Genomic DNA, 56716 nt, shown 5'->3' on the forward strand with positions numbered 1-56716 from the left:
ACGGTCGGTGGCGATAAAATCGTCGCTTACGAGGATGCGTTCCAGTTGTCCCCTGATGTCGTCAGGAGCCGGGAACGGCTGCAAGCTCGTGGTCAGATCCCGCATCGGTGCCCTTCAACATGCTATGCAACCAAAAGGGAGGCGGCCCATCAAAATATCCGCTGAACATCGCAGCGGCAACACGTATATTAGATAAACCCAATAAAGGACGAGTAGCGTACGGGCGGCATCGGATTTGCCTGAGATAATCCGTGCAAAACCCGTACAATTGCCTTCCCGTTCGCAATAGACGCGAGATCTCGCCTGGAGGTCCGGCTGCGCAACTCCCACAACCTGCGGGTTAGGCCAGCGGGCGACTTTTGTTGACTCCCCAGGCCTCTGTGCGACGATTGATGAGATATACGAGGATGTCCGGGCTATGAAGCGCTTCGTCCCTAGAGCCGGCAGGTTCCACACGTTTTCCGTTGTCGACTTACTCACCGGTCTTCCCGCTGATGTCGGCGCAACGTCAGTTCTCTTATTGCGATGTATGAGCGATTGGTTTTCAAAGGGAGTCTGAAACATGAAGGAACGCGAGTTAAAGGAGTTGGGCGAGGCTCTGGTAAGGGAAATTTCAACGAACATCACGCCGAAAAAGCTCGTGAAGGCAGTCCAGAAGGCGCACCTGAAGCGACAAAAAGGCAATTCGTGCGCGCGGCGTTCTGCGCGCTGATGGCCGGCAAGTCTCCAGGGCAGCCCGGAAGCGGCACACGTTCGCTAAATCTGAACCTGGGTGAGTAGCGCTCACTCGATCTGATATGGACGCATGCCGCAGTTTGCCATCGTGGGTCCATGCGCGATACTCGATCTCGGCGATCAGGTGGGCTGTGTCCAGACGAGGTTCTTCCGGTTACCTTGGTAGGTAACAGGGGGTGTCTTCCACTTCAGGCGATCCAGCAGCTTGCGGAGCTGGAGTGCATCGCGCTCTTTGAAGCCAGTCCCGACTGACCGGAACTGTCTTCTCCTCTGCCCTAAAGAATGTCGAAAAGTAGGTATCCCTCGTTGTGCAGAAATTCCAGAAGCTGACTCAAGGGGATCAGTGCAAGTAAGAAGAGACAGTCACGGAAGGCGATAGCCAAAGCCGAAGTGCGGAAGGTGACCTCTGTGTCGAGCTTCATCAACACCGGATTCGGCATGAAGAATGGAGTCCGTGCCGCATAGTCGTCATAGGCAGAGCCGAATTTCGATCTCAGATATTCGCTTTCGCCTCGCGCTGCGTTGGCGAACAGAAAAAAGAAAATTGGCACGAAAACCGCTGATATCAATACGGAACCGATCATCAAACTCACGCCCAGGATCGCCAGCATCGACGACACGTAGAGCGGATTTCTGGTCATCGAATACGGACCAGTTATTACAAGGTGCCGGTTCTTTCGTTGGCCGATATATAAGGTTGACCAAAGCCGGCCTAAAATACCCGCGATGACGAAAATTACGCCAATGGTCTCAAATAGCTCGTGCAACACTGTTCCTGCATAGAGCGGACGGGCAATAAATACGAGTACCAAAAAGGTCGTCGTTGCGATCCAAAGACCGCCGATGCGTCTCCTTTGAGAAAATGGTTCTTTAGTTCTCGGCACCTCCATTAGACCGTCCCTTTTACCGTGTAAGGTCATAAACAGCCGCATTGTCCTGCACGTCCCGCAGGCCCTTGTACGAGGCGTCTTGACGCCCCGCCACATACGTTACGTTTCCCGAATTTAATTCGTCTCTGACCGCTGACCGCGGATGCACTGGCTGCCGTTGTCGATACTGGCCGAGGAAGGGCGGTGCGAGGATTCGTCCCGGCCTTTTTTCAAGCGTTGGTGAGGCAACCGCCCAACCGCCCAACCGCCCACTGGCGTCTGCCGGCAGGACAAACGGCAGAGGAAACAAAATGGGCGTCAGACCGGCAGAGACATCAAATATTTAGCAATTGCGGTCGCGGTACAAAGCAACCCCGTTCGGTATCGCAAGACGGTGACTTCAAGCCTTTCAGATCGGCTTGAAGTCACGGAACATCCTAAAGCAATTCGATGTTGATAGCTTTCGGTCCTTTGCCCATCCGATCCGGCTCGGTATCGAACGACACCTTCTGTCCTTCCCGAATGTCTTGAACTCCAACCGCGTGGAGCGCGGAGATGTGAACAAACACGTCCTTGGCCCCTCCTTCAGGGGTGATAAAGCCGAAGCCCTTGTCCGAATTGAAGAACTTTACCGTACCAGTCGCCATGAAATCCCCCTCACATATTAGAGACGCAACATGCAACTTCGCCGCTTACTTGGCAAGCAGGTCCCAGCGAGAGTAGCGATTTATTTTTTTCAGCTGCAGAAAGGCCTTCGCGCAATGAAGAGAATGAAACGGCCCCGATGGCGCCGGCTCTGCAGCACTCAGTGGGTTCTAACCGATGGGTCAGTCGGGCGACATACCCTATGGACGTGGTCCGACAAGGTGGCAGTAGGGGCGATCAAGATACATATTTGCTAACTTACTTGTTGCGCCTATGGAACTAACCCCGATCAAAGAGATTGTACGTGTGGATCGCGTCGAGGATTTCTCGAACACTCCGTTGCAACCCGAAGCGTGTTGCCGATGCGGTCCACCATCTCCCAGAAGTATAGAAGCGGCCCCGGTGAGGAACATCCCCGCTGGTGTTGCCCGTTTACACTATTCCAGCTGGTATCCAGATCGTAAAAACATCGCTAGGGATGCGGAGGAGAAAACGATGGTTGTCTTAACGGTCGGACTTTCAGTCTTGATATTCACAATAGCCAGCGTGTTTGTAGTTTACTACTGACCGGGACGATTCTGTTCGATGCGGTCGAGCCGTTCCCGCAGATCCAGCCTCCATTGTTCCTGGCTCGCGAAGACGCGATCGTGCTCTTCCCGCGTAACCATCCCCTCAGGATCCTTCACCGCGGCGTCCTGGTGGTGCTAGGAGCATTGTCGTCACAAGAGATGCCCCGACGATAAACCTGTTTGACAGAAGCAGAGACATGAGGCTTAGATCCCCTTAAAGTAGAGGTACCCATGTCATTTCAACCAAAATCCATTGTCGCATGGAAGGCCCCAATTGCGCTTCTTGCACGGGTCGCATTTACCTCATGGCTGCTGATCGCGCCTGCGAATTCCAGCTACGGCGCTGACACACCATCTATATACAACCAGCTGATTGCGCAGGCGGCAAAAGAAGCCAGCGAACTAGCGCGAGCTGCTGGACACTGGTGGTCAAGCCCAGGCAGTAGCCTTTTATATGATCTTGGCTCGGGTGAACTTACACGAGGGCCAAGAATGGGAAAGCCAGACGGCTTGCGGAAAAGCCTTGAAACAATGCTTCGTAACGCGGTCATAAAAGCGGCGCCGTTTAGGCGCACGTTGAACCGGAAATATTCCGGTCAGGTGCTGAAGGTCGAATTTACCACGTGCAACTTCGAGGAAGATACGGGGTGCAAGTTGAGCGCAATTGATCGGCTGCCACGCGATGTTCGCGCATGGAGTAAAAATTAGCCGTTACGACGCCGACGGACGCCTTGAGGTCGTTGGTCGCCGACTGGATCGGCCAGTAGGCCAGCCGGCTTACAATCGTGCTGAACGTCAAAGCCAACCCCAAACGCCTGCCATTGCGGCTTATTGGCATGATCGCTTCGGCGAGAACAGCGAGAAGGGAAGCGATATGCAACCGATGACCCGCCGCATGTTTTGCGGAACCCTTGCATCCTCTGCGGCTGTCAGCCTCCTTCCGAAGGGAGTTCCCGCCGCGAACATCGTCAAGGCGAAAAACGTCGTTCTCGTCCATGGCCTGTTTGCCGACGGTTCCTGCTGGTCGGAAATAATTCCCCTGCTTCAGTCGGAAGGTCTCAATGTCACCTCGGTTCAGAATCCACTGACAACCCTTCCCGACGCGGTCGCGGCTGCCAAGCGCGTTCTCGACCGTCAGGGCGGTCCCACGGTTCTCGTCGGGCACTCCTTCTCAGGGATGATCGTTACGGAGGTCGGCGTGCACCCGAATGTTTCGTCCCTTGTCTACATCGCCGCACGCGCGCCTGACGCCGGGGAAGACTACGCTGCGCTAGCCATGACCTACCCGACGCCTCCGGCATCCGCAGGCATCGTCTTCGACGGTGACGAAGGACGGCTCACCGAGGAGGCCTTCCTCCGCGACTTCGCAGGCGATGTGCCCGAGGCGAAGGCCAAGGTTCTCTATGCGGTACAGGAACCCTTCAACAGGGCCTTGCTTACCGGTCGGACAACCGAGGCGGCCTGGCGCTCTAAGCCGAGCTTCTACGCCGTGTCGAAGAACGACCGGACCATCAATCCCGATCTCGAACGCTTCATGGCGAAGCGGATGGGCGCTAAAACTGTCGAACTGGACGCCAGCCATCTCTCGATGATTTCGCAGCCCAAGGCGGTCACCAACCTCATCCTCGAAGCGGCCGGTGCGCACGCCTCGAAGTAGGATGGCAGAGGCAACGGCTCAGGATTGCATGTCGAGACCGATGTCGAGGGTCGGCGCACTGTGCGTGCACCAGCCAACGGAGATAAGATCGACGCCGGAGGCGGCGATCGCAGCCACGGTTGCAGGTGTCACGCCGCCGGAAGCCTCTGTAATCGCGCGACGATCGACAATGGCGACGGCTTGGCGCAATTGTTCAGGCGTCATATTGTCGAGCAGGACGGCATCAACGCCGACCTCCATGGCCTCGCGCAGCTGCTCGAGCGTGTCGACTTCGACCTCGATCTTGACCAGATGGCCGACCCCTGCCCGGGCACGCCGGATCGCTTCGGCGACACCGCCGGCAATCGCCACGTGATTGTCCTTGATCAGAACGGCGTCATTCAGCGCGAAGCGATGGTTCATGCCCCCGCCGGCACGAACCGCATACTTCTCCAATGCCCGCAGACCCGGTGTCGTCTTGCGGGTGCAGGCGATCGATGCCTTCGTCCCCTCGACAGCCCGTACCAACCCGGCGGTGACCGTTGCGATGCCTGAAAGGTGCCCGAGAAAGTTCAACGCCGTCCGCTCGCCCGTCAGCAAGCCGCGGGAGGGTCCGCTGATTGTGGCGATGATGTCGCCGGCTAAGACGGTCGAGCCGTCCTCGATGTGGCGCACGACGGTGATCGCGGGATCGACAAGCTGGAACGCGAGCTCGGCAGCATCGAGACCGGCAATGACGCCCTGCTGGCGCGCCGCCATGACAAGGCTTGAGCGGTGGTCCGCCGGAATGACTGCGGCCGAAGTAATGTCGCCGGCAAGGCCGAGGTCTTCGGCAAGCGCGTTGCGCACGAGCGGCTCGATGATCAGCCGCGGCAGGGGAGCAAAGGTCATGTCAGGCACTCCGGGCAAATGAATGGGACGTTGTGCGCGCGATATCGAGCGCAGCCGAAAGGGTCAGCGTGCGTCGCTCGGCGCGGGCCCGCTTCAAGGGGAAATCGGTGCGCGCGTGGGCACCTCGCGATTCTGTTCTGAGCATCGCGGAGACGGCCATCAACAGCGCCACGGCAGCAGGATCGGCGTTCGGGCTCTCGTTCTCGGCCAACGGCAGCAAAGCGGCGATTGCCTCGTCAAGACCGGCCCCATGACGAAGGACGCCGAGATGGCGAGACACGATTGACCGGACCGTTGCCGTTTCTGCGGGAGGCAGCGCCCTGATTGCTCCGATGCCCTTCACCGGCGCCGGACGCCCCGTTTTGCCACCGATATCCTCCCCGGCGCGCATCCCCATGACGGCGGCTTCGAGCAACGAGTTGCTGGCGAGCCGGTTGGCACCATGCAAACCGGTGGAAGCCGCTTCGCCGACGACCCAGAGGCCAGCGACGGAGCTGCGCCCCTTGAGGTCGGTCGCCACACCGCCCATGTGGTAGTGTGCTGCCGGGCGGACGGGGATGAGATCTCTTGCCGGGTCGATCGAAGCCTCTGCGCAAAGGCGATGAATAGTCGGAAATCGCGAAGCAAATCCGTCACCAAGCGCTCGGCGGGCATCGAGAAAGACGCGCCGCCCCTGTGACAGCTGCGCACTGATCGCACGTGCAACGACGTCGCGGGGCGCAAGCTCGGTGCCGTCGATGTCGGCCATGAAGCGTTCGCCCCTGTCGTTGACGAGGATGGCCCCCTCGCCGCGCACCGCTTCGCTCACCAGCGCCAGCGGGCGACGGGCGGAGTCCAGGCCGGTCGGATGGAACTGCACGAATTCCATATCTGCCAGCATCGCACCGGCTTTTGCGGCAAGTGCAATACCATGACCGAAGTTCGAGACCGGATTTGTCGTGGCATCAAAGAGCCCGCCGATGCCACCGGTGGCAAGCACAACGCTCGAGGTCGCAATGACGGCTGTGCCGGAGGAGGTCGAAACCAAAAGGCCGGTGATGAGTGAGCCCTGCGTAAGGAGGGCCCGGGCTTGGGTGCCTTCCAGCACCTTGATCGAGGGCGTGCGGGCGACCGCGCTTGCAAGCTCGCGCATGATGGCGGCACCTGATCCGTCACCGGCCGCGTGGACGATGCGGCGGCGCGAATGAGCTGCCTCCAGACCAAGCGACAGGCGCCCCTCCCCGTCGAGATCGAAACGAACGCCTGCCCGTTCAAGTGCGGCGATCGCCGCCGGGGCCTCGGAAACGATGGCTTGGGCCGTCTGCGGATCACACAGTCCGTCACCGGCTGCAAGCGTATCGGCCAGGTGGATGTCGGCGCTGTCATCTGAACCAAGAGCAGCCGCAATGCCGCCCTGGGCCCAGGCGCTCGATGTTTCTGCCCCGAGAGTTGCGCGCGTCACGATGACGACGGGCTGCGGCGCAAGCGTCAGCGCCGTCATCAGTCCCGCCAGGCCGCTACCGACGATTGCGACGTGTCCGTCATACTCGCGAAGAACCGTCGTCATACCGAAAGCATCCGTTCGACTGCACGGCGCGCGGCAACGGCGATTGCCGGATCGACCGTCACCTCATGGCGGTTTTCCTCCAGCGCCGCGCGGATATTGGCGAGTGTGATCCGCTTCATATGCGGACACAGATTGCAGGGCCGTATGAACTCGACGTCAGGGTGGTGCACGGCGACATTGTCGCTCATCGAGCATTCGGTCAACAGCACCACGCGTGCCGGGCGCTGGTTTGCGACGTAGTCGGACATCACGGCCGTCGAGCCGGCAAAATCGGCTTCCGCAACGACATCGGGGGGGCATTCCGGATGGGCGAGCACGGTGACCCCTGGATGGTTCTCCCGGAGTTGGCGAACATCGTCTGCCGTGAAAAGTTCGTGGACCTCACAATGACCATGCCAGGCAAGAACCTCCACGTTGGTCTCGCGGGCGATGTTGCGTGCGAGATACTCATCCGGGATCATCAGCACACGAGGCACGCCGAGCGACTCCACCACCTGCTTTGCGTTGCCCGAGGTGCAGCAGATATCGGATGCAGCCTTAACAGCCGCCGAGGTGTTCACGTAGGTGATAATAGGCACGCCGGGATGGGCCTGGCGCAGCAGCGCGACGTCTTCAGGGGTGATGGAGTCGGCAAGCGAACAACCCGCACCCATGTCCGGAATGAGAACGGTCTTTCCGGGATTGAGCAACTTTGCCGTTTCCGCCATGAAATGGACCCCAGCCAGCACGATGACGTCAGCGTCGACATCGATTGCCTTGCGCGCCAGTGCCAGGCTGTCGCCGACGATGTCAGCAACGCCGTGAAAGATCTCAGGCGTCTGATAATTGTGGGCGAGAATGACGGCGTTGCGTTCACGCTTCAGTCTGAGGATCGCATCGACGTCGTCCTCGAAGGACATCCATTCTGCTTTGGGAATGACACGGCTGACACGCTCGTAAAGCGACGACGCGGAAACGGGATGGTTCATGGCCGACTCCTATTTATGCTCCAATTGAGCATATGCTAGGCAAATAGATATTCTCAGAATGAGCATATGTCAATTGCGGGAGAGCGGCAATTTTGATCCGGCCAGCGCCCGCTCCTCGAGCACGGCGTGGCGATAGCGAAAGAGCTTGGCGGGCCTTCCCCCGGTTTCGCTCTGCGTCTCGCCGGTTTCCTCGACGAGCTCCTGCTGCTCGACAAGCCTTCGGAAATTCTGCTTGTGAAGCGTCAGGCCGGCCAGCGCCTCGACAGTGCGCTGCAGCGAAAGAAGCGTGAAACTGTCAGGCATCAATTCGAAGACGACGGGACGATATTTGATCTTGGCACGCAGGCGCGCGATGCCGGTTGCCAGAATGCGCCGATGATCGGCAAACATCGCGCGTCCGGGATTGATCTGCGCCGACGCGCCTGCTTCGGCCACAAGGCCGGCTTCGTAAAGCAGCTCGTAGCGCTGCAGCACCAGGTCCTCGTTCCAACGACTGTCGCCGAGACCAAATGCAAAGATCGCCCGGCGCAGCCGATCCTCGCGTCGACGGGGCTCGGTGTCTGCCCATGCGGTCAGGTGGGCCGCCAACTCATCGAGGATCGGCGGCGAACCGGCGCGTCGGTCCTCCCATGGAAAATACTCGTACCAGCCATGCCAGCCCGCACGACCGGCGCCCGGTGCTGCCTGTTCGTGCACGAGGCCGAGATAGCTGATTGAAATTGTCCTGCCGCCAAGAATCTCGTTGTTTCGGTCGCGATCAGCGAAGGTGTAGAGTTGCTCGAGGTAACCGACGGGATGCGCCGTCTGCTCCTGAACCCACTCCCTCAGGCCGCTTTGCAGCGTGCGATGTCCCATCTCGAAAGGCCCCGATGGCAAGGCGTCGCCGGACCGGATCGTCATGACACGTGGCTCACCGCCCGTTGCGGCCGCGAGCACGGCTATCAGTTCGGCATGTGCAAATCCTATCGTCAAGGAGGGCGCGAATCCTGTTGTTGTCGGACAGACAATCTCTGACACAGGCCGGGGCAAGACGAAAGCTCGCGCCCGGGGCTGTGACGTTTGCGAGGACGGAAATTAACTTTGGTCGCAGACAAAACCGATCTTGAGCACGATACGTACAAGACAACGATCTATGGTTGCTTTAGGAAAGCTGCGGAATCGACGTGTCGAGCAATCCGGTTTCAGCTGGAAGTCAGGGTGAACAGGCACATGAGCGATCAGGAAGAAAAATCGAACGGCACAATTGATCCGTTCAAATATCTTGGTTAGGTTGCTGTATAGCATAATTATCGCGCCACAACCGGCGTGGAAAGGATAAGGCCATGAAAGACGGTCCTCATACAGTGGACGTGCATGTCGGAAAAACCATCCGCATCAAGCGCCTGATGCGCAAGGTGTCCCAGACCGAACTGGGCGATCGCGTGGGCGTCACGTTCCAGCAGATCCAGAAGTATGAAAAGGGTTCCAATCGCGTTTCGGCCAGCATGCTGGTGGAAATCGCCGGTGCCCTGGATGTCGACGTCCGTTCGTTCTTCGAGGATCTGAACCCGCTTGGCACCGCCAACGATAATCCGACGCCAACAGAAGAATTCGTCGTCTCTCGCGACGGCGTGCTCCTCAATGCCGCCTTTCTTTCCATCAAGAACGAGCAGGTCCGCAAAAAGATCGTGAAGCTCGTTCAGGCAATTGCCGGTATGGAACAAGCAGATAGCGAAGCTGCCGAGTAAGGCGGCTTCGTAACACTGCTGCTAGTGGCAATCGAGGACAACCAGGTTGTCCCGGGCGTCTTTCATCGCCAACTTCGTCTTGGTCCCGACCAGTTTCTCGAGATTGACGTCAAGCTCGCGCTCGGGATCGATGCCGTCCCAATCGATAACCACCTGCAGCAGGGCCATGTTGGCCAGGTGCATCAGATTGTGAAGCTTGAGCTTCTCGGCTTCGTCCTTGGCGGCCGAAAGAAGGCGGAATATCCTGGCATATTCGCTGCCCGTACCTTCGTCGCTAGTCTGAATGTTCATATGACCGCCTCTAAAATCTCGCTCCAGACACTGCAGTGGAGCTTCATGCCTGATGTCATCATCGGGGGTCGGCGTTATTTGAGCGTTACAGGCGTGACAGCGGTCACTTCCGCCCGTAGTGTCTCCCAGTGCGATGTCGCAGCAAAGCCCCAGCCACGCTCGACCTCTGCAAACCCGCCATCGTTCAGGTAACGCAGGACGCATTCCGCATCAGCGCGCTTGCGCTCGATCCTGTTCGATCTAACCAGACGGAGGATCTCTGCGGCCCGTGATTGGCTAGCGAAGGCGCACCGCTCGACCGCTTTTGGATAGGTCCGCTCGGAAAAATGCAGCGCGCGGCCGGCGAGCATCAGCATGCTGCATTCGCCCGCGGACACAATTCCTCGCCGCCGCAAGGCTTCGATCGTCGGTTCATAGTCCACCCAGGGAACCGAAAGCGGCAGCCACCCAAGCGCCTCGGGTGCATGAACAAGCGCGACTGCCTCGTCATCGAGCAGGCGTCCGTCAGCGTAGTCGTTGAAGATGGTTCCGAGACCGACCATGCCGAAGGCGGCACATTCGGCGGCCCGCAATGCCCCCATGCTGGCCCCGCCGGCCACCACGACGTTCTTCTGCAGCGCATAGAGGATTTCCTTGTGCCATACGGACGGCACTTCGCCAAAGTAGCCATCGACAATGCCGATCGCAGCCGCGCCTTCCTGGACGGCCTGGAGGATATCGCCCCGGGCTGCGGGGGGCCGGAATTCGACCGATGGATGGGTTGTTTTCAGTCTGGCGAGATCGGCGCCGAAGCTCGGGCCTGCGAAGATCACTTTCATGAGAGGGCTCCCTGCATGGCACCGACAGCGCGCAACCCGAGCTGGATGAATTCACCACTCACATCAACCTCGAGGCCCGGCACAATCACCCGGACGACCGAGACCGGCAGTCGCGGATGCGGCAGCGGAACAGCAACGACCTGTTCGATGCCCCTTGCCTGAAGCCGCTCGACGATATGGCGGATGGTCTCCTGAATGCTGCGCTGTGCCGGTACTGCCGCAAAACCCGGCGCTCTTGGCTCTTCGTCGCATAAATCGATGAGCTGCTGCATCGGTCCGTCGCCATCGAGCCGCTGGTAGAGCCGCGGCGAGAAGTCGTCGCGACTGCCGGCGATGGCGGTGAGACGGCTCTGCGCCGCCTCCGTGATGGCACGCAGCGCGGCGCGCACCGGATCGGGATGGCACCCGCAGCCACCGCACACATGGGTCCAACGCGCGTCTATGCGGTCCCCGAGATTTTCCGGTATGATGACGGCGAGAAAGCTCGGAACGCCAATGTCGGTCGTCATATCGAGGAGCAAAAGCCGCATTCCCGCACGTGTGATCCGATCGACGACGATGTCGACCACCGGATCGCCGAACGCCCCCGGATCGATGCGGCAACCCCGCAGCTGATCGTAGGGCCGAAGCTGCAACAGCGCCCAGGCGTCGCGCTCAACCAGCTCGCAAAGACCATGCAAGACGGCCTCCGCTGGCCGATTTCCCGACGCCAGGCCGTCGCTCGACTGCTCAAATCCGGAGGGCCTTGCACCGCGGTGATCGAGCCCGACCAGCGGCCACGGAACGAAAACCGGCCTGTTGGAAACGATGTCGATGCCCTCTCCCCAGGCAATCGGGGCGGTATCGATGTCCGAGGGCACGCAGCGCGCAACTGAATCAAGGTCGACGATCGATGCCCCCTCGGCCTTCATTCCGCTAAGCGTTGCGACGATCAGGTCATTCGGCTGCATCTCGGCGACACGCGTTTCGACGGCCTCCATGGCAGCCGACGTCATCGCCGCATCCTCGTCGATGCCCTTCCCCTGAAAGACGGAGAGGGTGTAGCTATTCGGGCGCGTGGCGAAGGCAACGGGAATTTCGAGCAAGTCGAGTGCCGTCAGAAGACCCACGCGCGTGATGCCGAGTTCGGCGAAATGCGGCTTGATCGCCGCGAATGTCTGCCCAGGCGTCCGTGAGCGGTCATGATAGGCGTTGATGCCGGCCGATGAGAGGCTGAGATCCTCGACCAAATCCCTGAGTGCGTTCTGGACAGACATTTACGCCACCTCAGCGAAATTTCAGGGCGTGGACGATGTTCGACGTAGCGTTCGTGTCCAACTGTACGGCGTCCTTGTTGAGGGCAGCCTGGGCAGCTGCCGAAAGACGAACGGTAAAGGATGCCGGCTTGATCTCTGTCGTGTTCATTCTTCTATCTCCTGCTGGAAGCAGCGCAATGCTGCGGACAGAATCAGAATGAACGAACCGCGTTATTCAGGCGTGACTGGGATTGGGCTGTTGCGCGAGCGCGGGATGCCGCAGATGTAACACTTCAGGACAGACCGGCCATCCGCAACCCGTCGATCAACTGGTGCGTGTCGTCGGGATTGCGGTCAGGCACGAACTGCCAGACGTCCTCGGTTCGGAAATCGGGGAAATTCTCAAGGACGATCGCGGCATAGCGAGCCGCCGACTTCAGATCGCCGTTCTTGGCATGAGCCGCGGCAAGCAGCCGCGACGCCGCGGGACGCTCCTTGACGCGGTCCAGAACCTCGATTGCCTTGGCATAATTTTCCTGGACGAAGTGGATCCCACCGAGGTTCCAATAGTAATAGTCCGGTGGAAGCGGATTGAGCTTCATCGCAGCGAGGCTTAGCTCAAGCGCGCGCTCGCTCTGCCCGTCATGCAAAAGTGCGTCGGCATAATCGGCCAGAATATCGGCGTCGTTCGGATTGAGCATCTGCGCCTCGGCGAAAAAATCGAGGCTGTCGGCAAATCGCCGACGATAGAGGGCCACAAACCCAAGCTCACGCATCGCGCGACCGCTGTTCGGGTCGCTGTCGCGTGCGAGCCACGCAGACCGGTCGGCCTCCTCGAGAAGTTCGGTATCTTTCATTCCGCGCACGAGCCATTCCATGCCCAGAACGCGCGCCATGCCGGCGTGAGCGGACGAGAACCTGTCGTGCCTGGAGAGCGCTGACTTGAACCATTTGCGCGCCTGGCGCAAATGCTGGAGGTCGGTCTTGGAAACGAAGCGCTTTCCCTCGAGGTAGAGGCGGTAGGCCGACGGGTTGACGTCGGACATCATGTCCAAGAGTTCCCGCCGCTCGATGGTATCGGCAAGCGTCATGACGATGCGGCGCGCGAGCTGGCCGAAGGAATGGTTGACCTTCTGCATCGTCAACGGCAGATCGATTGCCCAGAGCACTTCGGCGGTCGACGTTCTGGTCAACCGGCAGGTCGCATAGATGTCGTCTTCCCGGCCGTGAATTGTTACATAGACGGTATAGTCGAAACGCAGGTCCTGCGGCAGTGCCTCACCGGCTGCGAGGCTTCGGTTCAGGATCTCGATGCTCGTATGGGCTGCAATGACCTTGAAGCCTCTTTGCTGGCTCAACCCGATTGTCACATCTTCCAGGAGGGCGCGGCCGACGCGCTGCAACAGCGGATCGGAGAGCATCGTCTCCGGCGGCAGGATGAGGACCCGAGGCTGACCGAGGGCATCCGGAGAGCTATTGCCCGGCGACGTCTCCGCCGCGGCCACCGCCACCGGCGCGACAATGCCGAGCTCCCTGGCCAGCGCTTGCGTCACCGCATCGGGCTCGGATCCGTATTCCCCCTTCAATTCATTGCGGCAGCGAAAATAGGCTTGTCGCGCGGCAGCAACGTCGCCTGCATCGACGTGGGCACGCATCAAAGCCCGGCAGGCGACCTCGTGGGCGGGGTCCGTCTCCACCAGCAAGCCCGCAAGCAAGAGAATGTCGCCAGGTGTGCGTTTCTCGCGTGCCTCCAGAAGAGTGACGATGTGTGACTCTCGGCGCTCGGCGATGCGCCGACGTTCCATCGTCAACCGTTCGTCGGCTTCGATCGTCGGCGCGCGAAAGCCTTCGAGAAGCTCGCCCTGAAGCAGGGACCAGTCGGAGCGCGCAAGTGGTTTCACGCCATCGCGCAGCAGGAGAACATCGGCACTCCAGCAGTCAGCATCGAAGGCAACGTGTGTGTTGGTCGCCTTGAGGAGGCGCGGAAGCTCTTGCGGGATGCTTCTGTCGATACGGGCCAGGAGCTGGCGCAGGCTGCCGGCACGCTGCTTGGACTCCTCCGATTGCCAGAGGATGCCGCGAATGGTTTCGCGCTCCATGGACAGATGCGGTGACGCGACGAGGAACGCCAGCAGAGCGTAAGCCTTCTCCGGCAACGCGATCTCGCAGCCATTCGCGAAAAGCGTTGGCTTTCCGAGCAAACGAAGCAAAGGACCGTGGTGGCTAGCCAGCGATTTCACAGACAACTCGCGAATGGATAATCCGCGGGCAAGTATAGAGGCAAACAATTTCAACGCAAAAGGAATGTGCGGAAGGGGTTGAATTTTTCAACCGTCGGGTGCTCAGGCGATGAATGCAGCGGGTTGTCTACACCCATAGGCGAAAAACTATTTCTGTCGCCGGAGGTGGGACAACAAAAAAGCGCCGGCCTTTCGACCGGCGCTTTCGTAGTGTCAGATCAGTGTTTGATCAGGCTGCAACGGATGCTGCACCCGCAATCGGAACTTCCGAAATCGTCTTCAGAACCTGCGAAGCGATCTGGTAGGGGTCGCCCTGAGAGTTCGGGCGGCGATCTTCCAGATAGCCCTTGTAGTCGTTCTTGACGAAAGAGTGCGGGACGCGGATCGAAGCACCACGATCTGCAACGCCGTAGGAGAACTTGTTCCACGGAGCCGTTTCGTGCTTGCCGGTCAGGCGCTTGTCATTGTCCGGTCCGTAAACGGCGATGTGATCCATCAGGTTCTTGTCGAACTGCGCCATCAGCGCTTCGAAATATTCCTTGCCGCCCACTTCACGCATGTACTTGGTCGAGAAGTTGCAATGCATGCCCGAGCCGTTCCAGTCGGTGTCACCGAGCGGCTTGCAGTGATACTCGATGTCGATGCCGTACTTCTCAGTCAGACGCTGCAGCAGGTAGCGAGCCATCCAGATTTCGTCGGCGGCGCGCTTGGAGCCCTTGCCGAAAATCTGGAATTCCCACTGGCCCTTGGCCACTTCGGCGTTGATGCCTTCGTGGTTGATGCCGGCAGCGAGGCAGAGGTCGAGGTGCTCCTCGACGATTTCGCGGGCGATATCGCCGACGTTCGAATAACCGACGCCGGTGTAGTACGGGCCCTGCGGAGCCGGGTAACCCTGCTCGGGGAAGCCGAGCGGACGGCCGTTCTGGTAGAAGAAATATTCCTGTTCGAAACCGAACCAGGTGCCTTCATCGTCGAGAATCGTGGCGCGCGAATTCGAAGGATGCGGGGTGACGCCATCCGGCATCATGACTTCGCACATGACGAGAACGCCATTGGTGCGGGCCGGGTCGGGATAAATGGCAACGGGCTTCAGCACGCAATCGGAGCTGCGGCCCTCGGCCTGCATCGTCGAACTGCCGTCAAAACCCCAGAGCGGGAGCTGCTCGAGCGTCGGAAATGCGTCGAATTCCTTGATCTGCGTCTTGCCGCGAAGATTTGGTACCGGTGTGTACCCGTCGAGCCAAATGTACTCGAGCTTATACTTGGTCATTTGCGAGTCTCTCAAACAAAGGTGTGAGCAAATCCTCAAGCGAACCCGGTTGCCGAAGCGACCGTGCCCGCGAAGGGGATGCATCCTTATATGCACGTGGCGTGCCAGTTTCGAAAAACGATATGACAGACGATGTTGCTGGCGACGGTGCGAACGAGGCGCAAACAGCCTGATTACCAAGCCCCTCCGACTGAAGACGCAGTGGACTCAACCGGTTACAACGGTCAGCTCACACGCGCGGGCTATACCGGGTTGAGAACCACAGTGCCGCCGCGCTCCAGGGGAGACATTTTGGACATTTGCCGCTTCGTGACTGTAATTTAGGCATATGACTATTTAATGGACTTTATGGAATTCTGATATAAACGTCAGCACCTGGAGCGTGCCTAATATTCCAACAAATGTTGCTGTTTTTTCAATCAAGTCGCGCAATCTCTGTGCATCCGTGTTATGGTCGCTTTAACGTTGTCGATCGGACTCAATCAGGAGGCATGACATGGTAATTGGTGTGCATCACGAGTCAGCGAAAATTTACGCTTTCCCAGCGAAGCGCTTCTCGTCTGCAGGAATGAAGCAAAAAGCCGATATTGCGGAAGACATTGGTCCTTGTGTCTACGATAGTTGCTGGTACCACGAAGATGCGATGAAGGAAGAAGCCGCGCCGCCAGCGCCGAAATTTTCCCCGCGGCTCGTGGACTAATCGCGCCACCCGTCTAAACGTCGAAGTGTCGCCGCTCTGCATTCTGCGGACGCTGCCGGTCTTGCACCATACGCCTGGGCACGTCATGAGAGTGGCGAACGATCAGGGTTTACGGGCGACGCATGACACAAAAAGAGATCGCAATCATCGGCGGAGGCCCTTCTGGGCTGATGGCGGCTGAGCAATTGTCGACGACCGGCCATCTCGTCACGGTTTACGAGGCGATGCCGACGGTCGCCCGCAAGTTCCTTCTTGCCGGAAAATCGGGTCTCAACATAACGCATTCAGAGGATTTTGACCGCTTCTCCACGCGATTTGACGCAGCCACGCCCCGCCTTCGCAATGCCCTGGAGGCCTTCAGGCCTGAAGACGTCCGCGCCTGGGCAGCCGGGTTATCAACCGAGACATTCGTCGGGTCTTCAGGGCGGGTGTTTCCGGTTGCCATGAAAGCGTCCCCGCTTCTGCGTGCCTGGTTGAAGCGCCTCGACGCGCGCGGCGTCAGGATCCTGACGCGGCATCGTTGGGCCGGATTTTCAGATGGTGCCTATCTGTTCGAGACGGCTGACGGCACGCAGAAGGCGGTCCGGTGCGACGCCGCCTTGCTGGCACTCGGTGGCGCAAGCTGGCCGCGGCTCGGCTCGGATGGCCAATGGGTCCCTTGGCTTAGGGACAAGCAGATTTCCATTGCCGACTTTCGGCCGGCCAACTGCGGCTTCGACGTCGACTGGAGCTCGTTTTTCCGCGAGCGCTACGCCGGTTCTCCGGTCAAGTCGGTGACTGCGCGTTCGAGCGCCGGCACTTTTCCCGGTGAGTTCGTCATTACCGAGCACGGTATCGAAGGCAGCCTTGTCTATGTCCATGCCGCCGCACTGCGCGATGCTCTGCTTGCCGGAGAGGCAGCGCATCTGGAGGTCGACCTTGTGCCCGACCGGTCGCTCACGCGGATCGAACGTGACCTTGCGAGACAGGATCCGAAGACAAGCCTGTCCACCCGTCTTCGCAAGGCTGCGGGCATCGACGGGGTCAAGGCAAACCTTTTGCGCGAGCTTGCCAGCAATGCCGATCTCAACCAGCCGACGCGGCTGGCGACGCTGATAAAAGCCCTGCCAGTGCCTGTTTTGCGGCCCCGGCCGATCGCCGAAGCGATTTCGTCTGCGGGCGGCGTCAGCTGGGATGCAATCGATGACCAGTACATGCTGAGGGCCTGCCCGGGGCTCTTTGTCGCCGGCGAGATGATCGATTGGGAAGCCCCGACGGGCGGCTATCTGCTGACGGCCTGCTTTGCCACCGGCCGCGCAGCAGCAAGGGGGATCGAAGCGTGGATCGGGCGCTGATCTCAGGTCCTGGCGCTTCTGGATCAAATCGCCTCTCGTTGCCTACTCCGCAACCGCGTCGCTGGGAACCTCCTCCTCCGCCGGAGGCTTGATCCTGAACCAGGCAAGGTAAAGTGCCGGCAGGAACAACAGCGTCAGTACGGTCCCAACGACGATGCCACCCATCATCGCGTAGGCCATCGGTCCCCAGAAGATCTCGCGCGAAATCGGGATGAGGGCAAGGCTTGCCGCGGCCGCAGTCAACAGGATCGGTCGCATTCGGTGCTGGGTCGCTTCCCGCACGGCGTCCCAGGGGTGCCGGCCCTCGTGCCGCAACTCTTCGATCTGGACCACGAGAATAACGGAGTTTCGGATCAGGATACCGATCAGGGCAAGAACGCCCAGGATCGCCACAAACCCCATCGGCGCGCCGCTGGAGAGAAGCGCGATCACCACGCCGATCAAAGCCAGGGGCGCGACGGCAAACACCAGAAACAGCCGCGAGAAGCTTTGCAGCTGGATCATCAGGATCGTTGCCATTGAGAAGAGCATCATCGGAACGACTGCGACGATCGGGGCCTGGCTCTTTGCGCTTTGTTCGACAGTTCCGCCGACCTCGACACCAAACCTCGCGGGAAGCCGGGACGAAAATGCCTCGACGTCAGGCGCAAGCTCGTCGACGATTGTGGCGGGCTGCTTGCTGTCGACGACGCCCGCCTTGATGGTGATCGTCGGCAAGCGGTCCCTGCGCCAGATTTTCGGCGGTTCCGTCTCGTAGCGGAAGTGTGCAATGGCAGCCAACGGCACCGAATTGCCATTGCTTGTGCGCAGCTGCAGATCTCGCAGCGTCTCGATCGACCGCCGTTCTGTTTCCTGCGCACGCGCCAAGACATTGATCAGGTATATGTCATCACGGACCTGGGTCACGGATGCGCCGCCAACGATGCCGTTGAGGGCCGATGCGATGTCTTCGGAGGTGACCCCCAGTTGCCGGGCCTTGTCTTGAAGCACGTCGACCTTCACGACGCGAGCCGGCTCGTTCCAGTCGTAGACGATATCGCCCAACGACCGGTTGTTGCCGAGAACGCCTCCGAGCTCAAGAGCGAGCTGTCGCACCTGCTCTATATCGGGGCCGCTGATGCGGTATTGTACGGGCCGCCCGACAGGCGGACCGATGTCGAGCAGTTTGACATAGGCGTCGGTGCCCACGAATGTCCTGGTGAGATAATCCTGCAGGTCGGCACGCAGTTTGTCGCGCACCTCGAGACTTTTAGTGACGATGACGATCTGTCCGAACGACGCTGCAGGCGGCTGCACGTCGAATGACAGGACGAAGCGCTGTGCGCCCTGCCCGACATAGGTCGACCAGCGCTCGATGTCGGGATTGCCCTGGAGCTTGTCCTTTTCGAATTTTTCCATTTGCGCATTGGTCTCGCTGATCGACGCATTGTTTGGCAGCGAAAAGTCGACGATCAGCTCCAATCGGTCGGACGAGGGAAAAAACTGCTCCTGGACAAAGCGCATCCCGTAGACGGAGGTGGCGAAAGCGATCACGGTCAGGGCGATCGTGATCCATCTGAAACGCATGCACAGGTCAAGCAATCGACCAAACGACCTTGCGAACCAGCCGGTGGTCTCATGGTGCTGTTTCATCGCGTTCGGCAGGATCGTGACCCCCAGCAGCGGTGCGAAGACAACAGCAACGACCCACGACACGATCAGCGATACGGCGATCACGACGAAGAGCGAGAAGGTGAATTCGCCTGCAGCGCTGCTGTTCAGGCCGACCGGCATGAAGCTCGCCACGGTGACAAGGGTTCCGGTCAACATCGGGAAGGCCGTGTGCGAATAGACGTAGGTTGCAGCCTTCGTCAGGGGATCACCGGCTTCCAGCCTCGCCACCATCATCTCGACCGCAATCATGGCGTCGTCGACCAGAAGCCCAAGCGCGATGATGAGGGCGCCAAGCGAAATACGCTGCAACGAAATCCCATCATACTCCATGAATACGAAGGTGATCGCGAGCGTCAGCGGTATCGAAAGAGCGACCACCAGCCCCGCGCGCATGCCGAGGCTCACAAAGCTGACGATCAGGACGATGACGACAGCCTCGAAGAGTGCGGTGGTAAAACCCGACACTGCCTCCTCGACGATGCGGGGTTGATCGGACACCAGATGCGGCTCGATCCCGATCGGGAGCGTGGCCACGACCTTGCGCAGCTCCGCCTGCAACGCCTTGCCGAAGTCCAACAGGTTCGCACCCTGCTTCATGCCGATGGCGAGCGCGATTGCGGGTTGCCCGTTGAAGCGGAACAGCGACGTCGGCGGGTCGGTATAGCCGCGACTGATCTTGGCAATATCGCTCAATCGGAAAAACCGGTTGTTGACCTGCAGGTTGACGCTTCTCAGGCTGTCTTCCGATGTGAACTGGCCACTCACCCTCAGACTGACCCTCTCCCCTTCTGCCTGGAGGACGCCGGAAGGGGCGATCGCGTTCTGCGACTGGAGCGTATTTAACACATCGGCCTGGCTGATCCCGAGAGCTGCCAGCTGTCGCGTTGAAAATTCGAGGAAGATGACCTCGTCCTGCGCCCCGACGAGGTCTACCTTGCCGATATTGGGAACGGTCAGAACGTCACGTCGGACGTCTTCGACGTAGTCTCGCAATTGACGCTGCGAAAACCCATCCGAGGTAAAGGCGTAGATATTTCCGAATACGTCGCCAAATCGGTCGTTGAAGGTTGGGGTAAGCACGCCGGAGGGAAACTGGGCGCTGATGTCACCGACCATGTTTCTGACGGTCAGCCAGATTGCGGGCACGTCGCGCGCCTTGGTGGTGTCCTTGAGGTAAACGAAGACAATCGTCTGACCGGGCGTCGTAATACTGTTGGTGTAATCGAGCGAGTCGAGCTCCTCGAGTTTGCGCTCGATACGTTCTGTCACCTGGCGCGTGGTCTCCTCCGCCGAAGCGCCGGGCCATTGCGCGGAGATCGTCATTGTCTTGATGGTGAAATTCGGATCTTCCTCGCGCCCGAGGTTCAGGTAGGAAAACACGCCAAGCACGGCAAAGACGATCATGAAATACCAGATCATCGAGCGATGCTCGAGCGCCCGGTCCGAAAGATTGAACGCCTTCATGAGCGTGCACCACCCTCTATCGTCACGGTCTGCCCCTCGTTGAGACTATGGACGCCTGCGAGAACGACACGCGTTCCAGCTTCGAGGCCCGACAGGACCTCGACACGCCCGACGCCCGCCGGACGGGTCTTGACCTCCTGTGACCGGACCGCGCCGCCATTCTTGTCAACGATCCAGATCAGGGTCTTGCCGTCCCGCTCCAAAAGGGCTGCGTTTGGAAGGAACAGCTTCTCGACCGTGCCGACATCCTGAACTGCCGTGATCGTCGTGCCGATCCGAAAGGCATCCGGCGGGTCCTCGAGCGCAATCTTTATTCGGCGCGTCCGCGTCGCTGCGTCGGCCGTCGGTGCGACCTCCCGCACCTTTCCGGCAGCGATGATTTTAGGATCGATCTGCAAGAGGACCGAAAAGGGCGCGCCGATCGACGGGACGAGTGCACCCTCGGGAATATCGACGACGGCATCCCGGTCTCCCGGACGTGCGACCGTTACCACGGCCTCGCCCGCCGAAACCACCTGCCCCACCTCTACGGAGGTGGCTGTGACCACACCGTCGAAAGTGGCCAGTATTTCCGCGTAGGACAGATCCTGGTTCGCCTTGTCGAGTGCCGTTTGCGCTTGAACGACGGCCGACTGGGCGTTCTGCGTTGCCTGCACGCTGCTTTCGAGATTGGACTTCGTCGCCGTCCCGGATTGGAAGGTGGATCTGGCTCTTTGTTCGACTGATGTCGCGTTGGCAAGCTGGGCCTTGGCATTGGCAAGCTGAGCCTGCGCGGACCCGACGGCCAGTTGCAGGGACGTCGGGTCGAGTGCTGCAAGGCGCTGTCCCTTCGTCACGATATCACCGGTATTGACGTCGCGCGCGACCATCAATCCGGCGACCCGGAAGCCGAGCGGTGTTTCGGTTTTCGGTGAAACCGTTCCAGCAAAGCTCGGCGCCGGCAGCGGGGCGAGCTCGATGATCCTCGAAAAAACCGGACGGATAGGCGGCGCGGGTTCCTCGTTTTTCTCGCTGCAGGCCGACAGGCACCCAAGCGGCGCCAGGAGCGCGATGGTGAGTGCGATGGTGCGGGAGGAGGATCCGGACATCAGCCCTGCTCTCCCTCGATACGCACCCTCTGTCCCGGTCGAAGCATTTTGCCGCCGTCGACGACAACGGTGTCGCCCGGCGAAAGGCCTCCCGATATGACAACCCGCCCGGTTTCATAGTTTCCGATCTCGACCGGCCTGAGACTGACGGTCGAATCGCCCTGGTCGACTGTCCATACCGCGGGCTTGGTGTCGATGGCAGAAAGTGCTGTCCACGGCAAAACAATCATGGGCGTTGGCTCCGACTGCGCAAAGCCTGTCACCGGCGCACCGAGCGTCATCGCCGGCGGCGTATCCTCAAGCGTGATTTTCACGCGCACGGTGCCGCTCGCGGTATCGACGGTCGGAGATACCTCGGTGATCTTTCCATACGTCTTGATCGTCGGATCGCTCACAAGCGCGATCTCGATCCGAGGCGCTGCCTGCTTGGCTTGAAGCAACCCTTCGTAGATGTAGAACACGGCGTCCCGTGGGCCGTCCTGCGCAAGCGTGAACGCGGTCTGAGCCGCTTGCACCACCTGCCCGTCCTCGACGTTGCGGGCCGTTATTATGCCGTCGGCGTCGACACGAAGTTCAGTGTAGCCAAGTGCGTCCTTGGCCGTTCCCAACTGGGCCTTGGCATTGTCAAGCGATCCCTGTGCGGTCTGTAGAGCCGTTGCCGCCTGATCATAGGCTTCCCGTGTGGCCGAGCCGCTTGCAAGCAACGTCTTGCGTCTCTCAAACTCGGCCGATGCCTGGGCAAGGTCAGCTTGGGCTGCGACGACGGCTGCCTCGGCCGCCTCGACATCGGCCTTCTGCTGCCGTGGATCGACGCGCGCGATCACCTGACCTGCGGTGACATGCGATCCAACATCTGCGGTCCATTCCGTCACCTTGCCGCCGACACGAAACGACAGGTTGGATTGTATGTGGGCAACAATATCGCCCGTCAGCTTGATGCTGTAGCGGTAGTCGGTGAACGCAACTGGGACGGCCCGCACCGGAATTTCCAGTTCAGCGACCTGATGCTCTTCCTTCTGGCACGACGTCAGGGCAACGCATAGAAGCAACAGGCTGAATGTCTGGCTGCGCATGTCAGAAATTCCCCGAATTCAAGACCGATGGAGTGCCGCCGGGCATCATCCTGACAGCGCGAAACAAATTCTGCGTGAAGACGAAAATATCGACACATGACCGCCCAATGCTTCTGCTCGTCCCTCCGGCAATGCAATTTTCAAGTTCATCTCGTCGTTCTGCAAGCGTCGGCACATCTGTGGTCTTGCACCGGACAGACAGTGACGGCCGATGCGGGGCATATCAGTCAAATCAACTATGTAGAGCGATTTCGGATGGAGGCAATTTGTCTCGAACGACAATAATGCCGATCTGCAAATCTCGTTTCCAGATGACGAATGAACCGATGCTTGGGCGGGACCGCCGTCCCACCTCAGATACTCGAAGATGCGGTTTACGCATGGAAGACCGGTGAGTTCGAGGGTGTGAGCGTTTTTCAGGCGGGGGATCCGGGAACACCGGTCGGTGTGCCGGCAGCAAATTAGAGAGAAGATCCCCGACGAGGACGCCGACGCAAGATGCTGGGCGCGCGGGGATACGGATTCGATCTGTCGCGCATTGGTGGTCAGCGATAGCGTTGAATGTCGTCTCGCCTTGCAAAACGGTTCTCGGTGAGGCGGAATTTTCGTTTGAGTGAAAGGCACGAAACTAGTGTGACTTAAGCACATAAAACTAGTGCGGTTCAAAGTCGCAAAATTAGTGTGAGTAAAATACAAAATATTAGTGTTTGTCAAAAGCGTCAAATTAGTGCAACAACAACGCACGGACGTCGTGGTCCACTACTCACACACCGTCGCCGGAGGCCAACATGGCGAAACCCAACGAACTGCTCGCTACGTCCCTGGCTGAACTGAAGGGAGTGACACAGAACGGCACCCGATCGGTGGTAAAATCCGAAGAACTCAGCCGTGTTCACCGGGAACGCTTACAGGACAATGGGTTCCTCGAAGAAATTATGAAGGGCTGGCTTGCGGTGAACTCGCGACCCTCGGCCAACAACAGGATCGATGCGGCCTGGAGCACTGTCTACTGGGAGTTCGTTGCCAGGTATCTCGACGACCGCTTCGCCGATGAATGGCGGTTGTCCGCGGAGGCATCCGTGGCTCTATGGTCAGAAAACCATTCCATCCCTGGGCAGGTGATCATCAGAAGCCCGAAGGCGAACAATCAACTTGTGAAACTGCCAAGCAATACGTCGCTCTATCTGCTGCGCTCAAAAGAAAACGAGCGAGCCGAGACGAGAGAACGATTGAGATTGATGCCGATGGAGGAGGCGATCTGCAATCTGTCGCCGGAGTCTTGGAGAACGTCAGCGACCGATGTCATCGCGGTTATCGGCTCAATCCGCGGAACGAATACGCTGCTGCAATACCTTCTGGACGGCGGGCGGAGCCACGTCGGCGGTCGCATTGCAGGAGCCCTGCGCCATCTCGGCAGGACAAGGGACGCAGACTCGATCATCAAGACCCTGGAATCGGCGGGCTACAACCCGCACGAGGACAACCCTTTCGACCCTACGGTCGACTTGGTCACGCTGGATGCGCGACGAACTCAGGCGCCTTCCGCGACCCGGATCAAGAACCTCTGGGCGAAAATGGGGAAAGATGCGCTCAATCACATCGGATTCGAGCAGCTGCGTATCAACGACCGAGACGGATATATCGCGGACATTGATGAGCGTTATGTGGCAGACGCCCTGAACTCGCTTTCGATCGAGGGTTACGAGGTCTCGGAAGAACTGATCCGGAGGGTACAGGACGGTCAATGGAAACCGGACGAGGACGCGCAGGACTACGAGACCAGGAACGCGCTTGCTGCCAAGGGATACAGACTGGCTTTCGAGGAGGTGCGCGATGACATCAGGAAGATCCTTGATGGAGCACCTACCGGCGAACTGCTCGAGGCACGGCACCAGGATTGGTTCCGAGCCATGTTCAGCCCTTCGGTAACTGCGGGTATCATCAAGGCGCACCAACTCGCGGGTTATCGATCGCACAACGTGTATCTGCGGGGATCCTCGCATGTCCCCTTACCGCCGCATGCAATCGCCGACGCCATGGACGCACTGTTCGAGAGCATTTCTGGCGAATCCGATCCGCGTGTGAAGGCGATCCTTGCACCGTTCCTCTTTACCTACATCCATCCCTTCCCAGACGGCAACGGACGCACGGCTCGCTTCATCATGAATACACTTCTGGCTGAGAGCGGAGTGACGTGGACGGTCATCCCTGTTGCGCGCCGCGACGAGTACATGAGCGCCCTGGAAGAGGCGAGCCAGCACGAGAACATTGTGCCGCTCACGACATTTGTGTCGGAGTTGGTCAACGCGCCTCCACCACAGTGAGGAGCCAAAATCACGTTTTCGAGCCAGTAGTGCGACTTCCGATCGGGCCGAGATTCCAGCTGGATTGGAAACATTCAGCGCCGGCTCAGTGTCTCTAGACCGACAGCCTGGCCTCGACACCAAGGCGGCGTTCGACACGCGTCGATCGCGACCGCCTCGCTGTCCACGAGCGTGCCAACCATATCGGTCCTGCCATCCCGGGCCGCCATCGAAAGCGTTCGCATGTTCGCCAGGTCCCCAAGCGGCCTAGCGCCTGATCTGAAATGTATGCTCTTCGCCCGGAAAGCGACCGGCGCGCACATCCTCGGCATAGCTTTCAGCCGCCTTTGATACCAGAGGACTGAGATCTGCAAATCGCTTGACGAACCGGGGCTTGAAGTCGTTGAAAAGTCCGAGCATGTCGTCTGATACCAGAACCTGCCCGTCACAGGCTGGAGACGCACCTATGCCGATCGTGGGAACCGCGACTGAGGTGGTGATCTCGCGGGCAAGCGGTTCGACCGTGCCTTCCACGACGATTGCAAAAGCGCCTGCCTCGGCAACGGCTGCGGCGTCACGACGGATCTTGTCCGCCTCTTGCTGCGAATGACCGAGGGAGCGGAACCCGCCGGCCGTGTTGACCAGTTGCGGCATCAGGCCGACATGGCCGAACACGGGAACCCCACGGGCTGTGAGGAAAGCGACCGTCTCTGCCATTTCCTCGCCGCCCTCGAGCTTTATGCCATCGCATCCGCTCTCCTGCAGGACCCGAACCGCATTTCGAAACGCCTGTTCCTTCGATTCCTGATAGCTCCCGAACGGCAGATCAACGATCACGCAGGCGTGTGACACAGCGCGCATCACGGCTCGCCCGTGTGCGATCATCATGTCGAGGGTGACGCCGACCGTGGTGTCCATCCCGTAGAGCACCATGCCCAGCGAATCGCCAACCAGCAGAAGGTCGCAATGGGGATCGAGCAGCCGCGCAATCGGTGTCGTATAGGCCGTCAAACACACGACCCGCTCCTTGCCCTTCATCGCCCGGATTGTGGTCGTTGTCAGCCGTTTTTGCTTGCCGTGAGTGCTCATTGTGCGGTCCTTGTCTGAGAAGAGCGTCCGAGGCCGATGACGCGGTTATCAAGAAGCCGGGTCGCCCCGATCCGCACGAAAAGCGCGACAAGCACGGGACCGGATTGCAAGGAGGTCAGGACCTCGAGTGTATCCGGATGCCTGACGGCAACCACCTCGGCCGTTGCCAGCGGCTCGGCCTCGATGAAACGTGTCAGGGTCGCCTCGAACGCTGCGGCATCGTCGAAACCCTCGTCATAAAGCCGCTCCGCCTCGACAAGCGCCTTCGGAACGATCACTGCCGCCGCTCGCTCCCTGTCGCTCAGATAGACGTTGCGCGAGGAGCAGGCGAGACCGTCGGCCTCGCGCACCGTCGGTATGGCCACGACCCGGACGGGTTGCGCAAGATCCTCCACCATCCGCCTGATCAAGGCGACCTGCTGGTAATCCTTCTCGCCGAAATAGGCCGCATCGGGCTGAACGAGATTGAAAAGCTTGGTGACAACGGTTGCAACGCCTGCAAAATGTCCAGGCCGCACCGCACCTTCGAGCTGGTTGCCGAGGACGGGAACATCAACGACGGTCTGCATCGGGCGCGGGTACATGTCGGCCACTTCCGGTGCGAAGAGCACGTCCACACCTGCCTCATTGAGAAGGGCGCTGTCGCGTTCGAAATCGCGCGGGTAGCGCGCCAGATCCTCGTTGGCACCGAACTGCAGCGGGTTGACGAAAATCGATACGACAGTCACGTCGTTTTCCGACACGGAACGCGACACCAGTTCCATATGACCGACGTGCAGGAAGCCCATTGTCGGCACAAGCCCGATGGTCTTGCCGTCTCGCCGAAATGTCGCGAGATGATCGCGCAGGTCCGCTATCGATTTGATAACACGCATGAAAATCTCCTCCAGCATCCCATCGACGGCAGTGCCGGTCCGGGAAGGTGGCGGATAGAACTCGATTTGACGAAAAGCGTCAACGCAAGCACGCCTATTATATCGATTAAGCAGGCAGCAGGACACGCACTATTTTAATCGCTCGTTTTCACCTGCATCAAAGCGGCGTCGATCTGCTCGTCATTCGAACGGTGAGTAACGCATTCTTTTTGTCCAAACTCTGCCGCAGTGATGGTAGAAGGAAGACGGTGATGAACGAATGCCCTTCACGGGTGTCACGACGATGTCCGACAACAGCGGAGGGACGGTGACCAATCCTTACGAGATCCTCGGTGTCCGGCGGGACGCGAGCGACGACCAGATCAAGTCCGCCTACCGGCGACGCGCCAAGACAACTCATCCCGATTCCGGCGGCGCGCCTGAGGCATTCAGCCGCGTCCAGAAAGCCTATGAGCTGCTCCTGGATCCCGTCCGCAGGAAGCTCTTCGACGACACCGGGTACGATGTCGAGCTTGCTGATCCGGTCGATCTCCAGGCCCTTATCGTGATCGAGAAACTGGTCAACGAACTGACGCTCGACGAGCGCGAGCCCGGCAGCTTCGATCCCCTCGCCCGCATGCGCTCCGATCTTTCGGAGGAAATGCGCAAGTCCCGTTTCAGCAAACGCGAACTGGAGCGTCATTCGGCGCGCATCGAACATCACCTGGAACGACTGGAGAAGCGTCCGTCGACCGACATTCTCGGATCCATGCTGCGCGCCCGTATCAAGGCAATCGCGACTGCGATCAACGAGACGGAGGCGAAGATCAAGGCAAGCGAGCGTGCCTGCGAAATGCTTTACGATTACGCCTATGAGGTCGACGTGCAGGAAGGTGAGGAAGGCCAGATTGCCGCCGGTGCGGCTCCTGCCGCTGTCTCGTCGAAGCGGGAGGAGCGGCCTTTGTGGGTCGTGCCGGCCGCAGCACAGGAAGTCTAGGACAGGTGTAGCGAGCGCCGCGTGAGATTACGCGGCGCGCTGTTCCGTCCCCTGGATGGCTGCAAGCTTCCAGTCCGAGCCCGCCTTGCGCACGAAGGTCCAGACCTCCGTGGTTTCGGTGGGCTCGCGGCTGTTGCCGCTGACCACCCGACCGCCGCTACGCTCGACCATCGAGTCGATCGAGGAGTAGCGCATGGCAAGGGTTGCGTAGTCTGCGCCGTCTTCCCGCCACGACTCAGCAATGTCGCCCTGCAGAAGTTTCACATCCGTGACCTGATTGCGGACGCCGTTGGTGGCATTTTCACCAAGTTCCTCGGCCAGGTAGGACATCGCTTCTGGCGTCGTCAGGCGACGCAGCGTTGCGTAGTCCTCGCTGCCGTAGGCGGTCTGGACTCCGGTCAGCAACGTCTCAAAGCTGTCGAGATCGCGCTGTTTCAGCCCGAGTTCGTCTTTCGGCTTCTGCGACTGCTGCCCACCAAAACCGGCAGCGGACCCGATTGACGGTATGCGGAACGACGACATTCCGTTCGCAGGCGACGCGTTTCCGTTTGAAGCCATCGAATGGGCACCGCCAGCCGCAGTTGCGCCATTGGACGCTTGCCGCCTGTTGGCGAAGTAGCGCACCGCAAACGAGATCGCCATTGCGATCAAGGCGAATTGCAGCAGCATGCCGAGGAAACCGAAGCCGCCGCCGAAGCCGTGGCCGAGAAGCATGCCGAGGAGACCACCCGCAACGAGGCCACCAATCATCGACCGGCCGAACCCGCCGAAGAGGCCGGGCCGCTGGGTGCCGGCAGATGGCTGTCCGGCATAGGGGGCATTGGCCTGCGGTTTGGGTGTCATGGAGCGCTCGATCGGAGCAGCCGGCGCTGGCGCTGTGCGCGTGACCGGGGGCGCCTGGAAGGTGCGGGTTCCGCGGCTGCCGAAACCGAAGCCTCCAGCGCGCCGGGCGTCAGCCTCGCCGATCGAGGCAAACACGGTAACGCCTGTCAGGGCGGCAATCGCCGCGACCTTGGCAAAACGCGAAACGGCACTCGGCATTCAAGCTCTCCTACTGTGGCAATCAATGTCGCTATCTATATAGGTGCGTTTTTTTGCGTTTGAAGCACCTCGGCTTCATTGGCACACATCAACCCATGTCGCGTTGGTCAATTCCACCAGTCGCTCGGTCGATATGCGCACGGCCGAATTGGTGGATCCGGCAGCGGGAACGACCACGTCGAACCGCCTCAGAGAGACGTCGCAGTAGATCGGAAGAGGCGACGGAAGCCCGAAAGGGCAGACGCCGCCGACGGGATGGCTGGTTACCGCCACCACTTCGTCGGGTCCAAGCATCCGGCCTTTTGAACCGAACGTATCCTTGAACTTCCTGTTGTCGAGCCGCGCAAGGCCGCCCGCAACGACCAGTATCGGTTCCTCGCCGATCCGCAGGCAGATCGTCTTGGCGATCTGCGCCGGATCGACGCCATGCGCCTCTGCGGCCAGCGCGACCGTGGAGGAGCTTTCGGCGGTTTCAATAATCTCTATGTCGGGGGCGGATGCGCTGAAAAATGCGCGGACGGTTTCTAGGCTCATGACCGAACGCTATCGCACCTGAGGGGCGAATTGAAGTGCCAATTGTCAGCGATTGGTCTCGATCAACCTGACATCGCTTTCCTGACAGAGCTGCCGGATCGACGGCGTGGCACACCGGTCGGTGATGAAGGTATGCACCTGCGACAGCTGCCCGATCCTGACCGGCGCCGTGCGCTCGAACTTGGTGGAATCGGCCACCAGCACGACATGCCGGGCGTTGGCGATAATTGCCTGTGCGACTTTTACTTCCCGGAAGTCGTAGTCGAGCAAGGCACCGTCCTCATCGATCGCGGAGGCGCCGATGACTGCGTAGTCGACCTTGAACTGCCTGATGAAATCGACGGCCGCCTCTCCCACGATGCCTCCGTCCGAAGAACGAACGACGCCGCCCGCGATAACGACTTCAATCGCCGGCAGCAGTCTCAATCTGTTGGCGACATTGATGTTGTTGGTGATCACCATCAACTCGTGATGGTTGGCGAGAGCCTCCCCGACAGCCTCTGTGGTGGTGCCGATGTTGATGAACAGCGACGCGTTGTTGGGAATGAGGCCGGCGGCGGCAACGCCGATTGCCTGTTTTTCCGCAGCGGCGATCTGGCGGCGCGCCTCGTATTTGACGTTCTCCGTGCCGCTGGGAAACGTCGCACCGCCATGCACCCGGGTGAGAATCTGGGCATCGCAAAGATCGTTCAGATCCTTGCGGATGGTCTGTGGCGTGACGGCGAAATGGGTGGCCAACTCCTCGACGAAAACACGGCCATTCGTCTTGGCCATATCGACAATGTCAGTTTGACGATCGCTGAGGAACATGGTGCGAGAACTTTCACTTCCGTTTCGTTTGCCCGACGGAACAATGCATAACAGAGCGCGAGTAGAGACGCAAAGTGGCTTCAAGGCTGATTTGTCCGTCTGTCGGCAATTCCGCCATCGCAGATGTCTCTATAGAGTTCAGCAGGTCGCGACCAGCTCTCGTACGAGGGTTGAGGGAAGCTGCACATCTCCATGATAACATGAACAACCTGCCTTGTTGCGACCACACTCCGCACATGCATGCACGGGCGCTGCCGACCGGTACGGCCTGCAGTTCCGCTTTCAAGCCGCAGGCACTGTTTTACGTCAATGAAAGTCAGTATCTCGCGGATTTATCGACATAATTTAGTTTATACCTATTTTGAGGCCTTTGCGTATTGCATAAAGAGATCGCAACCGCCCGGGTGGTAAAAGAGTTGTCCTGCATTGTCCCGGTTTCGAACCATTGGACGCGAAAGCGCGCGATACGTTCGTTCGGCACAACAAGGCGCAAAGGTTTGGGGCCTCGGCCTGGAGATTGGCCCGTTCTGCAAAGAGGAGATGGCATCCTCCTTGGACAGCCTGCAATAGAGACAGAGCCAGAGTGCCCTGGCTTTGACCCTGCGGCTGTTGTCGCCGGGGTAGGTCCCTTCCTCAAAAGCAAGATGTGGCCCTTGCCGCGCAGACTGGAGGTCGTGTCCCAGCTCGATCTTGCCAGTATCGATCATCCATGGGCTCGTCATAGTGTCCGGCCAGACGGCGTGGTCGGCCCAAACGAGATAGGCCTCCTCCTCGGTCGTGTGAGAATCATGCCCACGCGCCGAGCGGTCTCGGCCCCATGCGGAAGTAAGCACTGCATTGGATGAGCTTCTGCCCGATCTCCTAGTGCTGCGCCGGTGTGAACGGATCGCCATCGTCGGCGAGAGCCGGTGTCGCGTCCACCAAGAGCGCGAAAAGCAGTCTCTTCATTTTGGACGGCACCGCGCGGAAAACAGCGAGAACAACCCGATGGCCTGATTGTCAAAGCATCATCGATGAGCAAGGGTTTGCAGCCCGCCGTGAGTGCGACGAGGGAGTGTTCAGTTAAGCTTGGCCACCGAGCCGCTTGTGACGTGGCTTAGCGTCAGACCAGATCAGATGTCTTGCTCAACGATGCCTTTCGCTTGTCTATCGGCGCCAAACGACGCATTTCGGACAGAGTAACCAGCGGAGGCTGTGGTCCGATCGATGGAGATCATGCGCGAATTGGAGACGGGTTCATTTAATCGCATGGTTTGCGTCGTGCACCCAAGTCCTGGGCGACCCTATTTCGGAAGGCACTCCACACTGTAGGCAATGATGATCTGCGCTGGATCTGCCGCGCCGGCCCTCTTCAAGTCTTCCAAGCCACTTCTTAGCTTGTCTCCCGCTTCCTTTAAGCTGGCCTCAAGTTTCGATTTGGCCGACATGCATCGCTCTTCATTCGAGAACTCCTGGAACACCACGTTTGGGACGGGCCTCCATTCGGCCCGGTCGTCTGTAGCGGCGGGATTGACTGAGTAGGAGAAGACGTACATCAGGACCCACATCACCTTGCTCCACTTGTACGACGGCGCCGGCCGCTAAAGATTGCGCTGAAACGACCCCACGCCTGAGCCTGCCATGATTGGCCGGGCGTGGCAAGACTCGCGCTCCACACCATCCAGCGCACCCGGACCCGCAGCACTACAGGAAAATCAGGCGGGATTTCGTGCGTGTGCATCGGCAGTATGTTCTAGGCTCGGATCTTCCGTCGGCTTTCGATTTTACCCTGATGACGGCCGGTCCGCTTCCCGCGTCCTCGTTCGCCAGGTTTTTGCAGGACAACATGCCCGCCCTCACGCAGTCTGATTCCGCTGGCAGCTTCGGGACGCTGTGGCCTCCCCGGCAACTTTCATTGCCCACCGAATAGAACCGGCCGGCCCGCCTAGGTTTGCGTGCGTATCAATTGAATGGTCACACACAATCTTTAAACTTGACGCACGTAAACAATGGTGGTTTATCCCTTCCTGTCGATTGAGCTCGGGAGGCCTACTCGATCGATCCAACGGAACGCAGGCCCAAGCCGAGTCCAGCTCGGGAGGAACCATGACCATTAAAAAACTGATCGCATCGCTCGCGCTCGGCGCGGCATTTTCGCTATCGGCAGCTGCTGCCTATGCCGACGGCATCGGCGCGTCGCTGCTGACGCAGCAGCATCCCTTCTACATCGAGCTTGCGAATGCAATGACGGCGGAAGCCAAGGCCAAGAACGTGCCGCTCGAGGTCTCTATCGCCAATCAGGACCTGAACAAGCAGCTAGCTGACGTTGAAGATTTCATCGTCAAGGGCGTCAGTGTCATCATCATCTCGCCGGTCGACAGCCAGGGTGTTGTCGCAGCGATCGCCAAGGCCGAGAAGGCCGGCATCAAGGTCATTACGGTCGACGTGCCGGCCGCGGGCGTCAAGGTTACGTCTCATATCGGCACCGACAACTTCACCGGCGGCATCCAGGCCGGCGACCTGATGGCCAAGGAGATCGGCGACAAGGGCAATGTTGCGATCATCGACTACCCGACGGTTCAATCGGTCGTAAACCGCATCGAGGGCTTCAAGAAGTCTATCGCCGGCCACCCGGATATCAAGATCGTTGCACAGCAGACCGGCATTACCCGCGCCGAGGCATTGGCCGCTGCCCAGAACATGCTGCAGGCAAACCCTGACATTACGGGCATCTTCGGCTTCGGCGACGATGCAGCGCTTGCAGCAGCTGTCGCCGTCAAGGCAGCAGGTCTCGAGTCCCAGGTCAAGGTCATCGGCTTCGATGGCATGGAAGAAGCCCGCAAGGCTGTCGACAGCAACCCGGTCATGGTCGGCGTAATCCAGCAGTTCCCTGACCAGATGGGCAAGGTTGCCGTCGACACGGCCGTCAAGGTCATCGCAGGCGAGGACGTGCCGGCCGAACAGCCGATCGTGCCTGGCGTCTACACCAAGAAGTAATCTGCTCCCAGGACGGTTCGCCGTTTCCGGCGAGGCCGCTCAAAGTCTGGTGGTTCCGTGCGCGACCTTGCTCGGAACCACCGACGACGACTGACAAGGAGGCCGCCATGAATGCGCCCACCGCAGATACCATCCTCACGATCAGCGATATCTCCAAGACCTTCGGGACCGTTGCGGCACTGAAGAACATGCACCTCGACGTCAGGCGCGGGCGCGTGCACACGCTGCTTGGGGAGAACGGCGCTGGAAAATCGACGTTGATGAAGATACTGGCTGGCGTCCACCAGCCGACCGCCGGCCACATTACGCTCGACGGCCAGCCCTATCATCCGACGAACCCGCAGCAGGCCGCGGCCCTTGGTTTGACCATCGTCTTCCAGGAACTCAGCCTCTGCAACAACATGACGGTCGGCGAGAACATCCTGGCGACCCGTGAACCCGCAACGGCCGGCTTCATCAACGATAGAAAACTGACAAGAAAGGCCGCCGACATCGTCAAGGCGCTCGGCTTGCCCGTATCCGTCGAGGAAAAGGTCGGCAACCTCTCGATTGCGCAGCGCCAGTTGGTCGAGATCGCCAAGGGATTGAGCGTCGAGGCCAAGGTCGTGATCCTCGACGAGCCGACCTCATCTCTCAGCGACAGCGAAGCCGAAATTCTGTTTCAGATCATCGAGTGTCTGAAAGAGCGTGGCACGGCCGTCATCTATATCTCTCACCGCATGGAAGAAATCATGCGATTGAGCGATGACATCACGGTCATTCGGGACGGTGAATACGTTGCCACGCGACAACGCGAAACCGTGACCATCGAAGAGCTGATCGCGCTTATGGTCGGCCGAAAGATGGAGGAGATCTACCCTCCGCGGACCGTAGCTGCGCCTAGCCCATCCGTCGAACCAGTTCTGTCCGTCGAGAAGCTGACGCGCCCCGGCGAGTTCGCGGACATCTCCTTTGACGTCAAGCCCGGCGAGATCCTCGGCTTCTTCGGTTTGATCGGCTCCGGCCGCTCGGAGATCATGAACGCGCTCTTCGGAATGCGAACGGCCCAGGGCACGGTCCGGCTGAACGGCAGGACCGTCAATATCGATTCGCCCGTGAAGGCGATTGCCAGCGGTCTCGGCTTCGTCACCGAAAACCGCAAGGAGGAGGGCCTCGTTCTCAGCCACAGCGTCGAGAGCAATATCTCGATGGTGGCGCTGCAGGACTTTGCCGGCAGGCTCGGCTTCCTGCGCCGGCGCGCCGAGCGCGATGCTGCCGTGGCTGAAGTCTCGCGACTGGCCATCAAGACGCGATCGCTGGACACCCCTACCGGCGCACTTTCGGGCGGCAACCAGCAGAAAATCGTGCTGGCCAAGTGGCTGCTGACCAAACCCAAGGTGCTGATCCTCGACGAGCCGACACGCGGCGTCGACGTCGGCGCCAAATTCGAGATTTACAAGATCATCCGCCAGCTGGCGGCGGAGGGCACAGCCATCCTCCTGATCTCGTCGGAACTGCCCGAGGTCCTCGGCATGAGCGACCGGGTCGCCGTCATGCACGAAGGCGACCTCGGCGCGATTGTAGCCGGAACCGACCTCACCCCAGAAAAGATCATGGCTTTTGCGACAGGTTTGACATCATGAGCCAGAACCAGGCTTCCAACGTCCTGCTGATGAAGATCTTCAAACAGTATGGCGGCATTTTCCTCTCCCTCATCATTCTGTGCGTGATCTTCTCGATCATGAACCCGCGGTTCATGTCGGTCGCCAACTTTATGAATGTGCTGCAGCAGGTTGCCGTTATCGCAATAGCCGCCTTCGGGATGACCTGGGTCATCCTGCTTGGCGAAATCGACCTGTCGATCGGTTCCATCATCGCCGTCGCCGGCATGGTTGGCGCCCAGTGTTTTGCCTACGGGCTGGGCTTTGCACCCGCACTCGTGCTGACGCTCCTTGCCGGCGCGCTGATGGGCCTCATAAACGGGGTTCTGACGGCAAAGCTGCTGCTGCCGTCATTCATTGTCACCGTCGCAACGATGGGCATCTATCGCGGTCTGGTCAGCCTGCCGACGAACGGTGCGCCGGCGATGATCATGAACGAGACGTGGACGGCGATCGGAACGGAGAGCTTCCTCGGGTTTCCGATCATCATCTGGATCGTGCTGGTCCTGTTTGTTTTCAATCAGGTCCTGCTGGGCAAAACGACCTTCGGGCGACGCGCCTATCTGACAGGCGGCAATCGTGAGGCAGCTCTTTATTCCGGTATCAAAGTCGACCGGCTGAAGATCACCATCTTCATCATTTCAGGCGTGATGGCGGCCATATCAGGCGTCCTGCTTTCGGCGCGTCTTTTTTCGGCGCAGACCAATGCCGGCACGAGCTACGAACTCGACGCCATCGCAGCCGCCGTTCTCGGCGGGACGAGCCTGGCCGGCGGGGTCGGCACGATGGTCGGCACGCTGATTGGTGCGCTCATCATCGGCGTGATGAACAACGGCATGAACATGCTGTCGGTGCCATACTTCTACCAGCTGATCGTCAAGGGTCTCGTGATCCTCGTGGCAGTCTGGCTCGATGTGCGCGCCAAACAGGCGAAACGCTAGAACCAGTGAGCATAGCCATGAAGAAGATACTGACGATCGGCGAAATCCTGGTCGAGATCATTGCCACCGAACGCGGCAACGGTTTCCGTTCCGCCGTCCCCCTCATCGGCCCGTTTCCCTCCGGCGCGCCCGCCATCTTCATCGATCAGGTCGGCAAGCTCGGCCATGACTGCGCCATGATTTCGGCTGTCGGCGATGACGATTTCGGCCACGTCAATCTCGATAGGCTGAGAGCCGATGGTGTGGACGTGTCCGGCATCAGGATCGATGCGAACGGAACGACCGGAAGCGCCTTCGTTCGTTATCGCGACGATGGCACCAGAGCCTTCGTTTTCAACCTTCGCCACAGCGCGTGCGGCACGATCGACCTTTCCGGCGAAGCGGCCCGCCTCGTCGAGGAAGCTGGCCATCTGCATGTGATGGGGACGTCGCTTTATGCGCCGAGCGTCATCGAAACGGTCCTGTCGGCCATGCGAACGATCAAGGCGAAGGGCGGAACCATCTCCTTCGATCCGAACCTTCGGCCGGAGATATTGAAGAGCCCGGGCATGCGCGAGGCGCTTCAGGAGGTGATTGCAGAGACAGATCTGTTCCTCCCCAGCGGCGACGAACTCTTCCTCTTCACGCAGGCGAAGTCGGCAAAGGAAGCGGTCGAAGAGCTGTTGGCACAAGGCATCAAGGTGATTGTGCTCAAGCAGGGCTCTGCGGGAGCAACCTACCATGACGCGCAACGGACGCTGACGCTGCCCAGCATGCCGGTCGAGGAAGTCGATCCGACAGGGGCCGGCGACTGCTTTGGCGCCACCTTCGTCACCTTCTGGCTGGAGGGTGCCACGCCGGACGTTGCCTTGCGATATGCCAACGCCGCCGGCGCGCTGGCCGTCACCCGGATAGGTCCCATGGAAGGTGCATCCACCCGCGCCGAACTCGATGCTTTGCTTGCCAGATAGCGGGCCCGATAGAGAGATCACAAGCATGACGCAGAACTACTTACTCGACATCGCAAAATGGCGCGACCAAAGAACAGGCTTCAAGGGCATCCCCTCCATTTGCTCTGCTCATCCCCTCGTCATCGAGGCAGCCATGGTGCACGCAATCGAGGCAAAGGCTCCCCTCCTCATCGAAGCCACCTGTAACCAGGTGAACCAGGATGGCGGCTATACGGGCATGACCCCGGCAGACTTCCGCACCTTCGTAGAGAAAATCGCCGCAAGGACTGGCTTTTCGATGGAGAGGGTGATCCTGGGCGGAGACCACCTGGGCCCGAACCCCTGGAAGGGACTGGACGCCGGAGAGGCAATGGACAAGGCGGAAGTCATGATCCGGGCCTATGCGCGGGCTGGCTTCACAAAGCTGCATCTCGACACCAGCATGGGCTGCGCCGGCGAACCGGTGGCGCTTTCAGACGATGTCACAGCGGCGCGTGCCGCACGCCTTGCAGCTGCCGCCGAAGATGAGATCAAAAACACCGCGGGCGTCAAACCGGTCTACATCATCGGAACGGAAGTACCGATCCCGGGCGGGGCTCTGGAAGAGCTTGACGTCCTTGAGGTCACCCGGCCCGAAGCAGCGCTGGAGACGGTGCGGGTCCATGCGGACGCGTTCGAAAGGGCGGGCGCCGCAGATGCCTTCAGGCGCGTCGTCGGCGTGGTCGTCCAGCCGGGCGTCGAATTCGGCAATCATAACGTCATCGCCTACGATCCAGTGAAAGCAACCGCGCTAACGGCCTCTTTGCATCGCTTGCCGGGTCTGGTCTTTGAAGCCCACTCCACAGATTATCAGGCCCGCGAGGCGCTCCGCAGGCTGGCCCTGGATGGTTTTGCGATCCTCAAGGTCGGCCCCGGCCTCACATTTGCGCTTCGCGAGGCGTTGTATGGCCTCGACCAGATCGCAGAATTTCTGTTTCCTGACAGCAGGTCCGGTACCCTGATGGCGGTCACAGAGAGCGTGATGACCCGCGATCCCGGTAATTGGGAGAAGTACTATCACGGCACTGCGGACGAGCAGCACCTGCAGCGGCACTTCTCCTATAGCGACCGCATTCGATATTATTGGCCGGACGAGGAGATCGCCGCTGCGGTCGACAGCCTGTTTGGGCTCTTCGGCGATACGGAAATCCCCGAGACGTTGATCAGCCAGTATCTGCGGGGGCTTTACCCGCGGGTGCGCGCGGGACGCGCCTCATCAACGGCCAGGGGTCTTGCGATTGCAGCGATCGATGTCGTGATCGAGGATTACTTCGAGGCATGCCGTGGCTGATCGCGCCTGACATCCTCGCCGTTGGGGATCGTGCCTCCTTTTCAGTTGACAGTCGGGGCGCTTTTCAACGGATATGACAGCAAGCACGGGGAACATGGAATTGGATAGACCAATCAAGACGATGGAAGATTTTGCGGAATTCGTCGGCCTTTCCCGGCCGACGGTTTCGAAGTATTTCAACGATCCCAAATCCGTGCGAGGCAAGACCCGCGATCTCATCGAGGTCGCAATCAAGCAATCCGGGTTTCGACCCAATATTTTTGCCGTCAATCTCAATCGACGCCGGTCGAACATTTTAGGCGTGATTATCCCGAATTCGACCGACCCGTTCTACATGGCGCTCACCCGTCGCATCGAGTTGATCGCCAATCAGGCTGGGTTCCTGGCGTTCGTCCTGTCGTCCGATGGCAAGCCGGAGATGGAGGACCGCGCGATCGAGACCTTCAAATCGCTGAATGTCGCGGGCGCGATCATCGCTCCTCTGGGTGTCGATTCCCACCATGAGACGTTGGCGGCGCTCGGCGAGAGCATTCCGCTCGTCTATGTCGACTCGCCGTTGGACGCGACATCGTCCTTTGTCGGCACCGACAACCAGCAGAGCTTTCAGCTGATCGTCGACTATCTGTCGAGATCCGGTGAACAGCCCTGTTATTTTGCCATGCCATCGGTCAACAACAACGCGATGACGCGAGAGCGCGCCTATAGCGAATCCATGACGCATCTGAAACTCGATCCGATCATCGTGAAGCTGGATACACAGCGCACCTGGGACTTCGAGCGCTTCGGTTACGAGCAGACGCAGCGGATCCTGCGCAGCGGCGGATTTCCAACGCGCACCGTGCTCTGTGCCAACGATCGCGTTGCGTTCGGCGTTATCTCAGCCGCCTACCAGGCGGGTCTGAGGGTCGGCCACGCGCCGGGCTGCGATCTGCGCGTGGCGGGTCACGACGACCACCCACTTTCGCGCTACGCCTGTCCGCCGATTACAACCGTCGCCCAGAACTATAACGATATCGGCCGCCTGGCTATCGAACTCCTGCTTCACAAGCTCGGCGAGGACGAAGGCCGGCGGGTCGATTTTCCGCCGGATGGCCGAATTGTCCTGACGGCGGACCTCCAGCTGCGTGAATCCGCATAGGAGGCAGGGGCACCCTTCTCACGGAATTGTTGACAGGGCTGCGGCGGCCGACGGATCAGGTCGCGCCTCATCAGGCGCAGCCTCCTCACCGACGAGACAGCGGATCAGGTTGTCCGTGGTGACGCGTCCGATGTCAGCTCCCTCCAGGGAAACGACTGTGGCGGCAGCGACCTTGCCGATCGACATCTCCCGCAGCGCTGCTTCAACGCTCGTTCCTGCCGGTATACGAAGCCCCGGTTTGGCAGCCCCGTTCATCTTAGCGGTCATGACCGCTTCAACCTCGATGACACGGCCGCGGTTCACCTCCTTGACGAAAGCGGCGATGTAGTCGTCGGCGGGTTTCAGCACGATGTCGGCTGGCGTGCCTTGCTGGATCACCTCCCCGTCCCGCAGGATCGCAATGCGATCCCCGAGCCGGAGCGCCTCATCAAGGTCGTGGGTGATGAAGACGACCGTCTTCTTCAGCTCTTTTTGCAGATCGAGCAGTACCGTCTGCATGTCGACGCGGATCAGGGGATCGAGCGCCGAATAGGCTTCGTCCATCAGCAGGATTTCAGCGTCGTTGGTCAATGCACGGGCAAGTCCGACGCGCTGTTGCATGCCGCCCGACAGCTGGTTGGGATAGTGGGCTGCAAACCCGTCAAGGCCGACGCGCCTGATCCAGTGCTGCGCCCGCTCCTCGCGTTCGCCCTTGGCGACACCCTGGATCTCAAGTCCGTATACGGTGTTCTGAAGCACGTTTCGATGAGGCAGGAGGCCGAACTTCTGGAATACCATGGCCGTCCTCTGCTGCCTGAACTGGCGCAGTTTTTCCCGGTCCATCCTGCAAATATCGGAGGTTCCATAGAGAACTTCCCCCGCGGTCGGATCGATCAGCCGGTTGATGTGTCTGATCAGGGTGGACTTCCCGGAGCCCGACAAGCCCATGATGACGGTGATGCCACCGCCGGGTATCGTGATATTGATATCCTTCAGACCGAGGACATGCCCATGTTCACGGTTCAATTCGGTTTTCGACATCCCCTTCATCACCGGCTCGACGAAATCGCGGCCCCGTGGTCCGAAGATCTTGTAGAGATGGCGGATCTCGATCGATTGACTACCCATGGATGACCTCCCGGTGCTTCTGCAGCCGCAATCCATAGGCCTGGCTGATGCGGTCGAAGATGATGGCGATGCCGACGATGGCGAGGCCATTGAAGACGCCGAGCGTGAAATACTGGTTGGCGATCGCCTTCAGGACAGGTTGTCCCAGACCTTGAACGCCGATCATCGAAGCGATGACCACCATGGCAAGCGCCATCATGATGGTCTGGTTGATGCCCGCCATGATCGTCGGCAAGGCCAGCGGAAGTTGAACATTCCTGAGTTTCTGCCAGCTCGACGAACCGTAGGCATCGGCGGCTTCGAGGACATCCCGGTCGACCATGCGGATTCCGAGGTTTGTGAGCCGTATCATCGGCGGCAAGGCATAGATCACGACCGCGATGACGCCTGGAACCCGACCGATACCCAGGAGCATGACGACGGGAATGAGGTAGACGAAGCTCGGCATCGTCTGCATGACGTCGAGCACAGGGTTGACCGTACTCTGCAGCCGGTCCGAGCGGGACATCGCGATGCCGATCGGAATGCCGATCGCGATCGAAAGCACCGTGCAGACGAAGATCATCGAGACGGTCTTCATCGTGTCTTCCCACATGTCGAAATAGCCGATGAGGAGCAGCGTCAGCATGCAGCCGACCACGATCCGCCAGCTGCGGGTTGCAAACCAGGCGATCAGGCCGATCACGGCGATGACAAGCGGCCATGGCGCACCGGTAAGCAGCCGCTCGGCCCAGATCAGAAAGCTTTGCAGCGGGCTGAACAACGTCTCGATGCTACTGCCATAGCCACGCGTGAAGGCGCGAAAACCTTCGTCGACGCTCTTTTTCAAGGCGCGCAGCGTGTCGTCGTTCATCGAAGGAAATTTAAAGAGCCAATCCATGTCAGTTCCCCATGGCAAAATCGGCGGCGGCCGTTGTTGTTTTTGGCCGTCGCGCCGGGATGTTGGCGGGCGGCATGGCCGCCCGCATGTCTACACAGGTGTCAGAGGGAGCCCTTGATCTTTTCGGCAACCTCGGGCGACACCCATTTCGTCCAGAGATCGGCGTTGTTCTTGAGGAAGTATTTTGCCCCCTCCTCGCCGCTCGCCTGATTGTCCGACATCCAGGCAATCAGCTTGTTGACGGTGTCGTTTGTCCATGCCCGCTTGTTGAGGTAGTCCATTGCCTCAGGCCCTGCGCGGTCGGCAAATGTCTTGGTGACGAGCGTCTCCACATTGTCTGAGGGCCAGGCATTTTCCTTGGGGTCGGCGCAGTCTGCCACCGACGTGCAGCGCTTCCACTCGTCGGCATTGTATTCGGCGCCGTAGCCGAGCTTGACCATCTCGTATTTGCCAAGCAGTGCGGTCGGAGCCCAATAGTAGCCTACCCAGGGCTGCTTGGCTTCGTAGGCCTTGGCGATGGAGCCGTCGAGACCCGCAGCCGAGCCGGTATCGACCAGCGTGAAGCCTGCCTTCTCGCCGCCATAGGCCTTGAAGAGCTGCGCGGTCACCACCGTCCCGCCCCAACCTTGCGGACCGTTGAACACGGCGCCCTTGCTCTTGTCTTCAGGCGCCGGGAAGAGTTCCGGGTGTTTGAGAAGATCGGGGATCGTCTTGATGTCCGGATGGGCATCCGCAAGATACTTCGGGATCCACCATCCCTGGATGGCGCCGTCCGACAGGATCTTCGCAGCCTTGACAAATTTGCCGTCGGTCAGTCCACGGTTGACGATTTCCGGCTGCAAGCTGACCCATGCCTCCGGAGCGATGTCCGGCTGGCCCTTTTCTGCCATGGAGGTCAGGGTCGGAACCGTGTCGCCGACGACGAGCTCGGCGTGGCAGCCATATCCTGCCTCGAGGATCAGCTTGTCGATGTTGGCGGCAACTTCGGCAGACTGCCAGTTCATGTTGGCAATGGTGACGTCGCCGCACTCAGCGGCGGACGCAGCGCCGCCGAGACCGAGAAGCCCGACAGCAAGAACGGTGGAAGCCAAAAGCACTTTCATTTTCTTGTTCCCTCTGGTCGCGGTGTACGTGAACCCGGGCGCCGGCGGCACCGCGTCAGCCGGCATGCCCATTGAGCCTTCATGATACGGCATTCGCCATTCCGATTGCGTCAGAAACTGGCGCATTGGAGCTTTCTTTCAATGGCCCTGTGGGCATGCCGTCGCCGTCGGGACCGTCGTTCGCGATGCGAACCTACAAGAGGGAACAGATCCGAAACCCCTCGTAGATGGCTGCATGGATGTTGCGGCTTGCCACGGCGTCTCCGATACGAAAAACGTCAAACCGCCCGGCTTCGTTGCGCACAGGAAGCGGCGATCGCCGCGCGATCAATGCCGCATAGTCGAGGGCCCCCAGATTGCGCGAGAGAGGCTTGAGTTCGAAGTAAAGGTCCGCATTGACCGCGGTCCCGTGTTCCACCACGACCTGGGATACCCGACGCTCCCACTGCGTGTTCCCGGCATAGTCGGATCCGAGCACGGCCACGAGATGATTGCCGTCGCGCCGCACAGCCTTCAGGCGGGTGTTGATGGTGACCTTGACGTCTTTTTCGGCAAACACCCTGGCGTACGGCACGTGGTTCATTCCACCCATTTCAGGAGCAAAGAAGCGCTCCGGAGAAACCAATTCCAGGTCTGCACCGCTATTGGCGATGACTTCGGCTGCCGACATTCCCGGATGAGCACCATTGTCATCGAAAAGCAGGACGCTTCGCTCGGGCTTCACGGCACCTGCAAGAATGTCCCAGGACGAGGTGACGAGATCGTCGCCCGCATCGAGCACGGGAGATTGTGCGATCCCGCCTGTTGCAACGACAACCAGATCCGGCTCGAGGGCCAGAACGTCGTCCGGTCCAGCATAGACATTGTAGTGGACAGCAACGCCGAGGCGTTCCAGCTCATCGAGACGCCAATCGACGATGCCGATCATTTCTCTGCGGCGAAGGTTGCGGATCAAAAGATTGATCTGTCCGCCGGCCTTGGCGCTGGCCTCCAGCAGGTCGACCTTGTGTCCGCGCTCGGCAAGGACCCGGGCGGCTTCGAGCCCCGCCGGCCCAGCCCCGACGACAACCGCCCGCCTTCGTGCCGGCGCCTTCTCGACGATGTGCGAAAGCTCGCCTTCGCGGCCGGTCGCCGCGTTGTGGATGCACAAAGCCTCGCCGCCCTCATAGATGCGATCGAGACAGTAGGTGGCGCCGACGCAGGGGCGAATGCGCGCCTCCTCGCCGGCTTCCACCTTCCGGACAATGTGGGGATCGGAAATGTGCGGGCGCGTCATCCCGACCATATCGAGCTTGCCCTCGGCAATAGCATGGCGCGCCGTGGCGACATCTGCGATGCGTGCTGCGTGAAACACCGGAAACCTGGTCGCCGCTCTGATTTCCCCGGCAAAATCGAGATGCGGCGCCGATGCCATCCCCTGGATCGGGATGACGTTGTTGAGGGCCGCGTCGCTGTCGATATGGCCGCGGATGATATTCAGAAAATCGATCGTTCCGGACGCGACCAGCCGGCGCGCTATCTCGATGCCCTCTTCGCGCGACAGGCCCTTTTCCCAATCCTCATCCGCAACCATGCGGATGCCGACGATGAATTCCGGACCGACGGCCTTGCGGACCGCCTGCGTCACCATCGTCGAAAATCGCATGCGGTTCTCCAGCGCGCCGCCGAATTCGTCGTCGCGAGTGTTTGTCGCCGGCGACCAGAATCCATCCATCAAATGTCCGTAGGCTTCGAACTCAATGCCGTCGAGGCCGGCCTCCTGCATGCGCTGAGCAGCGGAAACGTAGTCGTCGACGATCCTGTCGATGTCCCATTCCTCGGCTTCCTTCGGAAAGGCCCGGTGCGCGGTCTCGCGAATGGGACTGGGCGCCAGAACGGGCAGCCAGTCTCCTTTGTTCCACCCCGTCCGGCGTCCGAGATGGGTCAGCTGGATCATCACGGCGGTGCCATATTCATGACAGTCGTCCGCGAGCTTGCGCATCCATGGTACGATCTCGTCGCGATAGGCGTGCAGATTGCCGAAGGCGGGGGGCGAGTCCGCAGACACGACTGCCGAGCCAGCGGTCATCGTCAGGGCGATACCGCCCCTCGCCTTTTCCACGTGATAGAGACGATACCGATCCGTGGGCATTCCATTCTCGGAATAGGCCGGCTCGTGAGCCGTCGACATGACGCGGTTCTTGAGCGTCAGGTGCTTCAGCTGAAAGGGTTGAAGTAAGGGATCATGCGAAGCCATCGAGCGACACCACTGGTCAGAAGCGAAGCCGATCATCCCTCAAAACAGGGAGACCTGCGATAGACAAAAGCGTCACGGAACGACGTCAATGCGCCGCGCCCAGGCTTTCTCGGCGTCACGATGCACGAGGTCCGCCCCATCTTCCGATTGAAAGCCAACTTCCGGGCGGAGATTCCTGGCTCAGAAAGCTCAATCATCCGGCAGGGTGAAGGTCGCGCAGGGATTGGCAATGCCGCGCAAAGTGTGCTCACCCAATGGGATCAATGCCGCGGTCGTTTCCGCGGCGACAGCACCCGATATCAGCACGCTTCGTGCAAGTGGCTTGCATAACCCTTCCAGCCGACTGACCAGATTGACCGCCGGGCCGATCGCGGTGAAGTCCAGCCGGTCTGCCGCACCGATGTTGCCCCAGAGGATCTCGCCGAAATGCACCGCCATGCCAAAGGGTAGCGGCGGCAGTCCCTGGGTCTCGCGCACCGTATCGAGATGAGCCATCCCGGCGCGGGAAGCCGCGACCGCTCGAAGTGCTGCGTCGCAGGCCTCTCCCGGCGTGCCGGTTACCGGAAAAATCGCCAGCAAACCGTCCCCGATGAACTTCAGCACCTCGCCTCCGAAGGCATGCACCGCGCCGGCAACCCGCTCGAACCAGGCGTCGAGCGCGGCGATCATCACCATCGGTTCGACAACCTCGGACTGGGCGGTGAAATCGCGCAGGTCGGCGCAGAGGAGTGCGGCGCGGATGATTTCGCCGGTGCCACGGCGCAACGCGCCCGCCTGCACCTGGGCCGCACTTCTGCGACCGAGATAGGCACCAAGCAGCGTCGTCAGCGTCAACCGCGACGCCAAGGCGGCCAGGGGCGCGGCGGCGAAACGCGCGACCTGTCGCAGGCGGGCGGTTTCCCGCGGTTCGAATGGCCGGCTCCCGGCCCAGGCGAGGACCGGACCATCCGGTGACGAACCGACAGCGATCTCGATGACCGGGCCAAGTCCTGCCAGCCAATCGTTCCCGGCTTGATTGGGCACACCTGCGCCGGCAAGACTGCCAAAGCCGAGCGCCTCGATCACCGTTTCCGTCTCAGCCTGCCACAGCCAGGTGCGGTGGGTGATGATCGGATGCGGCACCGCGAGCATCAGCGCTCCGCCAGCAAGCGGCAAGCCGTCGGCCAACAGCCGGAGAGCGAGCTCTGCCAGAAATGTTTCGGGGCTCGACGAGGCGAAGGCCTCGTCAACCAGCCAGGCAATGGAGACGGGCAGATCCATTGCCGGATCATGCCACGGCGCCAACAGGCTGTCATCCGCACCGAAGGCCGCAATGATGCCGTCCATCATGCTTTTGCCTTCTCCACCGAAGGGGAAGAGATTGCGACCGGCTTTGCAACCGCGAAGCGGTCACGTTTTGCCATGCCAGGGGTCAGGACCGGGATCCCGACCGGCTGCAGCCTCGCTCAGGCGGCCAAGGTAATGAGCCCAGCCCTCCGCATGACTGTCACATTGCGCGGCATCGGGCAGGCCGGTGTGGGTCAGGCGCAGAAGCGTCCCGTCCGGTTGCTCGATCAGATCGATTTCGACCAGGCTGGACCCCGGCGGCACTGCCTCGCTGCCGTCCCAGCCAAAACTATAGGCAAGGCGGTGCACGGGAACCACCTCGCGGAACGAACCGCGGGCAAAGCGGGCGCCGGTGACGTTGACGAGATAGAGCCCTCCGGGCTGTGGCTCGACCTGGGCTTCGGTTCCCATCCAGCGCAGAATCTTGTCCGGATCGGTCAGGAGGGCAAACACCGCGGCGGGTGGCGCAGCGACATGTGTTTCGCGGCGAACAACGTTGGGCCCTGGCATCGATCTCTCCTTTGGTTACTCGTGTTTGGTTACTCGTGCGCCATCTAAGGGAGGACGGGCGGATCGGATCCGAAGTCCCGTCCCGCCCCAAGTCCGTCCCGCCCCGCAACGGCATGTAGGGGAAGGCACGTTCTCAACAAGGGACGACCGGCATCGAGCCTTTTGGTTCGCACCGGCCGCCGGGAATGGAGAAGACCGGCTGTTACGCTGTCCCTGTCGCAGCATCATGTTGTCGAGCGGGATTGAACCTTTTCGACAATTGGCAATCACGGCCGGCCTGTCGTGCTGCTGGAAATCAGCCTGAGCCAGGGCGCCAGGTGGAATACGCCCATAAGGACATACATCACCCCCATTCCGCTGAGCGGCAATAGATCCTCTATGGAGGAGCAGAGCATCTCCGCACCACCACCTGTTGCCGAAACCAGAGCCATGAGCGAGAAAGTGGGCGTTGCCGCGAGAGATAGCCAATCAACAGCGCCAAGACGCCTGCCTGGTTTAGCGCCGCCGTTTTCCTTGCCCGAAACGGGCAAGGTGTCGGCGGCGTTGGAGTGGAGCAGCATTGCCATGTCACCTCCGACCATACTCGTCGTGGCGACGCCACCAGATACCGTCTTCGTTGCGGCCGAGCGGTGCGCGGTCGAGCCATTGATACATGCCCCAGACCGCATCCAAACCACGGGCATAGCTGGAGTAGCTATGATAGACGGTGTCATCCTGAAGCACGAAGGCGCTTAGTCCGGGCCGGTCGCGTGTATAGGTTGGTACATCGGTCCCGGTCATGGCGGCGATTTCTGCGATCGGGCTTTCGCTGCCGCGCAATTGCCAGTCCAGGGCAGCGTCTTTTGTTGCTGCCGGCTTTGGTGCTGGCCCCTCGCGGCGGAAATTATAGTCAATCTTTCCATCGCGTTGCTGCTCTTCACTGAACCAGACGCTGAAGTCGTGATTGAAGTCGCTGTTGAACGAGGATGCCCAGGGAAAGCTCCACCCCATCTGCCGCTTGAACGCCTGCAGCTTTTCCAGCGGCGCCCGCGAAACGGCCGAGAAGGCAACATCGTGGTTCTCGAGATGAACGACGACGCCGTTGAAGCCGTCGGCAATTGACGAGCAGGACGGGCAACCGGCGGCATAGTCCGGCCCGAACATGAAATGATAAACAAGGAGTTGCGAGCGTCCTCTGAAGAGGTCTGTCAGCGAAACGCTCCCTTCATCGGTCTCGAACCGATAGTCCTTTTCGAGTGCGACCCAGGGGAGTTCCTGGCGACGCAGTGCCAGTTCGTCGCTCTGTCGCGTTAGTGACTTCTCCTCCTTGAGGAGGTCGAGCCGTGCTGCCAGCCATTCCTGGCGCGTCGCGGTTGCGTGTGTCGTCATAATATCTTCTCCTTTGGCGATCTGTTGTCGTATCAATCCTGATGCGAGCGGTTTGCTTGGCGATCGACAACAGCCTAGGGCGAGACCTGGAGATGGTGGGAGTTACAAGTGTGACGGGATTTCGATGGACTCGCTGATCACCGCTGCGGCGCGCGCCCTGACCGCGGGTGATCCGCTCGGCGCATTGAAACGGATCGCCCTGCGGGACGATGCGCCGGCGCTCGCACTTCGCGGTATTGCCATGGCGCAACTCGGCGACTTCGTCCGGGCAAAGGCGCTCCTCAAAAGCGCGGCGCGCGCATTTGGGCCGAGAGAGGCGGTGGCGCGTGCACGGTGCATCGTCGCCGAGGCGGAGATAGCACTCGTCTGCCGCGACCTTACCTGGCCACCAAATGCGCTCGAGGCGGCGCGGGCAACGCTTGATGCCCATGGCGACCTCGTAAACGCCGCCCACGCACGCAATCTCGAACTCCGTCGCTTCCTTCTGATCGGCCGGTTAGACGAAGCGGAGCGCCTGCTCTCTGTGCTAACCCCTTCTCCGCTTCCACCCGCCTTGAAGGCAGCCCACGAATTGGTGGTTGCGGGGATCGCGATCCGGCGCCTGCAGACGAAGGCGGCATACGCTGCCCTGATGCGCGCCGAAACCGCCGCGCGCGACGCAGGTATCCCTGCTCTCATCACGGAGGTGAACAACGCATATGCAGCCCTGAAAACGCCTGCGGCCCGCATGATTACCCACAACGGGGAACGCCTCATCCTGCTCGAAGAGGTTGAGGGGCTGTTGATGTCTGGGGCGCTGGTCGTCGATGCATGCCGCAACGTCGTGCGGTATGGAAACGTGGTGGTTTCGCTCGCGACCCGTCCGGTGCTCTTCGCACTCGCACGCGCATTAGGTGAAGCCTGGCCAGGTGACGTGCCAAGAACAACGCTCCTTGCCCGTGCCTTCCGTGCCAGGCATGCCGACGAATCGCATCGCGCGCGGCTTCGGGTCGAAATCGGGCGACTTCGCGCGGAGCTTCGCAGCCTGGTGGAGGTGAAGGCGACGAAACAGGGCTTTGTGCTCGAGCTTGGTCATTCCCGCGAGGTCGTGGTGCTGGCGCCCCCTGTCGAGGAGCCGCATGCGGCAGTGCTCGCGCTGCTTGCCGACGGCGAAGCGTGGTCGAGCACCGCCCTGGCGATCGCCCTTGGAGCAGGCCCTCGCACAGTACAGCGGGCGCTCGAGCTCCTTGCAAAAGAAGGCAAGGTGCAGTCGTTTGGCCGCGGTCGAGCGCGTCGTTGGGTGACACCGCCCGTGCCTGATTTCCCGACAACCTTGTTACTCCCCGGACCGCTGCCGGGCGGTTAGACTGGAAGCATCACAAGATAGGATAAGGCCATGAAAAGATCACCAGCCCAAATTCTCCGCGAATACGGACCATTTCCCGGTGTCGATCGCGTGCATGGCGTCAGCTTCGACGGCCAGCATGTCTGGTTTGCCTCTGGCGACAAGTTGAACGCCTTTGATCCGGAAAACGGAGAGACAGTGCGATCGATCGATGTCGCGGCAGATGCAGGGACGGCCTTTGACGGTGAGCACCTGTTTCAGATTGCCGAAGATCGTATCCAGAAGATCGATCCGAAGAGCGGTCGCGTGCTCTCGACGATCCCCGCTCCCGGCCTTGGAGGAGATTCAGGCCTCACATGGGCGGAGGGGACGCTCTGGGTCGGTCAATACAGGGACAGGAAAATCCATCAAATCGATCCGGAGACAGGAAGGATCCTTCGTTCCATCGATTCCGACCGCTTTGTCACCGGTGTCACCTGGGTCGATGGTGAACTCTGGCACGGTACCTGGGAAGGTGAACAGAGCGAGGTGAGGCACGTCGACCCTCAAACCGCAAAAGTCCTCGAACGGCTTGAGATGCCACCAGGGGTGGGCGTGTCGGGCCTTGAGTCAAACGGCGGTGACACATTGTTCTGCGGAGACACGGTGAGCGCAAAGGTGAGAGCCATCCGCCGGCCAGCGCGTCGGCCATAGGTTTCGTCGGCTGCGGCACGGAGAGACCGACATGCCTTGGTCGTACTGGGCTGTCGAGGGCTTTTCAAAAACAAGGGAGACGCCCGGCAAGCGAATGGTGCTATTTATTGCGCGATTTCAAATGCTTGTATTGATATTCTAGCCCAGAACGCGAATTCAACACCAACCGGACTCCGTAAGAGAGCCGGAATGATCTGACAATCCGCTCGGCATTGCCGCGACGCGTTTGCCGACGGCTCACGACATCCTTCACCACCCTCTTGTCGTGAACACGCCAAATGAAAAACGAGTCTGATTTCGTGGCCTGGTCCTCAGCAACGAAACCGGGAGAACGCGCTGCCAAGCCGTTCATCCCGATCCCGTCTAAAGCGCGACGCCAGTCACCGGGTTGACGATCGGCCGTTCGCTTTCGTCCTTTGCGCCCGACCGCTGCACTGCGGGGGCTGCAAGCGATTCCCTGTCTGCCGGTTCAGGCTTCTCTGGAATGGAACTCACGTCTTTCGGGCGTCGTTGTTCTGGTGTGGCGTTCGTGTCGTTCGTACCCATTGTGGTGCTCCTTTTCGAGGAAAACACCGCTGGGACCGATGGGTTCCAATGCACGCGGCAAAAGCAACGGTTCCTGATATTCTTCGACGTTCAACTGCCCGCCGCCGCGTCGTCGGTCGACGTCGTGGCGCGAACGTTCCTGGCTATCGGCACATGCCCTCAGCCATCCCTGCTTTAAGTTGATTGAGGCACACACGTCGCGGAAAAACCCGAGCCACACTGGTCGCCGACAAAGGCTCGCTTAGGCGCGCGCCCAACTCGGCAACAGGCTTTCGACGCGCTGGCAGAGCGGACGAGGCCACGCCGACCGGATGGTATGTCCAACCGGATGGGCGCCCGTGGCTAACGTCTAGTAACTGCATGAACGATTGTCGTTCGGCCTGAAACCATCGGCGCACGCCCGGTTCATCGAATCCCCCTGCACGTATCCGGACGCTGACCCACTTGAATTCTGGGGGGTCCCGCAGGCGGCGAGCAATGAAAGACTGATAAGCGCTCCGCCGACTGCAAGTGCCCGAAAACGTGTCATATGATCTTCTCCGAATACACGATCTGAAGTGTCCAATCTAACACGCTACCAAGGAGTTGTGCGAGACTTTACAGAGCGTTTTGCCAATCATTGAATGCAGAAGGATCAAGCCGGGCATTCGTTCCCAAGCCTTCCTCACTTGGTCGGTATCTGCGAAATCCCTTGTATCTTCAACGGTGGCGTCGCAGCCTAAAAAAGCCTGCTTTGCGTCTGGCTGCATTCTGCAATCTCAAGTGCAGGCCCGTTTGGCAGGACGGCCAGACCTCTTGCGCTCCAATCCAGCAGCGCTGCGCCGACTTCGGCCCTTGTGGGCGCGCCTATCCGTCCTCCGAACACCTGGCATTTGAGCGCCGCCGCCATGGATGCCAATCGCATTGTTTCTCCGATCGGCATGCCCTCGGCGGTGCCAAGCGCGAATGCGCCATGGAAGATATCGCCAGCCGCAAGCGTATCGACGACAGTCACTTGCGGAGCGGCGAGATGGAAGATGCCCCCGGTGGCGTCATCGAACCAGAAGGAACCCTTTTCGCCCGCAGTGACGCTGATGAAGGCATGCGGGAACCTCCGCTTCAGAAGACCGACGACCTCCACCAAATCGGCTGATCCTGCAAGTCGCTCGGCGGCCGGCTGTGAGAACACGATGTGGCTGGCAGCAGGCGCAAGCATCTCGATCACGCCGTCGCTCGCAACGTCTCCATCGAGAATGGCCGGCTTGCGTGCCTCTCTGGCTGCCAACAGCGACTGCAATGCAAGCTCCGGCCATCGGACGTCCACCAATACCGCATCGAAGGACGACACGTCCTGCGCTGTGACCGGCTTGACCGTATGGTGCAGACACGCATCGTAGAATGGCACAATGAGGCGCTCGCCCTGATCATCGACAAGAATCGTCGAGACTGCCGAGCGGGCACCCTCAACCAGCACCATCCCGCTCGTATCGATGCCACTCTTGGAAAGATCGGCAATAAGACGTTCGCCGGTGGCATCGCCGCCGACGGCGGCCCAGAGGCTGGCACTCCCGCCAAGCCGAGCGACTGCGAAGGCGGCGCTCGATGCCATGCCTTCGGCAACCTGCAGCATGTCGTAGGGGAGAAGTTTCCCCTGCCCGGTGGGCAACGAGCGGACACGAAACAATGTATCGAGGACTGCCGCGCCGACACACAGAACGCGGCACGACGGACTGGGGGGAGTATTGGAGGCAGGAGGCACTGTCATAACCATTGTCACCCGCTCACTTGACGGCGCCTGCTGTCATGCCCGCTACGATCTGCCGTTGTGCAAACACGGTCAACACCAGCACCGGCAAGGTAACGATCAACGCCGCCGCCGCGAGCGGACCCCAACTGACCTGTTCAAACGAAAGCATGTTGTAGACAGCGACAGGAAGCGTGCGCGTCTGTCGGCTGGCGAGCACAATGCCGAAGACGAAATTGTTCCAGGAGAAGATGACCGACAGGATGAAGGCGACGACGATGCCTGGCCTTGCAATCGGCAAAGCGACCATGCGGAAGACCTGCCACGGTGTTGCGCCGTCTATGGATGCAGCCTCTTCCAGCTCCATCGGTGTTGTCTCGAAATAGCCGATCATGATCCAGACGACGATGGGAACCGTGACCACGAGATGAATAATGATCTGGGGCAACAGTGTGCCGAGCAGGTTCAGCCACTGGAACAGAAGAAAAAGCGGGATCAGGAAGGAAAGGCCCGGCGTCATGCGCGCGATCATGATGACCATTGCAGACTTCTCCGCCTTCAGTCGCGCGATACCATATCCGGCTGGCACGCCGATCAGCAGCGCCAGAAGGGTTGCCGTGCCCGTCACCAGCACAGAATTCCAGAGATAGAGAAAGAAGTTGTTCTCCTGGAAGACCTTCAAGTAGTTCGACCAGGCAAAACGCTCCGGAATGAAGATCGGCGGATAGGCACCGTTGTCGATTTCATATTTCAACGACAACGAGATCATCCAGAGGAAGAACAGGACGACGGGTGATATCATCACGAGTGCGACGAACAAAAGTCCTATGCGATCGATCGTTCTGCGCTTCATCAGCGTGCCTCCCCATCGGACCAGTTCGCACGCTGCCGGGCCTTCAGAAGGACGAGGGCGAGCAAAACGATGAGCGCGAAGAAGACAACGGCCATGGCTGAACCATAGCCGATGTCATAGTAGGAGAACGCCGTGTTGTAGAGATAGATGTTGATCGTTTCAGAAGCCGTGCCGGGGCCGCCCTGGGTCATGGCATAGATGATGTCGAAGCTTTTCACGGCATCGATGCTGCGGATCATCACCGCAATCATCAGGAACGGCGCGATCATCGGCAATGTCAGGTAGCGGAATTTCTGCCAGACATTGGCTCCGTCGATTTCAGCACTTTCATAGGGCTCGCGCGGAACTGCCGCCAGACCACCAAGCACGATGAGCATGACAAGGGGCGTCCACTGCCAGGTCTCGACGAGAACAAGTGAAGGGATGACGCTGTTCTGATTATAGATCCACTCCTGCGGACCGATACCAATGAAGGAGAGAAGGTAGTTGAGAACGCCAAGCTGCGGATGGAACATCATCGTCCAGACGAGTGCGATGGCCACCGGTGTGGCCATCATCGGCATCACAAATATGCCACGCAAAAGGCCACGTAGCGGAAACTGCGCATCGAAGATCAGCGCAGCCAGCGTTCCGAGAAAGAGCGGTGCCAGCACGGAGAGCGACGTGTAGAGCACCGTATGCCACAGTGAGTCCCAGAAGCGCATGTCGACGGCGAGGCGCGCGTAGTTGTCCAGTCCGGCAAAGATCTGGGGCTGGCCGAGCGTCCATTTGTTCACGCTCATCCATAGGGTAAACACCCATGGAAAGACGATGACAGTGGCGATCACGATCAGCGCAGGGATGACGAATGGCCAGTAGTTGGGAGCAAACCGACCCGGTTTGCTCCTACCCTTTGATGCGGCGGTCGCGACTGCGGCCGTTTCGATGCTCATCGAGGTCATTACCCCTCGCTTCTCGCAAGGACAGGTTCGAACTGGGCTGTCGCCGTCTTCAGTTCGGCTGCAGGGTCGGCGCCCCCGATCATGTTGGTCAGGCCGACGCCATAGATGTCGCGGAACTCTGTGACCGGAATGATGACCGGCAGCGTGAGCTGTGAGATCTTGCCGGAACCGACAACGGCATCGAGCCAGGCGCTGGGCATCTTGACGCCTTCGCGCACCTTCGCATCCTCAAGAACGGACTGCCGGAAAGGAACGCCGGCGCCGGCCTGCAGCAGCCGTGCACCCATTTCGTGCGATATGGCCCATTGGCAAAAGAGATAGGCCGCTTCCTTTTTCTGGCTTGCAGCGACCACACCAAGGCCGTCCCCGGTGGTTGCCGCAGCCTGCGCCTTCGGGCCTCTTGGCATGATGCCGTAGCCAACCTGGCCGACGACGCGTGACTTTTCTGGGTTCTCGATCGGCGGAGCAAAACCCACGCCGTCCAGCCACATGCCGATCTTGCCTTGCAGGAAGGCAGATTGCGCTTCGGCCCAGTTGAAACCGGAAACGCCGGGAGGAGCGGATTTGGTCATCAGTCGCTGATAGAGTTTGGCTGCATCGACCGCTTCCTGCGACGTCGTGCGAAGCTTGCCGTCCGGACCAAGCACGCTTGACCCGTAGCCAAGCATCAGCGTCGTCCACACAGGCGTATTGGCGTTCTTCAGGCCGCGGGCGACGAAACCATAGGTATTGGCGGAGGGATCGGTCAGCGCCTCTGCCGCACTTGCCAGTTCCTCGAAGGTCGTCGGGTAAGCAAGGCCCTTCTTTTCAAACAGCGACTTGTTCCAGTAGATGATCCAGTAGTCGACGGAGAAAGGCAGGGAACGCAGAACGCCGTCGGGATCTTTTGCGAAGGTCATGCCGGCTTCGGCGAAATCGCTTTCTACCAGCGACGCATCCGTAAGCTGCGGATCCTTGAGAAAGCCGCTGATATCGGCAAGCCAACCGCCTTTTTCGAACTGCCGCTTCTGTACGTGGTAGCTCATATGCACGACATCGAAGCTCGGCTTGCCAGAGCTCAGCTCGATGGTCGTCTTCTGGCGCTGCTGCTGTTCAGGCGTTGCTTCAGCATTGACCTTGATCCCGGTTAGCTCCTCGAATTCGGACAGGTACTTGATCAGTGTCTCACTGCGCGGGCTCTTCACCAAGTTGACTTCGAGCGTCGTGCCTGCAAATCGCTTCCAATCGACGGCAGCCGATGCGGACCTCACTCCCAGAAGGCTACCGGCGCCAAGAGCCGCGGTAGCCGTCAGAAAGCTCCGCCTCGTCGGATTCATGAATGATGGCATGTAACTTCTCCTCCTTTTGCCGGCGATCTCCTCACCTCCGGCTGACTATTCCCGGTTATATCCTGAGCGCACGATCCCTTGCGTGGTTGATGTGCGCGACAAGACTGGTGACGGCGTCATCCACAGATCGCCGTTCGATTGCCTCGAGCACCATCAGGTGCTCGCCCATGACTGGTCCGACACGTCCGTCGATGCGAAAGCGTTCCTGGCTGATAAGACGCATCTTGATGGAGTTCACGCGGTAGGCGTTCGAAATGATGGTATTTCCAAGGGCATCGATAAAGGCGTCGTGCATGCCCCAGTCGACCGCCTGCGCGCGCACTTCCAGTTCATGCGACGCATCGCCGTTTCGAATGGCGTCGGCGATATCCCGGTGCTGCTTCAACAATCCGGCAACGGCCTCGTCCGACGCTGATCGGGTGAAAAGCGCCACTGCTTCCTTTTCCAGAAACACGCGCAGCTGAAATGCTTCGCGGATGAGGTTGAGATCGATGTGAGCGATCTGCAGACCGCGCTGCGGGACGGTCTTGATCAGTCCTTCGGCTTCAAGCCTTGGGATGAGTTCACGGATGGCGCCGAGCGTCAGTCCGGTTAGTTCGACGAGACGGCGCTGCGAAACGAACTGGCCGGGACGCACGTCACGCGCAAGGAGATGGCGCGTGAAGCTTTCATACGCCCTTTCCCGCAATGTCGGCTGCTCGTCCGTTCCGTCCATCGCGTCCCCCAGAAACATCATCGACCTATGCAGCCTTCGAGCGGAAAAGAGAATCGAAAGCCAGAGCAAGTTGCCTCTGCCCGTCACCGGATATTGAGACGAGTGGCGGACGAACCGCAAGCCACATTTCGTCCGAAGTGAGGCGAGCCACCATGGCTTTGACGGCAGCAGTCACGGGATACTTCAACAATTCGGCCACGAATTGTTCGATGCGGGGATCGTCGCTACCGTCTTCCGCCATGAGCTTGACCTCGCCAGGTACGAAATTTGCCATGCCTGAAATTGCGCCCTGGCCACCAAGCCGCACGCCTTTGGCCAGGTGACGTTCATCGCCCACGAGGATGACGAGGTCGCCGTGCGCCTTGAGCAGCGTTTCTGTAAAAGGCCAGTCGCCGGAGGAATCCTTGACGCCGGTAACGATCCTGGGAAATGCGGTCCGCAGCCGACCGATCAGGGACACCGTAAGCGGTACCATCGTCACGGAGGGAATGTTGTAGACGATGACGTCTCGCGCGTTGTCGCCCATGATGGAGAACACAGCAGAGTACCACTTGAAGAGGCCCTCCTCACTGACATTCTTGAAGTACGATGGGGGTGCGAGAAGGATATTGCGCACACCCCTGGAGAGCGCGTGACGGGCTTGCATTGCCGCATCCTCTGCCGCGTCAACCAACACCCCGACGACGATGTCTTTTGCCGCTACTCCGGTGTCAAGGAAGGCGGCAAGCA

At 60.0% G+C, this 56716-nt stretch carries 53 protein-coding genes and 3 pseudogenes (1 of these 56 cut by a window edge); 18 read left to right on the forward strand and 38 right to left on the reverse strand.

Going from position 1 to position 56716, the window contains the following annotated elements; translation table 11 throughout:
- The first annotated feature begins 562 nt into the window (after positions 1-562).
- Positions 563-712 carry a hypothetical protein gene (locus tag ASC97_RS34080; protein ID WP_156390402.1) on the forward strand — a complete coding sequence of 50 codons (150 nt, stop codon included), beginning with the start codon at positions 563-565 and terminating at the stop codon, positions 710-712.
- A gap of 87 nt (positions 713-799) precedes the next feature.
- On the opposite strand, the pseudogene ASC97_RS35420 reads toward ASC97_RS34080, so the two are convergent.
- The 3 genes and pseudogenes from ASC97_RS35420 to ASC97_RS18885 form a co-directional block, all read right to left on the reverse strand.
- Positions 800-987: pseudogene (locus ASC97_RS35420) on the reverse strand (ATP dependent DNA ligase); the annotation flags it as partial.
- A 23-nt stretch (positions 988-1010) separates the two neighbouring features.
- Positions 1011-1625: a methyltransferase family protein gene (locus ASC97_RS33140; RefSeq protein ID WP_162246704.1), complete on the reverse strand. Its 615-nt coding sequence runs from the start codon at positions 1623-1625 to the stop codon at positions 1011-1013.
- Between the two features lie 416 nt (positions 1626-2041).
- Positions 2042-2251 carry a cold-shock protein gene (locus tag ASC97_RS18885; protein ID WP_057469894.1) on the reverse strand — a complete coding sequence of 70 codons (210 nt, stop codon included), beginning with the start codon at positions 2249-2251 and terminating at the stop codon, positions 2042-2044.
- Positions 2252-3049: 798 nt separating this feature from the next.
- On the opposite strand from ASC97_RS18885, the gene ASC97_RS34085 reads away from it, so the two are divergent.
- Both ASC97_RS34085 and ASC97_RS18890 read left to right on the forward strand, forming a co-directional pair.
- Entirely contained in the window at positions 3050-3526 is a 477-nt protein-coding gene (locus tag ASC97_RS34085) for a hypothetical protein (protein WP_156390403.1), read from the forward strand.
- 166 nt (positions 3527-3692) lie between these two features.
- On the forward strand, positions 3693-4475 hold the full coding sequence (locus ASC97_RS18890; protein WP_443216756.1) for an alpha/beta fold hydrolase: 783 nt from the start codon (positions 3693-3695) through the stop codon (positions 4473-4475).
- A gap of 18 nt (positions 4476-4493) precedes the next feature.
- On the opposite strand, the gene nadC is transcribed toward ASC97_RS18890, so the two are convergent.
- From nadC to ASC97_RS18910, 4 genes are all read right to left on the reverse strand, one after another.
- Positions 4494-5345, reverse strand: a complete 852-nt coding sequence (gene nadC, locus ASC97_RS18895; RefSeq protein WP_057469895.1) for a carboxylating nicotinate-nucleotide diphosphorylase — start codon at positions 5343-5345, stop codon at positions 4494-4496.
- A 1-nt stretch (position 5346) separates the two neighbouring features.
- Positions 5347-6891: an L-aspartate oxidase gene (locus ASC97_RS18900; RefSeq protein ID WP_057469897.1), complete on the reverse strand. Its 1545-nt coding sequence runs from the start codon at positions 6889-6891 to the stop codon at positions 5347-5349.
- Positions 6888-7859, reverse strand: a complete 972-nt coding sequence (nadA, locus tag ASC97_RS18905; protein ID WP_057469899.1) for a quinolinate synthase NadA — start codon at positions 7857-7859, stop codon at positions 6888-6890. The genes ASC97_RS18900 and nadA overlap by 4 nt, the downstream gene beginning before the upstream one ends.
- A gap of 69 nt (positions 7860-7928) precedes the next feature.
- Positions 7929-8831 carry an NUDIX hydrolase gene (locus ASC97_RS18910; protein ID WP_057469900.1) on the reverse strand — a complete coding sequence of 301 codons (903 nt, stop codon included), beginning with the start codon at positions 8829-8831 and terminating at the stop codon, positions 7929-7931.
- Positions 8832-9181: 350 nt separating this feature from the next.
- Here ASC97_RS18910 and ASC97_RS18920 point away from each other — a divergent pair, with 350 nt between their 5' ends.
- On the forward strand, positions 9182-9586 hold the full coding sequence (locus tag ASC97_RS18920; protein ID WP_057469902.1) for a helix-turn-helix domain-containing protein: 405 nt from the start codon (positions 9182-9184) through the stop codon (positions 9584-9586).
- A 21-nt stretch (positions 9587-9607) separates the two neighbouring features.
- On the opposite strand, the gene ASC97_RS18925 is transcribed toward ASC97_RS18920, so the two are convergent.
- The 6 genes from ASC97_RS18925 to ASC97_RS18945 all read right to left on the reverse strand — a co-directional run bounded on the left by ASC97_RS18925 (position 9608) and on the right by ASC97_RS18945 (position 15440).
- Positions 9608-9877 (reverse strand): hypothetical protein, encoded by a 270-nt coding sequence (locus tag ASC97_RS18925; protein ID WP_057469903.1) that lies wholly within the window; start codon positions 9875-9877, stop codon positions 9608-9610.
- Positions 9878-9951: 74 nt separating this feature from the next.
- Positions 9952-10695 carry a TfuA-like protein gene (locus ASC97_RS18930; RefSeq protein ID WP_057469904.1) on the reverse strand — a complete coding sequence of 248 codons (744 nt, stop codon included), beginning with the start codon at positions 10693-10695 and terminating at the stop codon, positions 9952-9954.
- Positions 10692-11951 carry a YcaO-like family protein gene (locus ASC97_RS18935; protein ID WP_057469905.1) on the reverse strand — a complete coding sequence of 420 codons (1260 nt, stop codon included), beginning with the start codon at positions 11949-11951 and terminating at the stop codon, positions 10692-10694. Before ASC97_RS18935 ends, ASC97_RS18930 begins: the two co-directional genes overlap by 4 nt.
- Before the next feature lie 10 nt (positions 11952-11961).
- The gene (locus ASC97_RS34715; RefSeq protein WP_200959503.1) at positions 11962-12099 is read right to left on the reverse strand and encodes a hypothetical protein; all 138 of its coding nucleotides are present in this window, start codon (positions 12097-12099) and stop codon (positions 11962-11964) included.
- A 124-nt stretch (positions 12100-12223) separates the two neighbouring features.
- Positions 12224-14131: a BTAD domain-containing putative transcriptional regulator gene (locus ASC97_RS18940; protein WP_200959504.1), complete on the reverse strand. Its 1908-nt coding sequence runs from the start codon at positions 14129-14131 to the stop codon at positions 12224-12226.
- Positions 14132-14399: 268 nt separating this feature from the next.
- Positions 14400-15440 carry a glutamine synthetase beta-grasp domain-containing protein gene (locus ASC97_RS18945; RefSeq protein ID WP_057469907.1) on the reverse strand — a complete coding sequence of 347 codons (1041 nt, stop codon included), beginning with the start codon at positions 15438-15440 and terminating at the stop codon, positions 14400-14402.
- Positions 15441-15936: 496 nt separating this feature from the next.
- Here ASC97_RS18945 and ASC97_RS18950 point away from each other — a divergent pair, with 496 nt between their 5' ends.
- Positions 15937-16140, forward strand: a complete 204-nt coding sequence (locus ASC97_RS18950) for a DUF2735 domain-containing protein (protein WP_057469908.1) — start codon at positions 15937-15939, stop codon at positions 16138-16140.
- 122 nt (positions 16141-16262) lie between these two features.
- Positions 16263-17474: a TIGR03862 family flavoprotein gene (locus ASC97_RS18955; RefSeq protein ID WP_057469909.1), complete on the forward strand. Its 1212-nt coding sequence runs from the start codon at positions 16263-16265 to the stop codon at positions 17472-17474.
- Between the two features lie 42 nt (positions 17475-17516).
- Here ASC97_RS18955 and ASC97_RS18960 read toward each other — a convergent pair whose 3' ends face one another.
- Genes ASC97_RS18960 through ASC97_RS18970 form a run of 3 tightly spaced genes read right to left on the reverse strand, consistent with a single transcriptional unit; the run spans position 17517 to position 22752 of the window.
- Complete coding sequence (locus ASC97_RS18960; RefSeq protein ID WP_057469910.1) at positions 17517-20591, reverse strand: efflux RND transporter permease subunit; 3075 nt, start codon at positions 20589-20591, stop codon at positions 17517-17519.
- The gene (locus ASC97_RS18965; protein WP_057469911.1) at positions 20588-21679 is read right to left on the reverse strand and encodes an efflux RND transporter periplasmic adaptor subunit; all 1092 of its coding nucleotides are present in this window, start codon (positions 21677-21679) and stop codon (positions 20588-20590) included. The genes ASC97_RS18960 and ASC97_RS18965 overlap by 4 nt, the downstream gene beginning before the upstream one ends.
- Complete coding sequence (locus ASC97_RS18970; RefSeq protein ID WP_057469912.1) at positions 21679-22752, reverse strand: efflux RND transporter periplasmic adaptor subunit; 1074 nt, start codon at positions 22750-22752, stop codon at positions 21679-21681. The genes ASC97_RS18965 and ASC97_RS18970 overlap by 1 nt, the downstream gene beginning before the upstream one ends.
- A gap of 351 nt (positions 22753-23103) precedes the next feature.
- Here ASC97_RS18970 and ASC97_RS33145 point away from each other — a divergent pair.
- Together ASC97_RS33145 and ASC97_RS18975 are read left to right on the forward strand one after the other, a co-directional pair.
- Positions 23104-23194: pseudogene (locus tag ASC97_RS33145) on the forward strand (conjugal transfer protein TraH); the annotation flags it as partial.
- 346 nt (positions 23195-23540) lie between these two features.
- Positions 23541-25076 (forward strand): Fic family protein, encoded by a 1536-nt coding sequence (locus ASC97_RS18975; RefSeq protein WP_057469913.1) that lies wholly within the window; start codon positions 23541-23543, stop codon positions 25074-25076.
- Positions 25077-25322: 246 nt separating this feature from the next.
- Here ASC97_RS18975 and panB read toward each other — a convergent pair whose 3' ends face one another.
- Both panB and panC read right to left on the reverse strand, forming a co-directional pair.
- Complete coding sequence (panB, locus tag ASC97_RS18980; protein WP_057469914.1) at positions 25323-26144, reverse strand: 3-methyl-2-oxobutanoate hydroxymethyltransferase; 822 nt, start codon at positions 26142-26144, stop codon at positions 25323-25325.
- Positions 26141-27019 carry a pantoate--beta-alanine ligase gene (gene panC, locus ASC97_RS18985; RefSeq protein ID WP_057469915.1) on the reverse strand — a complete coding sequence of 293 codons (879 nt, stop codon included), beginning with the start codon at positions 27017-27019 and terminating at the stop codon, positions 26141-26143. Before panC ends, panB begins: the two co-directional genes overlap by 4 nt.
- Positions 27020-27326: 307 nt before the next feature.
- On the opposite strand from panC, the gene ASC97_RS18990 reads away from it, so the two are divergent.
- The gene (locus ASC97_RS18990) at positions 27327-27995 is read left to right on the forward strand and encodes a J domain-containing protein (protein WP_057469959.1); all 669 of its coding nucleotides are present in this window, start codon (positions 27327-27329) and stop codon (positions 27993-27995) included.
- 27 nt (positions 27996-28022) lie between these two features.
- On the opposite strand, the gene ASC97_RS18995 is transcribed toward ASC97_RS18990, so the two are convergent.
- The 4 genes from ASC97_RS18995 to ASC97_RS19015 all read right to left on the reverse strand — a co-directional run bounded on the left by ASC97_RS18995 (position 28023) and on the right by ASC97_RS19015 (position 31927).
- Positions 28023-29036: a Tim44 domain-containing protein gene (locus ASC97_RS18995; RefSeq protein WP_057469916.1), complete on the reverse strand. Its 1014-nt coding sequence runs from the start codon at positions 29034-29036 to the stop codon at positions 28023-28025.
- Between the two features lie 75 nt (positions 29037-29111).
- Positions 29112-29570: a YbaK/EbsC family protein gene (locus tag ASC97_RS19000; protein ID WP_057469917.1), complete on the reverse strand. Its 459-nt coding sequence runs from the start codon at positions 29568-29570 to the stop codon at positions 29112-29114.
- Between the two features lie 45 nt (positions 29571-29615).
- Positions 29616-30380: a DeoR/GlpR family DNA-binding transcription regulator gene (locus ASC97_RS19005; RefSeq protein WP_057469918.1), complete on the reverse strand. Its 765-nt coding sequence runs from the start codon at positions 30378-30380 to the stop codon at positions 29616-29618.
- 1283 nt (positions 30381-31663) lie between these two features.
- The gene (locus ASC97_RS19015; protein ID WP_057469920.1) at positions 31664-31927 is read right to left on the reverse strand and encodes a hypothetical protein; all 264 of its coding nucleotides are present in this window, start codon (positions 31925-31927) and stop codon (positions 31664-31666) included.
- A 131-nt stretch (positions 31928-32058) separates the two neighbouring features.
- On the opposite strand from ASC97_RS19015, the pseudogene ASC97_RS35425 reads away from it, so the two are divergent.
- From ASC97_RS35425 to ASC97_RS19050, 7 genes and pseudogenes are all read left to right on the forward strand, one after another.
- Positions 32059-32289: pseudogene (locus tag ASC97_RS35425) on the forward strand (hypothetical protein); the annotation flags it as partial.
- 176 nt (positions 32290-32465) lie between these two features.
- Positions 32466-33356, forward strand: coding sequence for a substrate-binding domain-containing protein (locus ASC97_RS19025; protein WP_057469922.1), 891 nt, complete (start codon positions 32466-32468; stop codon positions 33354-33356).
- Between the two features lie 107 nt (positions 33357-33463).
- A complete protein-coding gene (locus ASC97_RS19030; protein WP_057469923.1) occupies positions 33464-34978 on the forward strand; it encodes a sugar ABC transporter ATP-binding protein in 1515 nt (504 codons plus the stop codon).
- Complete coding sequence (locus tag ASC97_RS19035) at positions 34975-35937, forward strand: ABC transporter permease (RefSeq protein WP_057469924.1); 963 nt, start codon at positions 34975-34977, stop codon at positions 35935-35937. The genes ASC97_RS19030 and ASC97_RS19035 overlap by 4 nt, the downstream gene beginning before the upstream one ends.
- A 17-nt stretch (positions 35938-35954) precedes the next feature.
- The gene (locus ASC97_RS19040) at positions 35955-36887 is read left to right on the forward strand and encodes a tagatose kinase (RefSeq protein ID WP_057469925.1); all 933 of its coding nucleotides are present in this window, start codon (positions 35955-35957) and stop codon (positions 36885-36887) included.
- Between the two features lie 25 nt (positions 36888-36912).
- Positions 36913-38196 carry a D-tagatose-bisphosphate aldolase, class II, non-catalytic subunit gene (locus ASC97_RS19045; protein WP_057469926.1) on the forward strand — a complete coding sequence of 428 codons (1284 nt, stop codon included), beginning with the start codon at positions 36913-36915 and terminating at the stop codon, positions 38194-38196.
- A gap of 121 nt (positions 38197-38317) precedes the next feature.
- On the forward strand, positions 38318-39334 hold the full coding sequence (locus ASC97_RS19050; protein ID WP_057469927.1) for a LacI family DNA-binding transcriptional regulator: 1017 nt from the start codon (positions 38318-38320) through the stop codon (positions 39332-39334).
- An 18-nt stretch (positions 39335-39352) separates the two neighbouring features.
- Here the strand turns inward: ASC97_RS19050 and ASC97_RS19055 are convergent, their stop codons facing one another.
- From ASC97_RS19055 to ASC97_RS19090, 8 genes are all read right to left on the reverse strand, one after another.
- Entirely contained in the window at positions 39353-40441 is a 1089-nt protein-coding gene (locus tag ASC97_RS19055; RefSeq protein WP_057469928.1) for a quaternary amine ABC transporter ATP-binding protein, read from the reverse strand.
- Complete coding sequence (locus tag ASC97_RS19060) at positions 40434-41321, reverse strand: ABC transporter permease (protein ID WP_057469929.1); 888 nt, start codon at positions 41319-41321, stop codon at positions 40434-40436. Before ASC97_RS19060 ends, ASC97_RS19055 begins: the two co-directional genes overlap by 8 nt.
- A 101-nt stretch (positions 41322-41422) precedes the next feature.
- Positions 41423-42424 carry an ABC transporter substrate-binding protein gene (locus ASC97_RS19065; RefSeq protein ID WP_057469960.1) on the reverse strand — a complete coding sequence of 334 codons (1002 nt, stop codon included), beginning with the start codon at positions 42422-42424 and terminating at the stop codon, positions 41423-41425.
- A gap of 193 nt (positions 42425-42617) precedes the next feature.
- Positions 42618-44660: an NADH:flavin oxidoreductase gene (locus ASC97_RS19070; RefSeq protein ID WP_057469930.1), complete on the reverse strand. Its 2043-nt coding sequence runs from the start codon at positions 44658-44660 to the stop codon at positions 42618-42620.
- 189 nt (positions 44661-44849) lie between these two features.
- Positions 44850-45920, reverse strand: a complete 1071-nt coding sequence (locus tag ASC97_RS19075; RefSeq protein ID WP_057469961.1) for an adenylate/guanylate cyclase domain-containing protein — start codon at positions 45918-45920, stop codon at positions 44850-44852.
- 129 nt (positions 45921-46049) lie between these two features.
- Positions 46050-46496 carry an SRPBCC family protein gene (locus ASC97_RS19080; RefSeq protein WP_057469931.1) on the reverse strand — a complete coding sequence of 149 codons (447 nt, stop codon included), beginning with the start codon at positions 46494-46496 and terminating at the stop codon, positions 46050-46052.
- A gap of 266 nt (positions 46497-46762) precedes the next feature.
- Positions 46763-47062 carry a hypothetical protein gene (locus ASC97_RS19085; RefSeq protein ID WP_244481529.1) on the reverse strand — a complete coding sequence of 100 codons (300 nt, stop codon included), beginning with the start codon at positions 47060-47062 and terminating at the stop codon, positions 46763-46765.
- A gap of 1 nt (position 47063) precedes the next feature.
- The gene (locus ASC97_RS19090; RefSeq protein WP_057469933.1) at positions 47064-47864 is read right to left on the reverse strand and encodes a DUF899 domain-containing protein; all 801 of its coding nucleotides are present in this window, start codon (positions 47862-47864) and stop codon (positions 47064-47066) included.
- 124 nt (positions 47865-47988) lie between these two features.
- Here ASC97_RS19090 and ASC97_RS19095 point away from each other — a divergent pair, with 124 nt between their 5' ends.
- Positions 47989-49209 (forward strand): hypothetical protein, encoded by a 1221-nt coding sequence (locus tag ASC97_RS19095; protein ID WP_057469934.1) that lies wholly within the window; start codon positions 47989-47991, stop codon positions 49207-49209.
- 30 nt (positions 49210-49239) lie between these two features.
- Entirely contained in the window at positions 49240-49881 is a 642-nt protein-coding gene (locus ASC97_RS19100) for a Vgb family protein (RefSeq protein WP_057469935.1), read from the forward strand.
- 363 nt (positions 49882-50244) lie between these two features.
- Here the strand turns inward: ASC97_RS19100 and ASC97_RS33150 are convergent, their stop codons facing one another.
- The 8 genes from ASC97_RS33150 to ASC97_RS19135 form a co-directional block, all read right to left on the reverse strand.
- Complete coding sequence (locus tag ASC97_RS33150) at positions 50245-50427, reverse strand: hypothetical protein (RefSeq protein WP_082530065.1); 183 nt, start codon at positions 50425-50427, stop codon at positions 50245-50247.
- A gap of 349 nt (positions 50428-50776) precedes the next feature.
- Positions 50777-50956 (reverse strand): hypothetical protein, encoded by a 180-nt coding sequence (locus tag ASC97_RS35430; protein WP_082530066.1) that lies wholly within the window; start codon positions 50954-50956, stop codon positions 50777-50779.
- Between the two features lie 189 nt (positions 50957-51145).
- Positions 51146-52171: a sugar kinase gene (locus tag ASC97_RS19110; RefSeq protein WP_082530068.1), complete on the reverse strand. Its 1026-nt coding sequence runs from the start codon at positions 52169-52171 to the stop codon at positions 51146-51148.
- A gap of 16 nt (positions 52172-52187) precedes the next feature.
- Positions 52188-53003 carry a carbohydrate ABC transporter permease gene (locus ASC97_RS19115; protein ID WP_057469937.1) on the reverse strand — a complete coding sequence of 272 codons (816 nt, stop codon included), beginning with the start codon at positions 53001-53003 and terminating at the stop codon, positions 52188-52190.
- The gene (locus ASC97_RS19120) at positions 53003-53944 is read right to left on the reverse strand and encodes a carbohydrate ABC transporter permease (protein WP_057469938.1); all 942 of its coding nucleotides are present in this window, start codon (positions 53942-53944) and stop codon (positions 53003-53005) included. The genes ASC97_RS19115 and ASC97_RS19120 overlap by 1 nt, the downstream gene beginning before the upstream one ends.
- Positions 53944-55272, reverse strand: coding sequence for an ABC transporter substrate-binding protein (locus ASC97_RS19125; protein ID WP_057469939.1), 1329 nt, complete (start codon positions 55270-55272; stop codon positions 53944-53946). Before ASC97_RS19125 ends, ASC97_RS19120 begins: the two co-directional genes overlap by 1 nt.
- Positions 55273-55327: 55 nt before the next feature.
- Positions 55328-56005 (reverse strand): GntR family transcriptional regulator, encoded by a 678-nt coding sequence (locus tag ASC97_RS19130; RefSeq protein ID WP_200959505.1) that lies wholly within the window; start codon positions 56003-56005, stop codon positions 55328-55330.
- A 7-nt stretch (positions 56006-56012) separates the two neighbouring features.
- Positions 56013-56716 carry the 3' portion of a dihydrodipicolinate synthase family protein gene (locus ASC97_RS19135; protein WP_057469963.1) on the reverse strand. Its footprint extends 181 nt past the window's final position, so only the last 704 of its 885 coding nucleotides appear in the window; its start codon lies off the right edge, out of view; the stop codon is at positions 56013-56015.

The organism is Rhizobium sp. Root1203 (genome assembly GCF_001424945.1).
GTDB lineage: Bacteria > Pseudomonadota > Alphaproteobacteria > Rhizobiales > Rhizobiaceae > Rhizobium.

Bases quoted from the DNA above. Each gene is read 5' to 3' on its own strand.
- ASC97_RS34080 (WP_156390402.1), top strand. From the start codon at position 563: ATGAAGGAACGCGAGTTAAAGGAGTTGGGCGAGGCTCTGGTAAGGGAA.
- ASC97_RS33140 (WP_162246704.1), bottom strand. From the start codon at position 1,625: ATGGAGGTGCCGAGAACTAAAGAACCATTTTCTCAAAGGAGACGCATC.
- ASC97_RS18885 (WP_057469894.1), bottom strand. From the start codon at position 2,251: ATGGCGACTGGTACGGTAAAGTTCTTCAATTCGGACAAGGGCTTCGGC.
- ASC97_RS34085 (WP_156390403.1), top strand. From the start codon at position 3,050: ATGTCATTTCAACCAAAATCCATTGTCGCATGGAAGGCCCCAATTGCG.
- ASC97_RS18890 (WP_443216756.1), top strand. From the start codon at position 3,693: ATGCAACCGATGACCCGCCGCATGTTTTGCGGAACCCTTGCATCCTCT.
- nadC (WP_057469895.1), bottom strand. From the start codon at position 5,345: ATGACCTTTGCTCCCCTGCCGCGGCTGATCATCGAGCCGCTCGTGCGC.
- ASC97_RS18900 (WP_057469897.1), bottom strand. From the start codon at position 6,891: ATGACGACGGTTCTTCGCGAGTATGACGGACACGTCGCAATCGTCGGT.
- nadA (WP_057469899.1), bottom strand. From the start codon at position 7,859: ATGAACCATCCCGTTTCCGCGTCGTCGCTTTACGAGCGTGTCAGCCGT.
- ASC97_RS18920 (WP_057469902.1), top strand. From the start codon at position 9,182: ATGAAAGACGGTCCTCATACAGTGGACGTGCATGTCGGAAAAACCATC.
- ASC97_RS18925 (WP_057469903.1), bottom strand. From the start codon at position 9,877: ATGAACATTCAGACTAGCGACGAAGGTACGGGCAGCGAATATGCCAGG.
- ASC97_RS18930 (WP_057469904.1), bottom strand. From the start codon at position 10,695: ATGAAAGTGATCTTCGCAGGCCCGAGCTTCGGCGCCGATCTCGCCAGA.
- ASC97_RS18935 (WP_057469905.1), bottom strand. From the start codon at position 11,951: ATGTCTGTCCAGAACGCACTCAGGGATTTGGTCGAGGATCTCAGCCTC.
- ASC97_RS34715 (WP_200959503.1), bottom strand. From the start codon at position 12,099: ATGAACACGACAGAGATCAAGCCGGCATCCTTTACCGTTCGTCTTTCG.
- ASC97_RS18945 (WP_057469907.1), bottom strand. From the start codon at position 15,440: ATGACCAAGTATAAGCTCGAGTACATTTGGCTCGACGGGTACACACCG.
- ASC97_RS18950 (WP_057469908.1), top strand. From the start codon at position 15,937: ATGGTAATTGGTGTGCATCACGAGTCAGCGAAAATTTACGCTTTCCCA.
- ASC97_RS18955 (WP_057469909.1), top strand. From the start codon at position 16,263: ATGACACAAAAAGAGATCGCAATCATCGGCGGAGGCCCTTCTGGGCTG.
- ASC97_RS18960 (WP_057469910.1), bottom strand. From the start codon at position 20,591: ATGAAGGCGTTCAATCTTTCGGACCGGGCGCTCGAGCATCGCTCGATG.
- ASC97_RS18965 (WP_057469911.1), bottom strand. From the start codon at position 21,679: ATGTCCGGATCCTCCTCCCGCACCATCGCACTCACCATCGCGCTCCTG.
- ASC97_RS18970 (WP_057469912.1), bottom strand. From the start codon at position 22,752: ATGCGCAGCCAGACATTCAGCCTGTTGCTTCTATGCGTTGCCCTGACG.
- ASC97_RS18975 (WP_057469913.1), top strand. From the start codon at position 23,541: ATGGCGAAACCCAACGAACTGCTCGCTACGTCCCTGGCTGAACTGAAG.
- panB (WP_057469914.1), bottom strand. From the start codon at position 26,144: ATGAGCACTCACGGCAAGCAAAAACGGCTGACAACGACCACAATCCGG.
- panC (WP_057469915.1), bottom strand. From the start codon at position 27,019: ATGCGTGTTATCAAATCGATAGCGGACCTGCGCGATCATCTCGCGACA.
- ASC97_RS18995 (WP_057469916.1), bottom strand. From the start codon at position 29,036: ATGCCGAGTGCCGTTTCGCGTTTTGCCAAGGTCGCGGCGATTGCCGCC.
- ASC97_RS19000 (WP_057469917.1), bottom strand. From the start codon at position 29,570: ATGAGCCTAGAAACCGTCCGCGCATTTTTCAGCGCATCCGCCCCCGAC.
- ASC97_RS19005 (WP_057469918.1), bottom strand. From the start codon at position 30,380: ATGTTCCTCAGCGATCGTCAAACTGACATTGTCGATATGGCCAAGACG.
- ASC97_RS19015 (WP_057469920.1), bottom strand. From the start codon at position 31,927: ATGTGGGTCCTGATGTACGTCTTCTCCTACTCAGTCAATCCCGCCGCT.
- ASC97_RS19025 (WP_057469922.1), top strand. From the start codon at position 32,466: ATGACCATTAAAAAACTGATCGCATCGCTCGCGCTCGGCGCGGCATTT.
- ASC97_RS19030 (WP_057469923.1), top strand. From the start codon at position 33,464: ATGAATGCGCCCACCGCAGATACCATCCTCACGATCAGCGATATCTCC.
- ASC97_RS19035 (WP_057469924.1), top strand. From the start codon at position 34,975: ATGAGCCAGAACCAGGCTTCCAACGTCCTGCTGATGAAGATCTTCAAA.
- ASC97_RS19040 (WP_057469925.1), top strand. From the start codon at position 35,955: ATGAAGAAGATACTGACGATCGGCGAAATCCTGGTCGAGATCATTGCC.
- ASC97_RS19045 (WP_057469926.1), top strand. From the start codon at position 36,913: ATGACGCAGAACTACTTACTCGACATCGCAAAATGGCGCGACCAAAGA.
- ASC97_RS19050 (WP_057469927.1), top strand. From the start codon at position 38,318: ATGGAAGATTTTGCGGAATTCGTCGGCCTTTCCCGGCCGACGGTTTCG.
- ASC97_RS19055 (WP_057469928.1), bottom strand. From the start codon at position 40,441: ATGGGTAGTCAATCGATCGAGATCCGCCATCTCTACAAGATCTTCGGA.
- ASC97_RS19060 (WP_057469929.1), bottom strand. From the start codon at position 41,321: ATGGATTGGCTCTTTAAATTTCCTTCGATGAACGACGACACGCTGCGC.
- ASC97_RS19065 (WP_057469960.1), bottom strand. From the start codon at position 42,424: ATGAAAGTGCTTTTGGCTTCCACCGTTCTTGCTGTCGGGCTTCTCGGT.
- ASC97_RS19070 (WP_057469930.1), bottom strand. From the start codon at position 44,660: ATGGCTTCGCATGATCCCTTACTTCAACCCTTTCAGCTGAAGCACCTG.
- ASC97_RS19075 (WP_057469961.1), bottom strand. From the start codon at position 45,920: ATGGATCTGCCCGTCTCCATTGCCTGGCTGGTTGACGAGGCCTTCGCC.
- ASC97_RS19080 (WP_057469931.1), bottom strand. From the start codon at position 46,496: ATGCCAGGGCCCAACGTTGTTCGCCGCGAAACACATGTCGCTGCGCCA.
- ASC97_RS19085 (WP_244481529.1), bottom strand. From the start codon at position 47,062: ATGGCAATGCTGCTCCACTCCAACGCCGCCGACACCTTGCCCGTTTCG.
- ASC97_RS19090 (WP_057469933.1), bottom strand. From the start codon at position 47,864: ATGACGACACACGCAACCGCGACGCGCCAGGAATGGCTGGCAGCACGG.
- ASC97_RS19095 (WP_057469934.1), top strand. From the start codon at position 47,989: ATGGACTCGCTGATCACCGCTGCGGCGCGCGCCCTGACCGCGGGTGAT.
- ASC97_RS19100 (WP_057469935.1), top strand. From the start codon at position 49,240: ATGAAAAGATCACCAGCCCAAATTCTCCGCGAATACGGACCATTTCCC.
- ASC97_RS33150 (WP_082530065.1), bottom strand. From the start codon at position 50,427: ATGGGTACGAACGACACGAACGCCACACCAGAACAACGACGCCCGAAA.
- ASC97_RS35430 (WP_082530066.1), bottom strand. From the start codon at position 50,956: ATGACACGTTTTCGGGCACTTGCAGTCGGCGGAGCGCTTATCAGTCTT.
- ASC97_RS19110 (WP_082530068.1), bottom strand. From the start codon at position 52,171: ATGACAGTGCCTCCTGCCTCCAATACTCCCCCCAGTCCGTCGTGCCGC.
- ASC97_RS19115 (WP_057469937.1), bottom strand. From the start codon at position 53,003: ATGAAGCGCAGAACGATCGATCGCATAGGACTTTTGTTCGTCGCACTC.
- ASC97_RS19120 (WP_057469938.1), bottom strand. From the start codon at position 53,944: ATGACCTCGATGAGCATCGAAACGGCCGCAGTCGCGACCGCCGCATCA.
- ASC97_RS19125 (WP_057469939.1), bottom strand. From the start codon at position 55,272: ATGCCATCATTCATGAATCCGACGAGGCGGAGCTTTCTGACGGCTACC.
- ASC97_RS19130 (WP_200959505.1), bottom strand. From the start codon at position 56,005: ATGTTTCTGGGGGACGCGATGGACGGAACGGACGAGCAGCCGACATTG.